Raw genomic sequence first — 56,651 nt, forward strand, 5'->3', positions numbered from 1 at the left:
CTCAATCTCAAGACACGTCATTAACGACGCCGCTAAAGACGTGTCTTACGTCACGAGGTCTTGCTTCAACAGGTGGTAGCAATCGGGCCGTTACGCTCGATCTGCTCTGTAATGGAGAGGGAAGGTTTCGTGAACTTCAAATTGGTCAAGCCCAGATAAAAAGAAACCCGCCGGGGTGCGCAGTACAAAGCCGAAGCTCTGCCCGAGGCGTGGCGGGTCTTGTTGATTCCTATATGGGACGATTTATTGCGTTTTGCAACGGCAAACTTCACTCGGCGCTATTTCGGTAGCTAGATGGGCGCACGCATTAAATGTTAAGTATCGTTTTCCCGGGAGCCGATTTTGCCGGAGCTGGCTTCACGGTTTCATTGATTGAATCGGGTTCGGTTTTGGCGGCTGGTGCCGCTTTTGCAGCATCCTTGACACTTGCGATTTCAGTAATCCGCTTTAAACGCTCTTCGCGATCATTTCTAGCAATGTACCAATCTTGGAAAAGTATCTCTAGAAGTTGAATGAGAGCTTCCGCTTCATTCGGCTCAACATCAATAATTACGTTGATGTCACCTTCCATATGAGCACCAATATTACCGATTTTTCTGACCGCATGAAGAGCATCAATGGTTTCGCCAGTTACGCCTCTTGGCGCTTTCCCTTCGTTGACCAAGTCATCAAGTTTTTTAATCTCGTCAATTAGGCGCTTCTCGGAAATGCCGCAAAAATCCCGGATCATTCCTTGGAGACATCTTCGAGAAAGTGTTGCAGAAGCTTTTGGACTTTTATCACGGATGAGACAGGCTTCGGTATAGTCTTCAACTATCGGTACAGGAATATACGAGGGTAATGGCTTTGCCGTTCCCTCAGGTAATAATTGCCATTTGCCGCCAGCGTAATCAATCAATCCTATAGAATGTGAATTTAGTGCCTTATAATGACCAATGGCCACTTTAAAAGTAAGCTTATGACATTTTTTATTAAGACACCTCAGTGATTCTTGCATACTCGCGAGCTCACCTTTGTCGGTGTGCCCAATGTAAAGCTTCGTCACGATTTTAGAGTAATTTTCACTAGATGAAAGTTGCGTTGTTTCGCAATAATCGCAGGTCCATTCCATTGTATCCCCCCAAAGGATATTTGTTCGTTAAGTGCTAGTGATTATCTCCAAGTGGCCAATCTGGCCACTTAATCCGGAACATATAGTTCGGCGGGCAGCAGGTCCCATTCGTCCATAGCCCTTATGTCAGCTAGGGTAATATCCGGCAGGGGTGTTTCCGTTCCATCGGCTCTGTGCATTAATACGGTAATTTTTGCAGCAAGGTGTATTAAGTTGTCCGGAATTTTATCTTCTTCTTTATAGATAAGATCGACCAGCATATCTAATATAATGGAAATGTGAGCGCTGTTCCGCCTCTCGAGCACAAGTAAATCTCTATAGAAGTTTTTGTTCTGTTCAATGTGTCCGAGGTGCGCCCATAGTTGATCGATAGTGGCGCGTTGCTTCTTGCGTATATCAATCTCATCAGAATAGCGTTCCAGCCGGGCAACGATTTCAGCGTTTAACGAGCGGTTATTTTCTTTTGCTTCGCTTTTGAGTTGGTCTCTCATCCCGTCTGGAAGACGAACAATTACTTTATCGAGGTCGGCTGCGGGTGAGGAACTTTTCGCCATAATGAATCCGGATTAGCTGGCACGATGCCATATTCGCCTTGACTGACAATATGGCATCGTGCCATGTATTTAAATATGGCATCGTGCCATAATCGGGTTAAGGGAAAATGAAAAAAGACAGGATTTCAAGAGAAGGCGTGAATGTTCGACTGCCGGAAGGCATGCGCGAAATCATTCAGCAACGAGCAAAAGAAAACCAACGCTCGATGAACGCCGAGATTGTTTATCACCTGAACCGTGCATTCATCGAAATGAAAAAAGCCGACGCAGCGGCGTAGGAACCCGCGTCGGCTTTTCCAACCTTTAGGAAAGGTCATCTAATGCGAACGCAAAATAACACCAATAATGCGACGGGCGCAAGCCCATCTGTCTCCGATCCGATTTTGGACGCCATATCCGCATATCTGGATGGATGTGCGGCCTATGATGCAGTGCATCCTAATGATTTTGAAAAATACGGCGGGGAGGAGGGGCTTATAGAGAAAACCTATGGTCCGCCGATGGATATTCTTAATAATTGGAATCGTCCTGCGATTACGCAGGAGGGTGCACTTGAGGCCCTTCGGTTCGCTATCAAAGAAGGTGTAGAGAGTCTTGGGCTTGAGCCAAGGATAGAGCGCCTCCTTCGTGCTGCCTATTACTTCTATAGCGGTGAAGGTGGTGCAGCATGATTACGCCAGCGGAACTCACACGCGCCGCTGAGGGCGCATATGAAGCGCTTGCGCTCATCGATCTGGCAAAGTTGAGCGTTGATATGTTCACGGCCAGTGACAGTGCGCATCAAAATCATGTGTTGGGAGCCTGTTTTTTGGCTCTGTCGGTCGCACGAGACAAACTCGGCGACGCGACCGACGCCTTAGACCAGATCGAGAGCGATGGTTTTGACCAGCCTCGGAAAGCGAAGAGGTGAACATGATGGCAAAGCGCCAATCTATTTCGACCCAAACCGCAGAAATCCGTCTGGGTGACCGTCCACCATCCTATGTGTCGAGAGCGCGCCTAGCTATCGAACTCGACATAGGCGAATCAACGGTTGACGATTACGTCCGGCGCGGCTTGCTTCCTCGGCCCGTCAGGATTGGCGGAGCGGTGCGTTGGAGCTGGTTGCAGGTGCAGGCTTTGCTTGAGGCTGACACATCATGTGACGTGACAATTGATCCATTTATGGAGGGTGTCAAAAATGTCGCGCAAGCCACGTAAGTCAGCCACGGTATCGCTGCCAAAGGGTGTTCATCGCGTTGTCTCTCGCGGTCGCGAGTATTTCTATTATCAGCTTGGTCGAGGCACAAGCCACGTTGGCGAGCGGGTGAAGCTTCCCAACGACCCTCAGTCACCCGAATTTTGGATAGCTGTTCGGCAGGCACAAGGTATTACTGGTCCTGTAGTTGATGGCACAATGGGTGCACTGATCGACGCTTATCAGGAAGCCTGGCCGGGGCTTCCGCGTAAGTTGGCCGACAGTACCTTAGAGCAATATCGCCGTCAGCTGCGCATCGTCCGCAAGGTCTGGGGCGATCTGCAAGCCGATGCTCTCCGACCATCTCATGTGCAAGCACTTGTCGAAAAAATAGGCGCAAAAACTCCCGGCGCGGCCAACAATCTGCTCGATGCGTTGCGGGCTATGTGCCGGTGGGCCAGCGGCCCGCGAGAACTGCTTAGCCGTGATCCTACGCAAGGTGTCGCTCATTTTCAGCAGGGCGAGGGTCATAAGCCTTGGACGCCGGAACAACTTGCCTTTGCAGACGAGCACTTCGCCGGAATGCTCAGGCGGGCGTATGTGCTAGCCCGCTACACCGGCCAACGCATAAGCGATGTCGTGCGGCTCGGTTGGACCGATATTGATGACGGCGGCTTTAGTCTTCCACAGAAAAAGACCGGCGTTCGGCCATGGTGCCCGATCTTTCCAGAGCTTGAAGCCGAAATGGCGAAGTGGGAGAAGCGACCGGGGCCTTTCCTATATCAGGACAACGGCAAACCCTTCACTACCAATCTTATGTGGAAATGGCTCAAAGAAGCCAGAAAAGACCAGCCAACTATTGATAACGTTGTTTGGCATGGTTTGCGCGCCAACGCCGTCATCAGGTTACGGCAAGCCGGTTTCAGCGTTCCACAGATTTGCGATGCTGTCGGAATGAGCCCTCAAATGGTCGAGCGATACAGCCGTTATGCGGATCGTAAGATGGGCGGAAAAGCCATTTTGATGGACTTCCAGAAACGTAAACAGAACGAAACTGTAAAACGTCTGAAAGCTGGAAAACAAAAATGACGAAAAAACAATCTGTTAATGGCAAGGAAACGAAGTGGAGGCTTCTGTTGCCAGGTGCCTCCGAACCCCGCCTTAAGGTGCTAACCCCAAGGGCTTAGAGTGGGTTTCCCGCACCGCCATTAGGCAGCGAGAGCGTAACCCTGAGCTTTGTTGTCATTTGCAACTACTCAATTGACCCGATAACGGTGGTATCATGCCGAGTAAAAGAGCGATCTTTACACCCTTGTCGATCCTGTTTCGCCCCCGCCACAACACAAACCGGCAACCGATATCGGCATCGACAATCTGTATTCTGGTGGAGGCGCCGGGTACCGCCCCCGGGTCCAATGGGTTTATTACACCGTCCATTTATCACCATAGTCAGCTTGCGCCGACATGCGGTATATAGGCGTGGTTCCTTCCGATTGGAAGAGGGCGTGCAGATTTTAACGGGTTTTGCTGATATACCAGCACTCGCGTTTTGCGTTCATTTTCCATTGACAGTGCGCTTTTGCTGGTCAATCCTACCAACATATCGGGCCTACCAACATATCGGGGGCGGCAAGCGAAATTTCGACTGAGCCGGTTTCCGTGAGCTGAAACGGGGCAAGGCACCCCAATTGAAGGAGAGTGGACATATGAGTGAATATCTCGCGGATGTTCGTCGCTACGATGCTGCTGCCGACGAAGCTGCAGTCGACAAGATCGTCAAGCATCTGGGCATTGCGCTGCGCAATCGCGATTCCTCGCTCGTTTCGGCAACGGACCCGGAAGAAATGAAGCGCGTCCGCACCAACTGGGTGGCCAAGAAGCTCGGTGTTGACGATGAAGCCAAGGGCGACGAAGTGGTCGCGCATGTTGCTGAAGTCATGAAAGGCGATCGCAACAAGAACCGCGTCACCTTCTATTATCTGGTCGCAAAGCAGCTGGGCAAACTCGCCAGCCTTTGATCCACAGAGAATTCCAGAATCCAAAACCCCGGTGCTCCCCACCGGGGTTTTTCTTTATAGTAGCCCCAAGACGAATCGGTTCCGGACAAGCCCCATGCGCACTTATCTCGATCTCCTCCAGCATGTGCTCGATAACGGCGTAGACCGTGGCGACCGCACCGGGACCGGTACACGGTCGGTTTTCGGATATCAGATGCGCTTCAATCTGGAGGAGGGGTTTCCGGTCCTGACGACCAAGAAGCTCCATCTTCGCTCGATCATCCATGAGCTTCTGTGGTTTCTGAAAGGCGATACGAATATCGGCTATCTGAAAGACAACGGTGTCTCGATCTGGGATGAATGGGCGGATGAGAACGGCGAGCTCGGTCCGGTTTATGGCTATCAGTGGAGATCATGGCCGACGCCCGACGGGCGCCATATCGACCAGATCGCAAATCTCCTGAAGATGCTGCATGGAAATCCCGATTCGAGACGTCTGATCGTCTCGGCATGGAACCCGGCTCTGGTCGATGAAATGGCCCTGCCGCCATGTCATTGCCTTTTCCAGTTCTATGTCGCGGACGGAAAACTGTCCTGCCAGCTTTATCAGCGTTCGGCGGATATTTTTCTGGGTGTTCCGTTCAACATTGCGTCCTACGCTTTGCTGACAATGATGATCGCGCAGGTTGCCGGTCTGAAGCCGGGAGAATTCGTCCACACGCTGGGCGATGCCCATATCTACGCCAATCATTTCGAGCAGGCGCGGCTACAGCTTTCCCGAACACCAAAGAAACTGCCGACAATGTGGATCAATCCTGAGGTAAAGGACCTTTTTGCCTTCCGTTTCGAGGATTTCCGGCTCGACGGATATGAGGCCGATCCGACGATCAAAGCACCGATCGCTGTTTGAGGCGCACCATGTCTGAAGAAAAACCTGTCGTTTCCATCATTGTCGCCGCCGCCGAAAATGGGGTCATCGGGCGCGATAACGACATGCCGTGGCGGCTATCCACGGATCTCAAGCGCTTCAAGGCCCTGACGTTCGGCAAGCCGGTCATCATGGGGCGGCGGACCTGGGAATCCATCGGGCGTCCCCTGCCGGGGCGACCCAATATCGTGGTGACGAGGGACAAGGATTTTGAGGCTTCCGGGGCGAAGATCGCCGGGTCCCTGGAGGAAGCAGTTAAGCTTGGGCGGGAGCTTGCGGTTGAAGCGGGCGTTGCGGAAATCTGTGTGATCGGCGGGGGCAAGGTTTATGCGCAGGCTTTGCCTTTTGTCGATCGCATTCACCTGACTCGCATCCTGGCCGAGGTTGACGGCGACACACATTTCCCCGAACTCGATCCGCAGCTCTGGCATGTCGTTTCGCAGGAGGACGTGCCAGCCGGAGAGAAAGACAGTCACCCAACGCGCTATATGGTGTACGAAAAGCGTGTTGCGTAAAGCATAGTTCACGAATTTTAGCGTCTTCGCGTTGAAAGCGGACTTCCCGATGCCTATAAAACGGAAACATTAGTTGATGACGGGAGTGGGCAACTCGCTTTCCCGTCACCTGCACGAGAGGTGAGGATGCCCTGGAGTAATCAGAATGGTGGTGGCGGCCCTTGGGGCGGCGGCGGCGATAATAACAACAATAATGGCGGCCCTTGGGGACAAGGACCGAAGGGGCCACGTGGCGGCGGCCAGAATACACCACCCGATCTTGAAGACATCCTGCGCAAGGGACAGGACCGGCTGAAGCGGGTTTTTCCCGGCGGTGGCGGCAAGAGCGGCAGCAATCGCGGCGTTCTTTTTCTCATCGGCGCTGCGATTTTGGGCTTTTGGGTTTTTCAGTCGGTCTATACCGTGCAGCCGGACGAACTCGCAGTTGAATTGCGTTTCGGAAAGCCGAAAGACGAAGTGTCCGGGCCGGGCCTGCATTTCCATTGGTGGCCGATTGAAACCTATGAAAAGGCGCAGATCGTCGAAAAGCAGATCAATATTGGCGGACAGGGCTCCCGGACCGCGACGCAGGGGCTTATGCTGACGGGCGACCAGAATATCGTCAATGTGCAGTTCTCGGTCCTCTACCGTGTTTCCGATCCGCGCGCCTATCTTTTCAACGTCGACAGCCCTGATGCCATGGTCCAGCAGGTGTCTGAAAGCGCGATCCGCGAGATCGTCGGTCGTCGTCCGGCGCAGGATGTTTTCCGTGATAACCGTTCGGCAATCGCAGCGAGTGTTCGCGACATTGTTCAGCAGACGCTCGACACTTATAAGACCGGTATCCAGGTCAATGCGGTTTCCATCGAAGATGCCTCGCCGCCACGCGAAGTGGCCGATGCCTTCGACGAGGTGCAGCGTGCCGAACAGGATGAGGACCGTTTTGTAGAGGAATCAAACCAGTATTCGAACCAGAAGCTCGGTCAGGCTCGCGGTGAAGCCGCACAGCTTCGCGAAGAAGCAGCCGCTTACAAGAATCGCGTCGTTCAGGACGCGGAAGGTGAGGCGCAGCGTTTCAGCTCGGTTATGAGTGAATACGAGAAGGCGCCGGAAGTAACGCGCAACCGTCTGTTCCTTGAAACAATGGAACAGGTGCTGAAGAGCACCAAGAAAGTCATCGTCGAACCCGGAAAGGATGTCGTGCCTTATCTGCCGCTGAACGAACTCATGCGCCAGCAGCCGCGCTCCGGTGTTAATGCGACCCAGACGACTCCGAGCGGAGGTAACCAGTAATGGCTCAGAACAGGCTCCCGATCATTGGCGGCATCATTGCCGTTATCGTTTTCCTGATTTACTCCGCCACGTTCATCGTATCCGAGCGCCAGCAGGCCATCGTGCTCCGCTTCGGTCAGATTGTTGATGTGAAGACGGAACCGGGCATCTATTTCAAACTGCCCTTCGGCTTCCTCGATGCCGATACGGTGCAGATGATCGATGACCGTCTGCTGCGCTTCGATCTGGACGATATCCGCGTTCAGGTTTCCGGCGGCAAGTTTTATGATGTGGATGCGTTTCTGGTCTATCGCATCACCGATGCCCGCAAGTTCCGTCAAACGGTATCGGGCAGCACGCTTCTTGCCGAACAGCGCCTGCGCACACGTCTCGATGCATCGCTGCGTAGCGTTTACGGTCAGCGCGGTTTCGAAGCCGCTCTTTCGGAAGAGCGCGGCGACATGATGCGCGAGGTGCGTGACCAGCTTCGTCCCGATGCGACCTCGCTCGGTCTGACCATCGCGGATGTACGCATTCGTCGTACCGATCTGACTGCGGAAGTCTCACAGCAGACCTATGACCGCATGAAGGCGGAACGCCTTGCCGAAGCAGAACGGCTGCGTGCACGCGGACGTGAAGCTGCCCAGCGTATTCGTGCCGTTGCCGACCGTCAGGTTGTGGAAACGCTTGCCGAAGCGCGCAAGGAATCGGAAATCCTTCGCGGGGAGGGCGACGCGCAGCGCAGTGAAATCTTCGCGCGCTCCGCAAGCAAGGATCCCGGATTCTTCGCTTTCTACCGCTCGATGTCCGCTTATCGCGAAGCACTTCAAACTCCGGATACGACACTGGTTCTTTCGCCGGACTCGGAGTTCTTCAAGTTCTTCCGTGATGCTGGCGGCAAGCTGGCTACCCCGGCCCAGTAACTCCGGGTCAAACGCTCATGAGCGATTTTCTAGCCGCCGTAGGTCTTCTCTTCGTTATCGAAGGGCTGCTCTACGGCGGCTTTCCTTATCTGGCCAAGAAGCTTGCCCGGGAGGCGAGCGAAGCGCCGGAAAGCGCGTTGCGTGTCGCGGGAATCGCGGCGCTTGCCATCGGCGTGGGCATTGTCTGGCTTGTCAGGGGATAAGCGGCGTTCCATCCGTTATTTCTTGCCTGTAATCTATGCTGAGCCGTAAACAGGCCGTATTTTGCAGCAATTTATTGCATGTCAAACGAGTGCAAGCAGACAGGAACGGAGCAGGGCTTCATGGCAATCGCACCAAAGGCGGGATTTGCTCGCACCCTTTTCGCAACCGTGGCTTTGGGGGCGATGACCGTCACTGGCGCTCTGTCGGTGGGGACGCCTCCGGCAATTGCCGCACAGGGGCCAGCCTCGGTTGCCAATCTGGCGGAAGGGCTGCTTGATGCGGTTGTGAACATATCGACCTCTCAGACCGTCAAGGAAGACGGCGAGGGCGATGGTGCCGTGCCCATGCCGCAGGTGCCGGAAGGCTCTCCGTTCCAGGAATATTTCAAGGATTTCTTCGGCGATCAGAACGGAGCGCAGGGTGATGAATCGCGCAAGGTCCAGTCGCTTGGCTCCGGCTTCGTTATCGACGCGGAGAAGGGGTTTGTCGTTACCAACAATCACGTTATTGCCGATGCCGATGAAATCGAAGTCAACTTCAACGATGGTTCCAAGCTGAAGGCCGAACTGGTCGGCAAGGACACAAAAACCGATCTGGCCGTCCTCAAGGTCGATCCGTCCAGACACAAGCTGAAGGCAGTGCAGTTCGGAAATTCGGAAAATGCGCGCATCGGCGACTGGGTTCTGGCCATTGGCAATCCGTTCGGCCTTGGCGGAACGGTGACCGCAGGCATCATTTCAGCGCGCAAGCGCGATATCAATTCCGGCCCGTATGACGACTTCATTCAAACCGACGCAGCCATAAACCGGGGTAATTCGGGCGGTCCGCTGTTCGATATGGATGGCAAGGTTATCGGCATCAATACGGCGATCATTTCCCCGTCGGGCGGCTCCATCGGTATCGGCTTCGCCATCCCGACGGAAATGGCGGCCGGCGTCATCGATCAGCTCAAGGAGTTCGGAGAGGTTCGCCGAGGCTGGCTTGGTGTGCGCATCCAGCCGGTGACGGAAGATATCGCACAGAGCCTGGGACTCAAGGAAGCCAAAGGTGCGCTGATTGCCGGACTGATTGAAAATTCCGGCGTCGACAACAAGGCTATCGAAGCAGGCGACGTCGTGATCCGTTATGAGGGCAAGCCGGTCGACGCGGCTCGTGACCTGCCGCGGCTCGTTGCCGAAAGCCCGGTTGGCAAGGAAGTCGAGATCGTTGTCGTTCGCCAGGGCGAGGAAAAGACCGTAAAGGTCAAGCTTGGCCGTCTGGTCGAGGACGACAAGAGCAGCGAAGCCACGACGGAAGATCAGGTTCCGCTCCCGGAAGGGGAGGATGGCGGGGGAGATATGCAAACGCCCGATACGCCGAAAAAGGAGCAGAAGAGCGATGCGGCTCCGAGCGTTCTCGGAATGAAGCTCAGCGAATTGAATGACGATGTCCGTGGTGAGTTCGGTATCGCCGAAGACGTGGAAGGGGTTGCGATCCTTTATGTCTCTCCCGGTTCCGCCGCTGGCGAAAAGCGTATTGAAACCGGCGATGTGATTGTCGATATCGGGCAGGTGACGGTGAAGACGCCCGATGACGTGAAGAAGCGCATCGACGCTCTACGTCGTCAAGGACGCAAGAACGCGCTTCTGATGCTTGCTTCCCGTTCGGGCGAACTGCGTTTCGTAACCGTCCGGATCAATTGACCCATCATTGAGATTGCCGGCAGAGCGGCATCGCGGAGAATTCCACGGTGCCGTTTTCGTTGCGATTTGAATCGCTTGGCGCCGCAATCTACGAAAAAGATTCAAGTTTTACTTCTGACGCGGCTGCGACAGAAGGCGCCTTCTGTTTCACATGCGCGGAGTATGGTATGGACCGGCGCCATTTGGAGTAAGGTGAGTTGGAAACAGTCGATATTGCGATTATTGGCGCAGGCGCGGCGGGCATGATGTGTGCCACCGAAGCTGCAAAACGCGGGCGTTCGGTGTTGGTGGTAGACCACGCGAAGGCAGCAGGCGAAAAGATTCGCATATCGGGCGGAGGGCGCTGCAATTTCACCAACATCCACGCAGGCCCGAAGAATTATCTCTCGCAAAATCCGCATTTCTGTATTTCTGCTCTCAGCCGCTACACGCAGCGTGATTTCATTGCACTGGTCGAGCAGCATCGCATTGCCTACCATGAAAAGACATTGGGGCAGCTTTTTTGCGATGGCTCGGCCTTACAGATCATCGAGATGCTTCTGAGCCAGATGAAGCGATACGGCGCTCGCCTGAAGCTCGCGTGCAGTGTCGAAAGGGTTGAGAAAACCCCGGATGGTTTTACGCTGCAATTGTCGGGTGGACCCGTACGTTGTCGGTCGCTGGTCGTTGCGTGCGGGGGGAAGTCAATTCCTAAAATGGGCGCAACGGGTTTCGGTTACGATATCGCTGCACAATTCGGCTTACGGGTCGTTGAAACACGGCCAGCATTGGTGCCACTGACATTCGAACCCAACACGCTGGAACGGCTGAAGCCCCTGGCGGGCGTTGCGGTCGATGCTGTCGTCGCCTGCGGCAAGACGAAATTTGCCGAGGCAATGCTTTTTACCCATCGCGGCATCAGCGGCCCTTCGATCCTGCAGATTTCCTCCTATTGGCGCGAGGGAGATGAAATCCGTGTTGCCATGCTGCCGGACACCGACATATTCGAGGCGCTGCGGGAGCAGCGCAAGCTAAATGGCAAGCAGGCACTACAGACCGCGCTGGCGCTTCACCTGCCGAAGAAACTCGCGCAGACCGTGGCGGAAGATATTGGCGCAGCGGGACATCTGGCCGATATGTCGGACAAGATGTTCCGTCGGGTAGAGGTTGCGATAAACGACTGGCGCATCAAGCCTGCGGGGTCGGAAGGCTATCGCACGGCGGAAGTTACACTTGGCGGCGTCGATACGCGTGATCTCGATTCCAGAACCATGGAAGCCAAATCGGTTCCCGGCCTTTTCTTCATCGGCGAGGTGGTGGATGTCACCGGCTGGCTCGGCGGGTATAATTTCCAGTGGGCCTGGTCTTCCGGGTGGGCGGCTGGCCAAGCCATGTAATTTACTCCACAAAGTCCGTTTTCCGGTAACCCTGAATATAGAGGAGAGCAGTCAGATCGCCGTGGTCGATCCGCACCTTGGCTTGTGCCGCAACAGCCGGTTTTGCATGAAGGGCAACGCCGGTCCCCGCGAGTTGGATCATGCCAAGATCGTTCGCTCCGTCGCCAACTGCGATAGCGTCTTCAGGTGTCAGGCCAAGTCGGTCTGCGACCTCCACCAGTTTTTCGACCTTTGCTTCGCGGCCGAGAATGGGTTCCGTGACCTCGCCTGTCAGATGCGTGCCATCATCTACCAGCCTGTTGGCGCGTTCCTCGTTGAAGCCGATCATCTCCGCTATGCGATGGGTGAAAGACGTAAAGCCGCCCGAGACAAGAGCGGTATAAGAACCGAATTTGCGCATGGTGCGGACAAGTTCCGGGCCGCCGGGCATCAATGTGATACGGGTCGAAATGACTTTATCGATCACGGAAAGCGGCAAGCCCTTGAGCAAGGCAACCCGTTCGCGCAGGGCTGGCTCGAAGGCGATTTCACCATTCATGGCGCGTGCGGTGATCGCCGCCACGTGTTCCCGCAGCCCCGCTTCTTCCGCCAGTTCATCGATGCATTCCTGCTGGATCATGGTGGAATCCATGTCAGCAATCAGAATTTTCTTGCGCCGCCGCTCCTGTTCCTGCACGACCACGTCGATGGGAGCGCCATCAAGTGAAGCGCGCAACAGGTGGCCTGCTTCTTCCGCGTCGATCCCCGATGGAAGCGCGATATCGCAGGCGATACCGTCGGCAAGCCAGTAAAGGCCGGTTGCATTCGCTGCCGCTGACGCTTTAATCCCCAGCGTCGGTGCAAGCGAGGCTTTCGCGGGATTGGCGATCAAGGTAGCGACGAGAGAAACCTGTTGAGACATGGAGAGCAGTTCCGGCGATGAGTGAGGATGCGGTCACGAATGCAATCCTGATAGCTGGCCCAACGGCCAGCGGCAAGTCGGCACTTGCCATTCGTATGGCCAATGAGACTGGCGGCTTCATAGTCAATACCGATTCCATGCAGGTTTACGACATTCTCGACCTTCTGACGGCAAGGCCCGGCAAAGCCGATCTTGCGGCAGCGGAGCACCATCTCTACGGTCATGTCTCTCCATCGATATCCTATTCGACGGGACGGTGGCTGGAGGATGTGGCCGATCTCCTGTCTCGGCCCGAGGTGAAGGGGCGGACGCCGATTTTCGTCGGCGGTACGGGACTTTATTTTCGCGCGCTTCTGGGTGGCCTGTCGCAAATGCCGACAGTGCCGGAGAATGTCCGCGCCTATTGGCGAGACCGGATGCAGATGGACGGGCCGGAGCGTCTTCATCAGCTTCTCGTTGAGCGCGATCCGGAAATGGCGGCAATGCTGTTTCCTTCGGACAGCCAGCGCATCGTCCGGGCGCTCGAAGTTATGGAAGGTACGGGGAAATCTCTGCTCGCGTGGCAGAAGACGCAGGGACGCCCGCTGGTGGACGAAGCCTCCGCGCGCAAGGTTGTTCTCCTGCCCGAGAGGGCTTGGCTTGCCGAGCGGATCGCGAGGCGTTTTGCACTGATGTGGGACAATGGCGCCATTGATGAGGTCAAGGCGTTGTTGGCGCTCGATCTCGATCCAACGCTTCCGGCGATGAAGGCAATCGGCGTGCGGGAAATCTCGGCGTTTCTGGAAGGTTCGATGTCGCGAGAGGAAGCTATAGAACGTTCAGTTATTGCCACACGGCAATATGCAAAGCGGCAGTCTACATGGTTCCGCAACCAACTCGACGATCGCTGGTCCCTTTGTGCCAATTCCGACGATGCGTTCTCTCGCTTAACGACACCGAAATAACTTGCTGGCACTTTCTGTGAATTGGGAGGCGGGCACGGCTATGCGGTTCTATAAATCGGAGCGGGCATTTTTCATTCTGATCGTTTTAATGGCGGCGATCGGGGCGTTGCTTTATCGCACCCGTCTCGATATCGAACAGTTGCACGATTTGCCGCTCGGCACGGCCGCCTCCGAACTGGTCGCGACGCTGGGACAGTGGAACCACGTGACGATATGGGCCGTGATCGCGACCATCGCCTGTGCGTTACTAAGCGTATACCTCCATATAGTGGTGGCAACTCTGCCGGGGCGTGGCAGGCTCGATTTCGTTGCGCAGGATCGTACCGGGCGGCCGGATGTCTTCGATTATGCCGCGCTGACGGACAGTCTTACCGGTATGCAGAACAGGCGCTATTTCGATGAAGCGCTGAAGGAATATCTGGCACAATTCAACCGCATTCAGCGCCCGGTCGGATTGATGATTATCGATCTCGACCGTTTCAGGACAATCAACGATACCCATGGGCGCAATATTGGTGATGTTGTGCTGCGGGAAGTGGCGGGCTGTCTCAGGGATCATACGCGCCAACACGATGTCGTCGCGCGGCTCGGCGGTGAAGAATTCGCGATCCTTGCGCGCAATATGGATGCGGAAAGAATGACCAAACTTGCCGATCGTATCCGCAAGGCGATATCATTGCTGGAAATTGACCTGGGAGACAGAAAGCTGGGCGTCACCGCCAGCGTCGGCCTTGCTATATGGCACCGGGGCGAGACGCCGAAAAACTTCTACCGGCGCGCAGACAAGATGCTCGATGCAGCAAAGGGTGCGGGTCGAAACCGTGTCTGTGTGTGACAGTTCCGGCAGTTCCCGGAGAAATAAAGTTATCATTCAAGGCGGGGAAGCCTAAGAAAATATCGCTGCGGCGTATTTATGCGTTGACGACGCCAAATCTGCCTATTAGTGTCCGCCACCATGAACACGATTATTATTCTTGTGGTACGGGCGCGCATGGGCAGGATGGTGTAACCATCCGGCGAAAGCTCCCATGCGCGAAAGACAGGCTCCCTCGGGGGCCTTTTTTATTATCTAAAACCAGCTAAAACGACATGCAGACGAGACGGGAAGAGAACAATGACTAAACACGAGGCGGAACCGAACGCCGCGCAGACGCAAGCAACCAGTCATCCACGCGAAATGACCGGTGCGGAAATGGTGATCCAGGCCCTCATCGATCAGGGCGTGGAAAGCATTTTCGGCTATCCGGGCGGTGCGGTGCTTCCGATCTATGATGAACTGTTCCAGCAGGACAAGATTCAGCATGTTCTCGTGCGTCACGAACAGGGCGCGGGTCACGCTGCCGAAGGTTATGCCCGTTCCACTGGCAAGGTTGGCGTTATGCTCGTCACGTCTGGCCCAGGTGCTACCAATGCCGTCACGCCGCTTCAGGACGCGCTGATGGATTCCATTCCACTGGTCTGCATCTCCGGTCAGGTTCCGACCACATTGATCGGTTCGGACGGTTTTCAGGAAGCCGATACGGTCGGCATCACGCGTCCTTGCACCAAGCATAACTGGCTGGTGAAGGACGTGAACGATCTCGCCCGCGTTCTGCATGAAGCTTTCCATGTCGCTTCTACCGGTCGTCCCGGCCCGGTTCTGGTCGATATCCCGAAGGACATTCAGTTTGCCACGGGCATTTATACGCCCCCTGAAACCAGCCCGCGCACCAGCTACCGTCCCGTTCTCGACGGCGAAGCGCTGGCTATTTCGGAGGCTGTTCACCTGCTCGTCAATGCAAAGAAGCCTGTCATCTATTCCGGCGGCGGCGTGATCAATTCCGGCCCGGCAGCGTCGCGTCTGCTGCGCGAACTGGTTGAACTGGGCAATTTCCCGATCACCTCCACGCTGATGGGGCTTGGCGCTTATCCGGCTTCGGGCAAGAACTGGCTCGGCATGCTCGGCATGCACGGCACCTATGAAGCCAATATGACCATGCATGATTGCGATGTCATGCTGTGCGTCGGCGCGCGTTTCGACGACCGTATCACCGGTCGTCTCAATGCGTTTGCGCCCAATTCCAAGAAGATCCATATCGATATCGACCCGTCCTCGATCAACAAGAATGTCCGTGTCGATGTTCCGATCGTTGGCGACGTCACCCATGTTCTGGAAGATATTGTTCGCCAGTTCCGCGCCTCAGAAAAGAAGCCGGAAAAGCACGCCATCAACGCCTGGTGGGAGCAGATCGAGCGCTGGCGCGCCCGCAATTCGCTGGCTTATGCGCCGAATAAAGACGTCATCATGCCGCAATATGCCATTGAGCGTCTTTATGAACTGACCAAGGATCGCGACACCTATATCACCACTGAAGTTGGCCAGCACCAGATGTGGGCGGCGCAGTTCTTCGGCTTCGAACAGCCGAACCGCTGGCTGACGTCCGGCGGTCTGGGCACAATGGGGTACGGCCTGCCGGCGGCGCTTGGCGTGCAGATCGCGCATCCGGGTTCGCTGGTCATCGATATTGCCGGTGACGCATCAATCCAGATGTGTATTCAGGAAATGTCGGCGGCCATCCAGCACAATGCGCCGATCAAGATCTTCATCCTGAACAATCAATATATGGGCATGGTGCGCCAGTGGCAGCAATTGCTGCATGGCAACCGTCTGTCGCATTCCTATACGGAAGCGATGCCGGATTTCGTCAAGCTGGCGGAAGCCTATGGGGCGCATGGTATTCGCTGCGAAAAACCGGGCGATCTCGATGCGGCCATTCAGGAAATGATCGACATCGACAAGCCGGTGATTTTCGATTGCCGTGTTGCCAATCTCGCAAACTGCTTCCCGATGATCCCGTCCGGCAAGGCGCATAATGAAATGCTGCTGCCCGACGAGGCCACCGACGAAGCTGTCGCCAATGCCATCGACGCCAAGGGCCGCGCGCTGGTCTGACCGGAAGGAATAGAAACATGAACGCACAAAACCTAGCCTCCGGATCGGCTTATTTTATTGCTGCCGAAACCCAGACGCCTGAAACTCATACGCTTGCCGTGCTTGTCGATAACGAGCCGGGCGTCCTCGCTCGTGTGATCGGTCTTTTTTCCGGTCGCGGTTACAATATCGAAAGCCTGACGGTTTCTGAAACCGAACACGAAAAGCATCTGTCGCGCATCACCATCGTCACACGCGGCACGCCGCATGTGCTCGACCAGATCCGCCATCAGCTGGAACGCATCGTGCCGGTTCATCGCGTGGTGGATTTGAGCCACCGCGCTACCGAGCTTGGCCATGATCGTCCGATCGAGCGTGAACTGGCGCTCATCAAGGTGGCGGGGAAGGGCGAGGCACGTGCCGAGGTGCTGCGTCTCACGGATGCGTTCCACGCAAGGATCGCGGATGCGACGACCGAGCATTTCATCGTGGAGATTACCGGCAAGACGGCAAAGATCGACCAGTTCATCACCATCATGAAGCCGCTCGGTTTGGTCGAAATCTGCCGCACCGGTGTTGCCGCGATGAATCGCGGCCCGGAAGGCATGTAACCCGGAACTTTCGGGCCGGACGGATTTTGTGTCCGTCATAAAGGAGCCGCGAGAGGTACAATATCATCAAAAACCGGCACAATGTTTCGATTGTGCCGGTTTTTTATTGAGCTAATTTGTCCCTGTAAATCGGGGCCAATCAGATGACTTTGGAAATATTTCTGGCGCTTTTTATCTTCGCCTTTGTTTCGTCCGTTACGCCGGGGCCAAACAATCTCATGCTTCTCGCATCGGGCGTTAATTTCGGTTTCCGTCGCACTATTCCGCATATGCTGGGCATTGGTGTCGGGTTCTTCGTTCTGCTGATGGCGATAGGATTCGGCCTTGGTGCGCTGCTCGAAACGGTGCCGTCATTCTACGCGATCCTGAAATTCGCTGGCGGCGCCTATATGCTTTATCTCGCCTGGAAAATAGCCACGTCGCGCTCCATTGGCGAGACTGGAGAATCTGGAAAAGGCCAACCGATGACCTTCCTTCAGGCCGCAGCCTTCCAATGGGTCAATCCGAAGGCATGGGTCATGGCCGTGACGGGCATTGCCACTTATGCCAGCCATGACAACTATTATGTCGCTGTTCTTCTGGTGAGCGTCGCTTTTGCAATTGTAAACCTGCCGAGCGTGTCGGTCTGGGCGGGGTTTGGAACATTGCTGCGTAACTGGCTGTCCGATCCCGTACGGCTGAGATGGTTCAATATCGTGATGGCCTTGCTGCTTGTCTTCAGCCTGTGGCCGATGTTGAAATGATAATGGAGGAAATGATGACCAAGCTTCCAACCTATGAAGATGTAATCTCCGCCGCAAGGCGGATCGAAGGTTATGCCCACCACACACCGGTCTTCACGTCCTCGACCGTCGACCGGGAAACAAGCGCCCAGTTTTTCTTCAAATGCGAGAATTTCCAGCGTGTTGGCGCTTTCAAGTTTCGTGGGGCGTTCAACGCTCTGTCACGGTTCACGGATGAACAGAAAACGCGCGGTGTGCTGGCTTTTTCGTCCGGCAATCACGCGCAGGCAATCGCTCTTGCGGCAAAACTGCTTGGTATCGGCGCGACCATCATCATGCCTGAGGATGCGCCGTTCACCAAGCTTGAGGCGACACGAGGTTATGGTGCGCGGGTCGTGACCTATAACCGTTACGAAGAAGACAGGGACGTTATTTCCACGCGGCTTGCCGAGGAGGGCGGCCTGACGCTCATTCCGCCGTTTAACCATCCGGATATTATCGCAGGGCAGGGAACAGCGGCCAAGGAACTGATAGAAGAAGCCGGGCCGCTCGATGCGCTCTTCGTTTGTCTTGGTGGTGGAGGATTGCTGGCCGGTTGTGCCCTGGCGGCAAAGGCACTGAGTCCGGAATGTGAGGTTTACGGGGTTGAACCCGAGGCCGGGAATGATGGCCAGCAATCGTTGCGTTCCGGCAAGATCGTGCATATCGATGTGCCGAGGACCTTGGCTGACGGAGCGCAGACGCAGGCTTTGGGCGATATGACGTTCGCGATCATCCGCGAAACGGTTCGCGATATTCTGGCCGTCAGCGATGACGAACTGGTGGACGCGATGAAGTTTTATGCGAGCCGGATGAAAATGGTGGTGGAGCCGACCGGCTGTCTTTCCTTTGCGGGCGCGCGGCAGATGGCGGAGTCGCTCAGGGGCAAGCGTGTCGGCGTTATTGTCAGCGGTGGTAATGTGGATCTCGCCAGATTCGCCGCATTGATAAGCAAAGGCGTTTGATCAGGGTTTGATCTTGTTTTCGGGGCGCGAATCCTGTCTGAAGGGAAGATGCAGTTTTCACCGGAACAGGATCAGGCGCTGAAAGCCGTGGGGCAGTGGCTCAAAGGCGGTCGCAGCCCTATTTTCAGATTGTTCGGCTATGCGGGTACGGGCAAGACGACGCTCGCCCGCTATTTTGCCGAGCATGTGGATGGCGATGTGCAGTTTGCTGCCTTCACCGGAAAGGCGGCTCAGGTCCTTCGCTCAAAGGGCGCCAACAATGCCCGCACGCTCCATTCATTGATCTATCGCCCACGCGGCGAAGAGGCGATCGAAGATGAGACGACCGGCAAGACTTCCATAGCGCCGACATTCTCGCTCAACCGACAGAGTCCGGTCGCCAAGGCTGCGATGATTGTGGTCGATGAGTGCTCGATGGTCGATGAAGCGCTCGGGCGAGATTTGATGAGCTTCGGAACGCCTATTCTGGTTCTCGGCGATCCGGGACAGTTACCCCCGATTTCCGGTGGCGGCTTTTTTACCGAACATGAACCGGATTATCTCCTGACCGAAATTCATCGTCAGGCGCAGGATAACCCGATTATCCGCATGGCACTGGATGTTCGCGAGGGACGTGAACTCGCCTATGGCGAATACGGTTCTGCCAGAATAATCGGGAAGAGCGAGGTCAATCAGGAGATCGTACTCGCTGCCGATCAGGTTCTGGTCGGCACGAACCGCACCAGGCGTCGCTACAATCAGCGCCTTCGGGAATTGAAAGGCTTCACCGCCGATTATCCGCAGGCGGGTGATAAGCTGGTTTGCTTGCGCAACGACCCGGCAAAGGGCTTGCTTAACGGATCGTTGTGGAAGGTGATGACTTCGTCCAAGGAAACCGTGAAACCTGGTATCAATCTGCTTGTTTCACCGGAAGACGAAGATCGCGGTGTCGCCAAGATCAAACTGTTGAAGGCGCAGTTCGAGGATCCCGATACGGAAATTCCGTGGCAGACAAAAAAACGCTACGACGATTTCGACTATGGTTATGCGCTGACGGTTCACAAGGCGCAGGGTTCGCAGTGGGATGAAGTTGTGCTTTTCGACGAGAGCTTTGCGTTTCGTGACACGCGGGAGCGCTGGCTCTATACGGCGATTACCCGCGCGGCCGAACGCCTGACGATTGTGAAATAGTCACGTCTCGACCGGGTGCGCGCTAAGCCATTCCCATGCTTCCCCTTCGTCACCCGCGTCAAAAGCGCGAAGCTCTATGGACAGGAATGGCTGCATGAGCGTGATGCCGGCCTGGACCCATAAAGGACCTCCGATAATTGCATAACGGCGGAGTTTCTTCAGGGATTTGGAGCGCATGGAGAGCATGCTTTCGGAGAATGCGGACGTCCAGTCGAACCCTTCATAGCCGGTGAGGCGGATCAGGAGGTCGATTTCTTCGTGGGTTTCATATGCTGCGTCGAGGAGTCCGTAGAGGTTCTCCAGTGATGCGTCATCGAGATGTCCTTCGATCGAAAAAGCGAAAACGTCGTCCCGGTCGGTTGGAATACGGCGAACGACGGGTATGTTCTCGTTTCGCATCATCAGTCTCCGTTATTCTATCCATGGCCAGTGAAACGTCTGAGCCGGGTTAAAGGTTGCGACCGGTTTCCGATTTGATACGGCGCGAAAGACTGGCTCAAAGCCGGTCGACTGCGCCTACGGCGATACCGGAAATATGTCTGTTGTCGCGGCTGGGGATTGCGTTCCCGATGTGACGGCAAGACACTCACATTTTTCCGTTTTCGGCGCTATAAAGCAGAACATTCATCCGGGAGCTTCCAATGTCTGCGAAATTATCGGTCAATCTCAACGCAATAGCCATGCTGCGAAATCGGCGCGATCTGCCGTGGCCGAGCGTGACCGGCCTGGGGCGCGCAGCCCTTGCCGCAGGGGCGGCGGGACTGACCGTGCATCCGCGTCCCGACCAGCGCCATATCCGTTTTTCCGATCTGGGGGATATCCGCGCTCTGATCGATGACGAATTTCCTCGGGCTGAATTTAATATCGAAGGTTTTCCAAGCGACGCTTTTCTCGATCTTGTCGAGAAGCATCAGCCGGAGCAGGTAACGCTGGTGCCGGACGATCCCATGCAGGCAACGTCCGACCATGGCTGGGATTTCACGTCGAAGGCCGATTTTCTGGCGCCCGTCGTCGAGCGTCTCAAGCGAGGTGGTATGCGGGTGTCGCTCTTCGCCGATCCTGACCCGCTCGGTTATGACCGGGCAAAGGCCATCGGCGCCGACCGGTTGGAGTTTTATACCGGCCCTTACGGTGCGACCTACGACGATCCGGCGGCGGCTGCACGCGAACTGGAACGTCTGGAAAAGGCCGCTACAGCGGCAACGGCTCTGGGGCTTGCCATCAATGCCGGACACGATCTTACGGTGGAGAATCTCCCTGCATTGGTGAAACGTGTTCCGCAACTCAGTGAAGTTTCAATCGGCCATGGATTAACAGCCGATGCCCTGATGTACGGGATGCCGGTCACGGTAAGCCGCTATATTGCTGCTTTGGCGGCATAATAATGCTTCGATGCGTTTGATGCATGGCTCTGGCACAAGCTGTGCAAAAAGCGCATTTGCAATCGGGCGAGACTGGTTTTAGGCGTCCGCCACTATCGACACGATGCTTATGGCCAGAGTCAAATTGGGCAAAGCCGTGGCAAGGGGGTGCTATTCGCAACTTTTTGCGAATACTCATATTATCTCAATCCGATCTCCGGTGATATCAGCCAATATAGTTTCAGGAAATTGCGAGGTGCCTGCATATGAGCGGTGAGCTAAATGGCAATGACCCAGCGGCGCAGGTTATGGTGCCTGCTGCTGGCGCTCCTGAAAATGTTCAGCTCACCGAGGATGACGAGCATCATAACGAAAGCATGAAAACGCTGGTGCTCGGAGCGCTTGGTGTCGTCTATGGCGATATCGGCACAAGCCCCATCTATGCTTTCCGCGAGGCGCTTCATGCTGCCTCAAGCGACGGAAATCTTGTCCGCAGCGATATTCTTGGCGTCATCTCGCTGATTTTCTGGGCGCTGACACTGGTTGTAACGATCAAATATGTGTTGTTCGTTCTTCGGGCCGACAATAACGGAGAAGGCGGCATCCTTTCGCTGATGGCCCTCGTGAGAGCTGCCTTGAAAGGCAGGCCGGATCTGATCCTGGCGGTCGGTATCTGCGGCGCGGCGCTTTTTTTCGGCGATGCGGTCATCACGCCAGCGATCTCGGTCCTGTCCGCAGTGGAAGGTCTGGAGATTGTCGCACCCGACCTGACGCCATTTGTCGTTCCGATAACCGTCGTCATTCTCGTTGCACTCTTCTCGGCGCAGAAGTTGGGTACCGGAAAGGTCGCCATTGTCTTCGGTCCCATCATGGGGCTGTGGTTTCTGGCGCTTGCGGCTTCCGGACTCTGGCACATTTTCGACGATCCAACCGTGATGGCGGCGCTGAATCCTTATTACGCCGCGCGGTTTCTAACCGTTAGCCCCGGCACGGCCTTCATCACTGTCGGTGCCGTTTTCCTTGCCGTGACGGGCGCTGAAGCCCTATACGCCGATCTCGGTCATTTCGGGCGTAAACCCATCGTACGCGCATGGCTTTGGATCGTCTTTCCCAGCTTGCTGCTCAATTATTTCGGACAGGCCGCATTTATTCTCTCCCATGGAGAGGCGGCTGCATTGCCGTTCTTCCAGATGATGCCGAGCTTTGCACTTCTGCCGATGGTGCTCTTGGCAACAGCCGCAACGGTAATCGCCAGCCAGGCGGTGATCACGGGGGCTTATTCCGTGACGCGTCAGGCGGTACAGCTCAATATCCTGCCGCGTCTTGAAATCCAGCATACGTCCGAAAAGCTGCACGGCCAGATCTATATTCCGCGTATCAACCTCCTCCTGGGACTTGCGGTGGTCATTCTGGTTCTGGGCTTCGAAAAATCCAGCAATCTGGCCGCTGCATACGGTATCGCCGTTACCGGCAATATGGTGGTGACGACTGTGCTCCTCTATATCGTCATGACGCGTATCTGGAACTGGCGTGCAAGCCGCGCGCTGCCCGTTATTATCGGTTTTCTCGTCATTGACGTGATGTTCTTCAGCGCCAATATCATCAAGGTTCATGAGGGTGGCTGGGCTTCGATCGGGATCGCGGCGATACTTGTTCTCATCATGTGGACATGGGTGCGTGGTACGCGCCACCTCTTCCACAAAACGCGCAAGGCGGAAGTTCCGCTGGATCTCATCGTAGAGCAGATGGCGAAGCGTCCGCCAACAATCGTTCCGGGTACGGCCGTATTTCTGACGGGTGATCCTAAAAGTGCGCCGACCGCACTCATGCACAGCCTGAAGCATTATAAAGTCCTGCACCAGAACAATGTGATACTGACGGTTGTGACCGCATCGAAACCATGGGTTTCCAGTGCCGACCGGGCGCGCATTTCCCAGTATAACGAGCGTTTCATGCAGGTGACTCTCACCTTCGGTTATATGCAGCAACCGAACATTCCGCGGGCATTGGGAATTTGCCGCAAGCTTGGCTGGAAGTTCGACATCATGACAACGTCATTCTTCCTGTCGCGGCGTTCACTCAAGGCTTCCGCTCACTCCGGCTTGCCGCTCTGGCAAGACAAGCTGTTCATTCTTCTTGCCCGTACGGCATCGGATGCAACCGAATATTTCCAGATACCGACGGGACGCGTCGTGGAAATTGGAACGCAGGTGAACCTTTAATTTTGGGTAGAAACGGTCTCGACCGCGAAATTCGAAAAAGCGCTTTCCAGATACTCGGATTCGGAAAGTGCTTTTTTTGTTGATGACGCGGGCCGGGGGATAAGAGCGCCCGTTCTTGCGATACGGGGGCGCCGGGATGCCAACGCTATCCGGGCCTTGGCAAAGCTGCGAAAACCCACTTGACCTCCTGCAAAACAATAATTAAGAAATAAGAACCGTACCGTACGGTACAAAGTGGAGGGGAAGTTCTGTGACTGATACCAGCGACGAATTGCAGGCTCAAAAGCAGCAGGCTCTTTCGCCGCGTCAGAACGATGTTCTGGAGCAGGCGTTGCGCCTTCTAGTGGATGGCGGGGACCGTGCTTTGACGACGGCAAGCATAGCGCGTGCCGCCAACTGCTCGAAAGAAAGCCTCTACAAATGGTTCGGTGATCGCGACGGTCTGCTGACGGCGATGGTTCGCTGGCAGGCCTCGAAGGTCCGCGTCGTGCCGCTGACGCGTGAGAAGCTGGATGCCGAGTCTCTTTTTTCCAGCATGGAACATTTTGCGCGCGACTGGCTGCTGGTGCTTTCGGGAAAGACCTCGATCGCGCTGAACCGATTGGCGGTAAGCCATGCGGCATCCGCAAAATCCGCCCTGGGCGATATCGTTCTGGCGAACGGTCCGGTTGCCATGGCCAAGCGTGTGAAACCCATTTTGCATATGGGGAAGGAGGCTGGACTGCTGGCCTTTGACGATATCGATGAAGCATTTCGCACGTTTTTCGGACTTGTCGTCCGGGACATGCAAATACGGTTGTTGCTTGGCGATCAACTGGAACTGACTGACGATGTGGTCATCCGGGATGCCCGGCGCGCCACCAAGCAGTTTTTTGCCCTCTACGGGGCTTAATCACATCGGCGACCGCAAGGAAGCCGGAGAACAATCCGAACGAAGGGATAAGGAAATGCGCGTTTACTACGATCGGGATGCAGACGTTAACCTGATCAAGTCGAAGAATGTGGTTATCGTCGGCTATGGCAGCCAGGGCCGTGCCCATGCGCTGAACCTCAAGGACTCCGGTGCAGCCAATGTACGCATCGCTCTTCGTGAAGGCTCTGCGACTATCAAGAAAGCCGAAGCTGACGGCTTTGAAGTCATGAGCGTTGCCGATGCCGCCAAATGGGCCGATCTTATGATGATGGCGACCCCGGACGAACTTCAGGCCGATATCTACAAAGAGCACATTCACGATAACCTCCGTGACGGTGCAGCGATCGCCTTCGCCCATGGTCTCAATGTGCATTTCGGTCTCATCGAGCCGAAGAAGTCGGTTGACGTCGTCATGATCGCGCCGAAGGGCCCCGGCCACACGGTGCGTGGCGAATACCAGAAGGGCGGTGGCGTTCCGTGCCTGATCGCCATCCATCAGGATGCTTCGGGCAATGCCCATGACCTGGCGCTGTCCTACGCTTCGGGCGTCGGTGGCGGTCGTTCGGGTGTCATCGAAACCAATTTCCGCGAAGAATGCGAAACCGATCTGTTTGGTGAGCAGGTTGTGCTTTGCGGCGGCCTGGTCGAACTGATCCGCGCAGGCTTCGAAACGCTGGTGGAAGCTGGTTATGCGCCGGAAATGGCTTACTTCGAGTGCTTGCACGAAGTGAAGCTGATCGTCGATCTGATTTATGAAGGCGGCATCGCTAACATGAACTATTCGATCTCCAACACCGCTGAATGGGGAGAATATGCCACCGGTCCGCGCATCATCACCGCCGAAACCAAGGCTGAAATGAAGCGCGTTCTGAAAGATATCCAGTCCGGCAAGTTCACCTCGGAATGGATGCAGGAATGGAAGGCTGGCGCTGCCCGCTTCAAGGCGACCCGCCGCCTCAATGACGAACACCCGATCGAGCAGGTTGGCGAAAAGCTGCGCGGCATGATGCCGTGGATCGCCAAGAACAAGCTGGTCGACAAGGCCCGCAACTAAAGTCTTCCGGTTTCGTTATCCGGAAAAAAGGGGGCGTTTCGTGCGCCCCCTTAATAATTGGTGTTTCGGCGGGGCTTTTGCTTGCACGCGCATCGCGAACGAAAAGAACCCGAACCCGGCATCAGATTTATCGTTTCGTGCACTTCCGGGCCCAAAACAATTTCGAATATCTTTATTCCATAGAAGCATGGGAAAAGCTGTTCTCGTCTGTTGAAAAGTGCGCTAGAGCTTCACCACCAGTAGCTAAGTTTTGAGGAGGCTTGGCCACTACAAACTCCGTAAATCTACGGATGGTCTAATTGAGGAGATTTCCCGTGTTGGACTGGGAAAATGTATTTGCAACGCGCTCGAAACGCATGCGCGCATCGGAAATCCGTGAACTGCTGAAGCTTCTGGAACGACCGGACATCATTTCGTTCGCCGGCGGAATTCCTGATCCGGCTCTCTTCCCGCATGAAGAATTTCAGGCGGCCTACAAGGACATCCTTACCGGCCCCGAGGCCAAGTCCGCGCTGCAATATTCCGTTTCGGAAGGCTATAAGCCGCTGCGTAGCTGGCTTGTCGGAGAACTTGCCAAAATCGGTATTCCGTGCACCGAAGACAACGTGTTCATCACGTCGGGTTCGCAGCAGGCACTCGATTATCTGGGCAAGTTGTTTATTTCACCCGGCGACACCGCTCTTGTGACCGCTCCGACCTATCTCGGGGCGCTTCAGGCATTCAATGCTTATGAGCCGAACTACGATATGCTGGCAATCAACGGCAATCGCACACCGGAGTCCTATGTGCAGGCCGCACAGAAGGCGGGTGGTCAGGTGAAGTTCGCCTATTTGTCAGCGGATTTCAGCAATCCGACCGGTGAAACGGTTGATCTCGCAGGCCGCGAAAAACTGCTTGCACAAGCCGATGAACTCGATATTCCAGTCATCGAAGACGCTGCTTACCAGTATCTCCGCTATAATGGCGATGCGATCCCGCCGATCCTGACGCTCGACATTGTTCGCAATGGTGGCGATATCGAAAAGACACGCACGATCTATTGCGGGTCGTTCTCGAAGACGCTGGCTCCCGGTTTGCGCGTTGGCTATGTCGTTGCTTCCAAGCCGGTCATTCGCAAGCTTGTTTTGATGAAGCAGGCGGCCGATCTTCATTCATCGACGATCAACCAGATCGCTATCCAGCGTGTGGCTACAGCCGGTTTCGATGCGCAGGTTGCAAAACTGCATCGCGTTTACAAGCATCGTCGCGACAAAATGCTCGAGGCGCTGGCGCAATATATGCCCGAGACCACCCATTGGACCAAGCCAGAAGGCGGTATGTTCATCTGGGTCACGTTGCCGGAAGGCATGGATGGCGCCGCTTTGCTTGCGGCATCGATCGATAGCGAAAAGGTGGCCTTCGTACCGGGACGGGCTTTCTTTGCCGATGGCAGCGGAGCCAACACGCTGCGTCTCAGCTATTCGTGCGCGAATGACGAGATGATCGATGAAGGCATCAAGCGGCTCGGTCGCCTGATACGCGCTCATACGAAGTCTGCGGCCGCCTGAGATCGACAGAAGGGAAAAGCCGGGCCTCAACCCGGCTTTTTTCATTGAAATGGTGAATTGCAGCCGGTTCTGGGACCGGCCAACGGCTGATATGTATCTTCGGAGCTACGGTAACTCCGATAGCGGTTTGAGCACCACTGGATGTGATTGCTGCTCGGACGCGCACCTGCTGCGGGAGGCCGTAGGGTGCGGAGATATTGCAGCCCATCGCCGTTCTTATAGTTCAGGACGCCATGTTCCGTGATGTAGGTCCCGCTCGATCCTGCTCGGTCGGCACCGGGCTGACCGCCCATAATCCTGGGACCGTCAGGCTTCAGGGAAGGCAGATAGGGACTGTTGCCAAGTTCCACGGCCAGACTTGCGCTGGCCGTGCTTGCAACGAATAGCCCGGCCAATATTGCCAGTCTCGAAATCTTGCCCATCGCATCAAACTCACTTTGATCTGTTCTACCCGCATATGGGTATGAACCAGGTTTAAATCATCGCTTCAGCAGAAATTTATTGGTTTCGAAAATCATCCTCTTGCCAATCGTCCGGCAAGCGGAGAGATTGCGGGGACATGTTTACGATAGCTACATTTAATGTCGAAAATCTGATGCGCCGGTTCGATTTTTCCGGCTATCGCAATGAATTGCATCAGGACCGCACCCTGCAATTGTTCGAAATTGGCGATGAGGCGCAATATCGTCTTCTCGAACAGGCGCGTTCGGTGGCCTATGCCGACGATATGCGCCAGATGACGGCTCTCGCCGTCGCCGAAACGCGCGCCGATATTCTGTGTTTGCAGGAAGTGGACAATCTGGCTGCTCTGAGCGCTTTCGAATATGGCTACCTATTCAAAATGATAGGGCATGGTTATCGGAATAAATACCTGATCGATGGAAATGACAGCCGCGGCATCGATGTAGCCGTCATGATGCGTGACACCACGCGTGACGGCCAACCCATCGAAGTGGAAGAGGTCACGAGCCATGCTTACGTGACTTATAACGATTTTGGCCTGTACGAGCCTGTGCTTGCCGAGCTTGGGCTTGAACCCCACGATCGCATTTTCAAGCGTGACTGCCTGAATATCGATCTGCGCATCGCGGGCAAGCCGCTCTCGCTTTTCGTGACGCATCTGAAATCGATGACAGGCGCGCGCAACGGATTCGATGGCCGAACGGCTTCGTTGCCGGTGCGCCTGGCAGAGGCCCGGGCCATACGTAAAATTATCGAGGACAAGTTCGGCCCGGCCAAAGCTGCTGACCGCCGCTGGTTGATTTGCGGCGATTTCAACGATTATCGCGAGAGGATCGTCATTGAAGGAGATGGCTGGGACGGCTACCGGTTTACGCCGACGGTCGAAGAGGAAAGTGCGCTCGACGTGCTTTTGAAGGACGGTTTTGCCGTCAATCTGGTCGAACGCCGTCCTGTCATGGATCGCTGGACTCTTTACCATACGCGCGGTCCGCAGGAGCGCCATCTCTGTCAACTCGATTACATTCTGGCCTCGCCGTCATTTGCGGCAAAAAATGAAAAGGCTGTGCCGAATATCATCCGACGCGGTCAACCCTGGCGCACGATCTTTCCGCCTGATCAAGAGGTTGACCGTTATCCGCGCACAGGGTGGGACCGCCCGAAAGCGAGTGATCACTGCCCGGTTTCCGTGACGTTGAACATGGTTTGAGCAATGGGCCGCACCCCGATGGAACATATTCCTGAAAATGCTGTCCGGATTATCGATCGTGCTGATGTGCATGTCGTTTCCGGTCCGTTGTCCTATGCGGAAGAAAACCAGGCGGAGATTGTTGCGAACTGGACGCGTGAACGAGCGGTAAATCCGACCCTGTTTGACGGCGAAGTCTACTTGGCGCCGGAAGCCCGGCTGGCGGGCGGTCGGCTGGAGGCCGGGTTCAGGCGAACCAGTTTTGCAACGCTGATGCATTGGCGGCGCCATGAAGTGAAGGCTCGTCCGTGGCATATCTTCGGTGTGGGCGTGATCGTATCCAGCGACGGCTACCTGATCGCCGGGCGCATGGGGGACCGGACTGCAGCTGCGGGGCGGATCTATTTTCCCGCCGGTTCCGTAGACGACAAGGACATTGCGGATAAGCGCGTCGATTATGAGGCCAATTGCAGGCGTGAAGTATTGGAGGAAACGGGCCTCGACCTTCGCGAAGCCCGGGCGGAGCAGCAGATCAATCTCGTGACCGGTAATCGCAGCATCGCGCTTTTCCGGCGTCACTATTTCGCAATGCCGTCATCGGAACTGGTATCGCGAATCGAGCTTTATCTTTCTTCGCAGGCTGAACCCGAGTTGTCGGAGATTATTCTGGTGAAGGCTGCGGGAGCCATGGGTGACGATACACCGTCCTACGTTCGCGCCTTTGCCGATTGGCATTTCAATAATCTCTAGGGTCTAAACTCAATTAGGATTTGGAGCGTGGTATGGTCGAAAATGGCACAGTTTCAGGAGCGAAACCGAAGGTGGGGTGGTTCCCCATCGAGGTTTTGCGACGCCAAAATGGGTCATTTTCGTCATATCCCTCCGGGACGTGGCGGATTTTGCCCCTGAATGCGTGGAAAATCCTCGTGGTGGGGGGGCACCACGTCGGCCTTTCCTCCTGTTCAGGTACAAAATCCGGCTCACGCCACGCCCGAAACCTGATTGAATTTAGACCCTAAACCTTAACCAGACTGACAGATGACAGCGCCGCGAAATTGTCTATGCTCGCAAACCATGTGAGCATGGTGCATCAAAGGGACCGCTTCGGTTTCGGTTTGCAGGTTTGTCGAGGGGAGAATGAGGGATGAGTGACGCCGCTGTTTCCGGCCGCTTCTATGAGGTTTTCGACGTTTTCGCCGACAAGGCCCTGGCAGGAAACCCATTGGCTGTCATCCATGATTGCGAAGGGCTGACCGATGCGCGAATGCAGGCGATTGCCCGCGAGTTCAATCTGTCGGAAACGGTTTTCATTCTTCCGCCGACCAATCCCGCCCATGAGGCTGCGATACGCATCTTCACGCCCGATTACGAACTTCCCTTCGCCGGGCATCCGACAGTTGGTGCGGCTGTGTCGCTTGCCCGCCGCCGAAAGACCGGTGACGAGACCGACAGGCTTGTGGCTCTGGAAGAAAAAGTAGGGATCGTTCGCTGCGGCGTCATCCTTGGAGGGAATGGTGCTTTTGCCGAATTCGATCTGCCGCGACTGCCGGAGAATCTCGACGTCAAGATCGAGAAGGAAGAGGCCGCCGCTGCGATAGGCCTCGGCACGCACGAGATCGGATTTGAGAATCATGTTCCGTCAGTATGGAGCGCGGGCACACCTTATCTGCTCGTGCCGGTGCATAATCTCATCGCTGCGGCAAAGGTTTCCATCGACCCGGTTTACGTGAACGAGAGCCTGCCGCATGTCGGAGGCAGGCCGCTTCCAATCTATGTCTATTGTCGTGAAACGATTCTGTTCGACAGTAATTTCCATGCGCGCATGTTTGTCACCGGTGCGAATGTCTATGAAGACCCGGCGACCGGGTCGGCTGCGGCAGCCTTTGCCGGCCTGATCCACAAGAACGACAAGCCTGTCGACGGCAGTTCTCAGTGGTGGATCGAGCAGGGTATGGAGATGGGGCGCCCCTCGCGCATTCGTTTGGAACTCGATGTTTCCAAGCAGCAATTAACCAGCGCGCGGATAGGCGGGACTGCCGTCAAGATTGCTGAAGGCCGCCTGTTCATCTGATGAGGTTGCGTTGCCGCGAGTTTGATTGCGGTCAAAGCGCCTCTGTCGCCCTATGTTAGTTTATCGAAGATTAAACTCAGGCGGAGACGTCCCATGATAATCAGGGAAATGTCGCAATACGATATCAGGAACATGATACAGCATACCCCCTTGGGTCGGCTGGGATATGTTCTGGACAACCGTCCGTTTATCGTGCCTCTCAGTTTCCGGTTTAGCGGAGGATCGCTTTATTCATTCACAACTGATGGCCAGAAAACCGAGGCTCTGCGCTGGAACGATGCAGTCTGCATTCTTTTCGACCATATCGAGTCCCCGACGAAATGGAGCACCGTCGTGGTGCAGGGCCATTATCGCGAAATTGCCCTTGAGGACGAGAAGAATGCAATTGTCGAACTGATGGCTTCCGAACCTAATTGGTGGGAGCCGGGCTATATGAAGACCGTCGACAAGGAAGGACACGAGCGCAAGCTTGAGCCGGTGTTCTTTCGTATCGATATCGAAAGTGCGACAGGCCGTGAGACTGGCTGACAAGTGAGCCCGGCATACACCGGGCCTTTCGTTTTCATCCTATTTGACGACGAGAATCGGCGTGGTGCTGCGTGTCAGGACCTCAAAGGTCTGGCTGCCAAGCAGCATTCCTTTCAGTCCGCGACGGCCATGGGAAGCCATGACGATCAGGTCGTTGCGCAGTTCCGTCGATGTCTCGATGATCGAGGTTGCCGGATGAGGGGCAACTACGTGGAGCGTATGGACTTCGATGGCTTGTTCCGAGGCCAGTTCGCGCGCACGGGCAAGCGTCTTGTCGGCGTATTCGTTCCATTCCTGTTCAAAACGTTCGATGAAGGCCGGGCTATCCGTCCAGCCGCCCGGAAGCCCTGAAACGGAGTAGGGAGCCGTAATGGTCAAAACCGTTACTTTGGCACCGACCGCGTGAGCCAGCTTGAAAGCATGGATGAGGCCGCGCTCTGCGAATTCGGATCCGTCGGTCGTTACCAGAATGTTCTTGTACATGCTGTCCTCGCTTTCATGGCCAGTCCGCCTGCCGTCGCTGTGGAATATCGTACCGAACGAATCTCCTGCCCGGAAACATATCAGCAACATATTGCAGCCGGTGCGGTTGCTGAACTTACGGCCTGTACTGTACTGCGTAAAGGGGATGTGCCTGATGCCTTACGCTGTAGCCATACTCACGAATGGAATGATTCATGCCCCTTGATTGCGATGCCTTTCATGCAAGCTGGATAGCGACCGTTCTCAATCTTGATTGGCCTTCGCGCAGTTCGGCCCGCATCGAGGACGACGACGAACGGGTAAACCGCCAGAAGCGGGAACTGACCAGGCTTTTTGACGAGGCATCCGAACACGGTATCAATGCTGTCATCTTTCAGGTGTCTCCGGCAGCCGATGCATTTTATCAGTCGTCCTATCTTCCCTGGTCGTCCTATCTCACGGGAACTCTGGGCAAGAATCCAGGTTTCGATCCGCTGAAATTTGCCATTCGGGAAGCGCATAAGCGCGGCATCGAACTCCACGCATGGCTTAATCCCTATCGTGTTTCGATGGATACGAAGCCGTCAACGAGAAAGGAACTGAAGAACTCGTCCAAGGACTCGCCGCCCAGCGTGTACAAGACCCATCCGGGTTGGATCAGCGTATCTGCCGATCGCTACGTCCTCGACCCCGGCATTCCGGCCGTGCGGCAATGGATTACGAATGTAACGGCGGAGGTCGTGCAGAAATACGACGTTGATGGCATCCAGTTCGATGATTATTTTTACTACGAAACGGCATCGTCGAAACTTGATGACGACTCGTCTTATGCGCGGTTCGGTACGCGGTTCTCCAGCAAATATGAATGGCGGCGCTACAACACCCATACGCTGGTAAGGGAAATCTCGGACAAGATTAAATCCATCAAACCGGGAGTTCGGTTCGGGATCAGTCCCGGTGGCGTCTGGCGTAACGACGCCGACGATGCGCTGGGGTCGGCGACACGCGCGGGCAAGACCAACTATGATGGCGATTTCGCCGATACGCGGCGCTGGGTGAAAGAAGGACTGATCGATTACATCGCGCCGCAGATTTACTGGTCGTTCGGCCGCAAAGATGCCTCCTATGGAATCATCGCCAAATGGTGGGCGGACACGGTTCGTGGGACCGGGACCGATCTTTATATCGGTGTGGCACTTTATAGGGCGGGCTCGGGAACCGCGCTCGAGCCCGGCTGGCAGGCTGGCGGCGGGGTGACCGAAATGAAGCGCCAGCTGAAGCTCAACGAATCCCTGCCGGAAGTGAAGGGCAGCATCCTTTTTCGGCAAGGGTTTCTTTCCGATCCGAAGATGAAGACCGTTTCCGACTATTTGAAGCAGACATGGGGCAAATGCGCCGCTTTCAAAAAGATGCGCCGATTAAAGTAATTGTTATGCGGAATCGCCGTCCGTTTGATTGAAATCAAAGAGGCCCTTCCGGGCAGGTGCTAACTGAGCGCCGTTGCCGGTTTCCACCAGAGCTGGCGGCCCGGGGTGCCTAGGCCCTACTCGAATGGCACCCCGGCAATTATCAATCTGTCGAGCGCTTGTGCGCGATCTTCCGTGACGCCGTCTGTCGGCAGCCAGCGGGTGCTGTCGGCGTTGCTCCCCTCTATTTCATCAAACCAGCACCCGCGCTTTCTTAAAAGTGAAAGCGAAATGAAGTCAGCGGGATGGGGGCGTTTTCTCAAAATGTGATTCAGTTCCCGCCTCTCGTGAGACCTTTGTGTAGTTGCGAATCCCCAACCATGTTGCTATCGCAATCTACAGGAAACGGTTCCGCCATCGCGGCGGATGAAAAGGGAACACGGTAAAGCCATTGGCCGAAGCCGCGACTGCCCCCGCAACTGTAACCGGAGAGCTATCCTCCACGACCGGCAAACGGTCAACGCCACTGAGAGCAGCAAACTGCAATCGGGAAGGCGGAGGCGAAGCGAAGACCCGGAAGTCAGGAGACCTGCCGTATCCGGTCACCCATGCTTGAATACGGGGTGTGTTCAGGCGCGGTCCTCCGTGGCGGTGACATTGTTGAAATGTTGCCGTCAGGAAAGAAGCAGCATCGCGCTGCAATTCTCCAACCTGCGGTGAAAGAAAAGCCGACGGCGGAAATCCGTCCGGCAGGTTGAGGTCCATATGCGCATTTTGAAATCAACAGTTCTTCTGACGTCCGTCTGCGCGGCCGCTTTATCACCGGCATTTGCACAGAGTGCGGCAGGGCCGGACGATGGTATCGTGCTCGATACGATTGTGGTGACGCCGCTTCGTCGCGTTTCATCACTCCAGCGATCCACATCTTCGGTCAGTGTGATCGATTCCGCGGATATTGAGCGCTCCGCTGCTTCCGATCTGCAGTCATTGCTGCAATCCCACGGCGGTGTTTCGATCAAGACCAATGGCGGGCAGGGGTCTTCAGCCGATGTCTACATGCGCGGCATGTCCTCGAAGCAGACCGTCGTGCTCGTGAATGGGGTGCGTACGGCTTCCGCAACGAGCGGTCTGACCGCTCTCGCCAACATTCCCCTGAGTTCTGTCGATCGCATCGAGATCGCCAAGGGCGCACATTCCGCGCAATATGGTGCGGACGCCATTGGCGGCGTCATCAATATCATCACCAAACAGGGCGGAAGCTGTGGGGAGCGTTCGTGGTGCGGAAGTGTCTCAACGGGTGCCGTGCATCCGTGGGGCGGTTATCTATCCGGTTCCATGCAGGGGCGGAGCAGCGACGGTATCGACTATGCTTTCGGTGCGGCGATCACCGGTACGCAAGGGTATGATTTCACGACGCCAGAAGCGTTTGGCCACGAGCCGGACGATGACGGATTCCTCCAGGGTTCGTTTAATTTTGCGCTGTCGAAGGATTTCGACTGGGGCAGGATTTATGCCGACGGTCTCTTCAGCCGGGGCCGTAACCAATATGATGCGATAGCGCCGTCCTTCAACGAGGCGGATAGTACTGCCTTTACCGGCAAGATCGGTGCGCGGATCGACCATGCGGACGACTGGTCTTCGACGGTAGAATTCAGCACAGGCATCGACAAAAGCCGCAATTTTCGCAAGGGCGTCGAGGGTTCGGACCGCTTCGAGACAAAGCGATATGGTGTCCTGGCGTCGACCGAAAAGAGTTTCGAGACCGGCAAGGCCACGCACATTGTGACCGGCGGTGTTGAAGCCTATCGGGAAGAAATCGATACGACGACCGATTATGGAGAGACGAGCCGCGATCTTGCGGCAGTGTTTGGTCAGTATTCCCTTGAATATGATGCACTGAGCTTCGACGGTGGTCTGCGTTACGATCATAATGGACAGTTTGGCGATATCGTCACCTATAATCTGGGCGCGAGCTATGAAATCCTGCCCGATCTGGTGTTGCGTTCGTCTTATGCGACCGGTTTTCGCGCTCCAACCTTCAACGAGCTTTACTATCCGGGCTTTGCCAACCCCAAACTAAGACCGGAAAAAAGCAGGTCTTATGAAGTAGGGCTGAACTGGCAGGCGACGGCTTCAACCAGCATCGATATGGCATTTTACCAGACGTGGTTACGCGACGCGATCATGAGCACCGCGCCGTCCTACATTCCCTATAATATCGCCAGCGCCGAAGTGACGGGGTTTGAAGCGACGCTTGCCCATCGCTTCAACGACCGGTGGAGTGTGAAGGGATCGATGGATATCAAGCGTCCTATCGATGAGGATACCGGTAACGATCTTCCTTATCGTGAGCGTTTCAAGGCAGCAGCGGAAGTGAACTTCAAGCCGGTTGAGCAACTCGACCTCACGGCGCGGGTGATCTATGGCGGTTCACGCTATGCCAATGCGGCGAATACGAAGAAGCTCGGCGACTACGTGACCGCCGATTTCGTGGCGCTCTACTCGATTGACCAGAAATCCCAACTGAAGTTCTCGGTGGAGAATATTTTCGACAAGGATTACGAGTCGAGTTCCGGCTATGTTGCGCCGGGCCGCACCATAAATATCGGGCTGACCCGGAATTTCTGAGGTTGAAGGGGCGATGATAGGAGCATCCGCAAAAAGGATCGGCAGGCTCTGCATTGCGGCGGGGCTGGTCCTTTTTGTTCGTCAGCCAGCCAGTGCGGGAGACGCGCCGCAACGGGTGGTGTCCATCAATGTGTGTACAGATCAGCTTGCTCTGCTCCTCGCACGGGAGGGGCAGTTGCAGTCCATCTCCTACCTGTCGCGCGATCCGCAACTCTCCGTTATGGCCGATAAGGCGCGACAATTTCCGGTCAACCATGTGGGGGCGGAAGAAGTCTTTCTGCTTAAACCCGATCTGGTGCTCGCCGGGACATTTTCCTCCCGCGCCACGGTCGGCCTTCTGCGCAGGCTCGGCATCCGGGTGGAGGAGTTTGCTCCGGCGCGTTCGTTCGGGGACATTGAAGAACATATGCGCCGCTTGGGCGATCTTCTGGGGCGGCAGGCCGAAGCACGGGCGCAGATCGTTTCCATGAAGGCCGCGCTTGCGGCGATCAAGGGACCGGCACGGTCAAAGACGGTCGCGCTCTATTATGCCAACAGCTATACGTCCGGTGCGGGAACGCTGATCGATGAGGCGGTGCGTCTCGCCGGGCTTGAAAACATGGCGGACAAGGCGGGCATTACCGGATCGGCACTGTTGCCTCTGGAAAGACTGGTACTGGCGAAACCGGATATGCTGGTTCGCAGCACGCGCGATCGTGCGCCCGCACTGGCATTCGAAAATTTCCGTCATCCAGCGTTGCGCGCTCTGGAAAAGCAGGCGCGGGCGGTGACACTAGACGATAATCTCACAGTTTGCGGCGGCCCTTTCAGTATCAAGGCTGTGGCGGAACTTGCGGAGGCTGCCCGTGACTGAGAGCCGCCGTTTTCATCTTCTGCTCGCCGGGTTGATCCTGCTTGTGGCCGTGCTCTTCGCCATTTCCCTTTTGACCGGTCCCACCGCGCTTGGCATTGGCGACAGTTTCAAGGCGCTCTTCGGCCAGAATAGCGAAATGATTGTACTGGTGATGCGGGAAATCCGCTTGCCGCGTGCGTTGCTGGCGCTTCTGATCGGAGCGTCTCTCGGCCTGTCCGGGGCGGCATTGCAGGGCTATCTGCGCAATCCGCTCGCCGAACCGGGCCTTCTCGGAGTCAGTGCGTCCGCGTCCTTCGGCGCCGTCATCGCGATCTATAGCGGTCTGTCGCTTCTGTTTCCCCTGGCTTTGCCGCTTCTGGCTCTGGCGGGCGCTTTCATTTCGGTCTTTCTGGTCAAGCTTCTTGCAGGGCGTAGCGCCGGTACACTTGCTGTCATTCTGGCCGGTGTGGCGGTTACCAGCCTTGCCGGTGCACTGACCGCGCTGGCGCTCAATCTATCGCCTAATCCGTTTGCCGCGATGGAAATCGTATTCTGGATGCTGGGATCTCTGACGGACCGGTCCATGACCCATGTTGCCCTTGCCGCTCCATTCATCTTCATAGGATGGGCGATGCTTTTGTCACTCGGTCGCTCGCTCGACAGTCTGACGCTTGGGGCGGATGCCGCTGCAACAATGGGCGTCAATCTGGTGCGGGTACAGCTTTTCGCCGTGCTTGGAACAGCAGCGTGCGTCGGGGCTTCCACGGCGGTTGCGGGCGCAATCGGCTTCGTCGGGCTGGTCGTGCCGCACCTCCTGCGCCCGCTGGTCGGCGCACGCCCGTCGCGTTTGCTGGTGGCGAGCGGCTTCGGCGGTGGCGCTCTTCTGCTTCTGGCCGATATTCTGGTGCGTGTCGTCATGCCGGGCCGTGAATTGAAGCTTGGCGTTCTGACGGCAATCATAGGAGCGCCATTCTTCCTTTGGCTCGTCTTCAAATATCGGAGGCAACTCGTATGACATTGCTTCATGTCACGGAGCTTTCGGTCAAAAGCCTTTCCGTCAGGCTTGGCGGCAAGTCAGTGCTGACGAATATGAGTTTTGAAAGTCGCGGTGGCGAGTTCATAGGCCTGGTCGGACCAAACGGGGCAGGCAAAACGACGTTGCTGCGAGCCATCCTCGGACTTGTTGCGTCCGATGGGGATGTATTGCTGGACGGGCATGACCTGCGCCGGTTGAGCGTGTTCAAAAAGGCGGAGAAACTTGCCTATCTCCCGCAGGAACGTGACGTTGCATGGCCGGTTTCGGTCGAAATGCTTGTTTCTCTGGGACGCTCGGCTCTCAAGCCAGTCTTTGCGAGCCTGAGCGAAGGAGACCGAACGCTTGTCGAGACCGCTATGCGGCGCATGGATGTCGGGCAATTTCGTGAACGCCCCGTCACAGAGCTTTCGGGCGGGGAGCGCGCGCGTGTGTTGATCGCGCGCGTTCTGGCGCAGGATACGCCCGTCATCCTTGCCGACGAGCCGGTGGCCGGCCTCGATCCCGCACATCAGCTCAGACTGATGGAGAGCTTTGCGGAACTCGCGAGGGAGGGGCGTACCGTGATCGCGTCCCTGCACGAGCTGAATCTTGCCGCGCAGCACTGCACGCGTCTTCTCCTTCTCGACAAGGGAGAGCTTGTTGCAGACGGTGCCCCGACAGAGGTGTTCACCGCGGAGCGGCTGCACAGTGTCTATGGTATCCGGGCGAAGATCCTGACGGTGGATGGAGAATTTATCGTCCACCCGACGTCACATACCGCTTGATCTTTTCCACTGACGTTCGCGCGAGGAGGCGTAGATCGTTTCCACGGTTTTCTGCACCTCATAGCCTTCCCGAAAGTCTGCATGACCGTTTTTCTGTCCGGCGATGGACAGCAGAAAATCGCGAATTTCTATCGTTTTCAGATCGTTGAAGCCAATCTGATGACCGCCTGCCACGCAAAACGCGTCATACGGCTCGTGTTCGGGGCCGGCAAATATCTTGCGGAACCCCTGCTGTCCCTTCCGGTCTGAAAAAAGAAAAAGATCGAGTTCATTGAACCGTTCCTGCGAGAAGAACAGGGAGCCTTTCGAGCCTGAGATTTCGAAATCGTGCTGCATCTTGCGGCCACCGGCGATCCAGCTTGCCTCCAGTGTGCCGGTCGCTCCGTTATCGAAGCGCAGGATTGCATGGCAGACATCGTCCACCTCGACCGGCCTGATATTCGACGGGTCCGAAACGTCCGGTCGCTCACGAATGACCGTGACGGCGTCGCCCAGCACTTCCGTGATGGGGCCGACCAGGTAGCGCGCCGCGGCGATGATATGGCTGCCGATATCTGCGAGCGCGCCGCCGCCGCCCGCTGGATCGAGCCGCCATGTCCACGGAATGCGGGCATCGGCCATGAAATCTTCCGCATGTATACCGCGAAAATTGCGAACTTCTCCCAGTTCCCCGCTATGGATGATTTCTTTCGCGAGCTTTATCATCGGGTTTTTCAGATAGTTGAACCCCACGGCGGTCTGGACGCCCTTGCGTTCAGCGGCAAGCGCCATCTGAAGACAATCGGCTGCGGTAGGTGCGAGCGGCTTTTCGCAATAAACGTGCTTGCCTGCCTCAATCGCCGCGAGCGCCATCTCCTTGTGAAACCGGTTGGGCGTCGTGATATCGACAAGATTGATGTCCGGATCGGTTATCACCTCTCGCCAATCGCCCGTGGCATGGGCAAACCCGAGTTGTCTTGCAGCCTTTTCCGCCGTTTCCCGATCTACATCGGCCAATGTGTGAAGATGAACTTCAAGCGGCAGATTGAATACACGATTGACGTTTGCAAGGCCAAGCGCATGGGTTTTGCCCATGAAGCCGGACCCGATCAAACCAGTTGCGACAATTCCAGCCTTGCCTGCCATTGTCCTTCTCTCCCGGAAAATAAGCTCGTCGTCGGCAGCTTATGCGATTGACATGAGCTAACAGAAATGGAATTATAATTCCACTCGAAATTAATTATGAATGTTTCATTCTATTGAATGAATCCGTGCCCTGCCGGTGGCAGCGAAAAAGCGCTTGGAGGAGCGTCGCGCAACGCAGGTGCAAGGCAAGGCGTCAACGCAAACCGGCGGGGAATGCCGGACAAGGGAGGAGTGAACATGCAATCTCTATTGAAATCGGCAGTAGCCGGGGTGGCGTTGCTGGCTGCATCTTTCGCGGCCCACGCGGCTGACATCAATATTGTCGTGGTTAGCCACGGTCAGGCTTCCGATCCGTTCTGGTCTGTTGTGAAAAACGGCGTTGCCGAGGCGGCAAAGGATACGGGCGCAAAGGTCGATTATCGTGCGCCGGAAACTTTCGACATGGTGCAGATGGCGCAACTCATCGATGCCGCAATCAACCAGAATCCGCAAGGTATCGTGGTTTCCATTCCTGACGCGGATGCTCTCGGACCGTCGATCCAGCGCGCCGTGGCAGCCGGTATTCCGGTTATTTCCATGAATTCCGGCTCCGATGCTTCGAAGAAGCTCGGTGCGCTTCTGCATGTCGGGCAGGACGAGTTCGATGCCGGTAAAGTCGCGGGTGAGGCACTGAAGAATGCAGGCGGAAAGAAAGGTATCTGTGTCAATCAGGAAGTGGGCAACGTCTCGCTGGACCAGCGTTGCGCAGGCTTCAAGGAAGGGTTCGGTGATGTGACGGTTCTGCCGACCTCGACCGATCCTGCCGAAAATGAAGCCAAGGTTCGCGCGGCTCTGGCTTCTGATACTGCCGTAGACACGATCCTGACGCTCAATGCCACGCTCGCGGGCGAGCCTGCCGTGAAAGCCGCCGCCGAAAGCGGTCGCAGCGGCATTCACGTGGCGACTTTCGATATGTCGGCCGGTTTCCTCGAAGCCGTTGAGAAGGGCCAGGCCGATTTTGCCATCGACCAGCAGCAGTTCCTGCAAGGCTATCTGCCGGTATCGTTTCTGGCACTCAATGCGAAATACGGCTTGATGCCCGGCGGCAATGTTCCGTCCGGCCCGAACCTTATCACCAAGGATAAGGCCAAGCAGGTGGTGGAACTGTCGGCCAAGGGCATACGGTAAGCAGCTTCGACCAAACGATAGCCAGCCCGCCCATGAGAATGGGCGGGAACGGGTGCCCACACCCATGTTCTGAGTGTTTACTTCGACCGCATTTCCAGCCGTTTCACGCTTTGCCGGAAATGCTCCAGCGGCCCTGAAATTTCGACATGGTCGCGAAAATGCTTCAGGAGAAGATCATGAGCGAGCCACTTTCCGAACAGAAGGCCGGAGCGGCGGCAACGCCCAGGGACGAGCGGTTGCGGTCGGCAAGCCCCTTGCAGCGCGTTTTGAGCCGACCGGAACTGGGGGCGGTATCGGGCCTCATCCTCATCACGATTTTCTTTGTTTCGATTGCCAATCCGGCGATGTTTACCGCAGCCGGTATCATGAATTTCATGGCGCCCGCGTCGCAGCTTGGCATTCTCGCGGTGGCAGCGGCGCTGCTGATGATCGGTGGCGAGTTCGATCTATCCATCGGATCGATGGTGGCCTTTTCCGGTCTCATCTTTGCGGCGGCTTTGGTCGTATGGCAGGTGCCGCTTGGAATTGCCATCATCGTCACGCTGCTGTTCGCGGCGTTCGTTGGCGTTGTGAATGCGCAGATCGTTATTCGGACGGGCTTGCCGTCATTCATCGTGACGCTTGCATTCCTGTTCATTTTGCGCGGCCTGTCGCTCGTTGGGCTGAAATGGGCGACGGGCGGTGCAACCCAGTTACGAGGTGTGAAGGAGGCAGTAAGCGGCAGTTATCTTGCCGGACTCTTTTCCGGCGACGCCTTTCAGGGGCTTTTCGGCTGGCTGACCGAAAACGGTCTGATCGCCAGGTTTCCGAATGGAGAGCCGACGGTCAAAGGTATGCCGGTCGAGGTCTTGTGGTTTGTCGGGATCGCGCTGGTTGCAACCTATATTCTGGTGCGTACGCGTTTCGGCAACTGGATTTTTGCCGCGGGCGGTGATGCACTTGCGGCGCGTAATTCCGGCGTGCCGGTGCGCCGGGTCAAGACCACGCTGTTCATGTGCACGGCCATGGCCGCTGCGCTGGTGGCGATCCTCACGGTTCTCGATGCGGGGTCGACGGATGCGCGGCGCGGCTTTCAGAAGGAATTCGAAGCGATCATCGCGGCCGTTATCGGGGGATGCCTGCTCACCGGCGGTTATGGTTCGGCCATCGGCGCTTTCTTTGGAGCGATCATCTTCGGCATGGTGCTGATCGGGCTCACCTATACGCAGATCGATCAGGACTGGTATCTTGTCTTTCTGGGCGGAATGCTTCTGATCGCTGTGCTCTTTAACAATTTCATCCGCAAGCGCGCCACGGGCGAGCGTTGAGAGGGAGGTTTGCCATGACGACACCCATCATCGAAGTCCGCAATCTCGTCAAGCACTTCGGCCCGGTCATTGCTTTGAACGGCGTTTCTCTGAGCGTCGAATCCGGGCAGGTTCATTGTCTGCTGGGCGATAACGGTGCGGGCAAATCCACCCTCATCAAAACGCTTTCCGGCGTTCACAAACCGACGAGCGGTGACTTTCTGGTCGAAGGGAAGCCTGTTTCCTTCAACAGTCCCCGCGATGCGCTCGATCACGGCATAGCCACGGTATATCAGGACCTTGCAATGATCCCGCTGATGTCGGTCATGCGGAATTTCTTCCTGGGACGTGAGCCGACCAAGGGTATTGGTCCGATCCGCTGGTTCGACACAGAACAAGCGGAAGAAGTCACCCGCGAGGAAATGCGAAAAATCGGAATCGATGTTCGTGATCCGCAGCAGGCGGTGGGGACTCTTTCCGGCGGCGAACGCCAGTGTGTGGCGATCGCCCGTGCCGTTTATTTCGGCGCTAAAGTGCTGATCCTGGATGAGCCGACCTCGGCGCTCGGCGTACGCCAGACGGCGATGGTCCTCAAATACATCAACCTTGTGCGCTCGCGCGGGCTTGGCGTTATCTTCATCACTCATAATGTCCGTCATGCCCATGCGGTCGGGGACAAGTTCACCGTGCTTAACCGCGGCGTAACGCTTGGAACGCGTACCAAAAGCGATGTGGATATGGATGAGTTGCAGAGCCTCATGGCGGGCGGGCAGGAACTCGCCGACCTGACTGCCGAACTGGGCGGTCGGGTTTGACCGGAATTTTCGGAGCGTAGAATGAACGGCCAATTCAGCGGCAAGGTTGCCGTCATCACTGGCAGTACGCAGGGTCTTGGAGCCGCGACAGCCCGGCTGTTTGCGGAAAGAAGCGCAAAAGGTCTTGTGATCTGCGGGCGTTCCGCCGAAAGGGGAAGAGCGCAGGCCGAGCAACTTTCGGAACTCGGAGCCAAAGTCGTTTTTGTTCAAGCCGACCTTGAGAAAATCGAGGACTGCCGCAAGATCGTTGCCGAAGCCGACAGAGTCTTTGGACGGCTCGATGTTCTGGTGAATGCCGCCGGATTGACGGATCGCGGCACAATTCTGGATACGACACCTGAACTGTTTGATCGCCTTTTTGCAGTCAATATGCGTGCGCCATTCTTTTTGATTCAGGAGGCGATTAAACTTTTCCGCCGCGACAAGGTAGAAGGCACGATCGTCAATATTTCCTCCATGTCGTCCATGGGCGGCCAGCCGTTTATTGCAGCCTATTGTGCCTCCAAGGGCGCACTGGACACGCTGACCCGTAATGTCGCCTATTCCGTTCTCCGCAACAGGATACGCGTCAACAGTCTCAACATCGGCTGGATGGCATCTGACGGCGAAGATCGTATCCAGCGCGAGTTTCACGATGCGCCGGAGAACTGGCTTGAGACGGCTGCAAAGGCGCAGCCTTTTGGAAGATTGATCGATCCGGTGGAGGTCGCGCGTGCGATTGCCTTTCTGGCGTCCGAAGAGTCCGGTCTGATGACTGGCGCTATCGTGAATTTCGACCAGTCGATCTGGGGAGCTTACGGCTCATCGCCGCATCCCGAACAACCGCTCTGATTGAGAAGAATGGCGACCATTGTTACGAGACCGGAAATTTCCACCGGACTGAATTTTACATGATGCTTTTTGAATGAAAGATTCGTCGGGTTGTTTTCTCCAGTGTAGCTTTAGTAGCAAGTTGTGAAATATTGTGAGCAAGTTTATCGATCCTGCTTGCGCTTGCAATTTCAGGTAGTTAGAGCATCAGTCTGCCTGATTGATTCAGGCAGTGTGTTTTAAGCTGTTGTTTTAGCCGTATTTACGCGATGCCGGGGCCTCCCGCCCGGCGGAGATTCGTTCTCGGCAATAGCTTGCACAGACACCGGTTCTATCTGAAAGGACGAGCATCGTGGAGCAGGCAAAGAACGAAACCCGGAAAGGTAGCCGCAAGGCGCTTTGGGCCGCAGTTGCGGTGATCGCCATCGCTGCCGCCGGTTTGGCAGGCTATAAGATCACGCTTGAAAAGACGATTACGTCGCAGCTTGAAAAGCGCGGTGGTAAAGCAGCTTCCGTCGAAGCAGATTTTTTCGGAAACATTCACCTGCGTGACGTCGCATTGCCGCTGAAGGATGGCTCCGACATCCGCATTGCCTCGGTTGACGGCCGTCCGAAGTTTCTGTTTCTGACAGGGATGCTGAACGCTTCCGGTATCCATACGGAGATTGGAAACTACAAGATTTCCATTCCGGGCGTTGCGATTGAAGACGCAAATTTCGACCGCGCCATGCTGAAGGACACATTTGGAAACAGTGGCCTGACACTGCCGGACCGTGTCGGTCGCTTTTCGGCAAAGCGCGTGAGTGCGCCTGAGATCAAGATCGTCCAGACCGTAACCGACGGCGATGAGCAGAACATCCTCTACAAGGATGTGACGCTGGAAGATGTCAGGCAGGGGCAGGTAGCTCGCTACAGCGCAGGTAGCACGGCGTTCGACTTTGCGGTCGATGTGCCCGGCGAAGACGGTGAAAAAGTCCGGGACAAGATGGCTGGCACCATGGGCCTCGCCGAGGGCGAGGATGTGGACGGTGTATTCCTTGCGCGTCTTTATACCGAGAAAGCCGGCCTTGACGACAAGGAAGCAAAGCCGGTCTATGGCCCGTTCAAGGCGAAGAATATCGTCATGAAGACCAGTGAGGCGAGTTTCAGCTATGACGAAATCCGCAGCAACGGTTTCACTGCGCGTATGCCCGCCATTCCGTTCACGGAAACCATGGACAAGTTCCGCGCCTTGCAGGGCACGGAAGAGCTGTCCCCTGCGCAGACCCGCGAAGTCCTGCTTCATCTTACGTCGCTGTTCGATACGATCGGCAAGGGCGATGTCGAGATGCTCGGCATGAAAATCGAGCCGCTCGATACATCGAAAGGCAAGGGGGGGATCGACCGCATCGCGTTTGCATTCGACGATCAGAAGATGGACATGTCCATCAATGGGTTTTCGTTTGCCGAAGGCCAGGACTACATGAAGATGGACGAAGCCTCGCTGAAGGGATTTTCCTGGTCCTCTTCAATGGAAGCCCTGAAGAAATTTGCGGCTTTGAACGACGAGGAAGCCGAGAACTTTCCTTACACGACGATGCTCCCGGAATTCGGCACACTTCGCGTGGCTGGTATCGATGCCGATCTGCCATATGACAAGAATGAGAGCGAGGGCATTGAAAACGAGGATGATGCGGATCAGGCCGCGATTGATGAATCTGCAGTTCCGTCGATGCCCGAACGTATTCAGTTTGCGATGAAGAGCTACGAAGTCGCACTCAATAAGCCATATAACGGCATTCCGACCGATGTGCGCGTGGCTTATGAGGATATGTCGATCAAGGTGCCGGGAAATGATGGCGACGAGTTTTATCAGCAGCTTCAGAAGCTTGGTTATGACCGTCTTGTCGTGTCCTCGAATCTTGAAGCCAACTGGGACGAGGCAAATCAGAACCTGATCATCAAGGACATCTCTGTCAGCGGGCAAGATATGGGTTCAGTGTCCCTGTCGGGTCTGGTCGGGGGCTTTACGAAGGAGTTCTTCTCGGGTGACAAGGTGATGACCCAGGTCGCGTTGCTTGGCCTCAAGGCCCAACAGGTGAGCCTGAAGATCGAGGAGAAAGGCATCATCACCAAGGGCATCAAGCTTTATGCCGAAGAAAACGACATGTCGGAAGATGACGTGCGGGGTATGGTGTCTCTGGTTGCAGCCGCTTTTCTTCAGGAACTGGCATCGGACCAGCCGCAGTTGCAGGATGTGGTGGGTGCGTTTTCCGCTTTTCTCGCCAAGCCGAATATTTTTGAAATGACCGTCAAGTCGAAGGCTGAAAAAGGCATTGGCGCACTGGAACTGATGACAGCATCGCAGAACCCGCTTTCTCTGCTCGAAAAGGTGACTATCGAGGCAAAGAACGAGTAAACCAGTCGTTATTGCAGCTTAAGAAACGCCGGCCTCTGGTCGGCGTTTTGCTGTTCGGGATTTGTCAGGCGAAAGCGCCGCAGCAAATTGCCGGGATATATCCGGCCTGGAGGATTGAGTTCAGCCTTCAGGTCGAAGGCTTGACCTGTCTGTTTAAATTCGCCCATTCGGCGCTGAACCAGCCTCACACTTTTACTGGAAATGCCATAGGGTGAGGCATCGGTCTTTCACAGGAAACGAATTACTATGCTGAAGAATATCAACCCATTGCTTACCGGCTCGTTGCTTGCAGTTCTCGCGGATATGGGCCACGGCGACGATCTCGTGATTGTGGACGCAAACTACCCGGCACAGGCTTCCGGCGTGCCTGTGCTCGATTTTCCCGGAATCAGCGCTACCGAAATGGCGGAAGCAGTATTGTCGCTACTTCCTTTGGACGATTTCGTCGACAAGCCGGCTGCGGTCATGCAGGCTCCGAACGAAGTCCCGGCCATTTTCAAGGAGTTTGAAGCTGTTATTGAAAAGGGGGAAGGGCGCGCTATCCCGGTCGATCCGATTGAGCGCTTTGCGTTCTATGATCGCGCGCGCGAAGCGTTCGCCATTATCCGGACGGGTGAAAAGCGGCTCTACGGAAATATTATTTTCAAGAAAGGCGTCATACGCTCGTAAGGGGAGCGCCTCGGCCGCGTTCGCGCATCGAACGGCAAAGGTGTGAAGCGTCTGTCGGGAAAATCAGTTTTTCGGGCTGATTTCAAATCCCGCTCGAGATTCGAAAAACGCTCAGAACAAACAGATAGAGCGGTTCCTGTCGGAACCGCTCTATTGGTATGGGCTTTATTCTTCGATTATTCCTGAGGCGCTTCGGTCTGGGGCTTCATCGGGCCCTTATGCATATCGCCTCTGTTGTGACCCCAACGATGGGGACCCTTATGATGCTGGCCTCTGGCGTGATGGTACATCTTCGCAGTGCGCATTTCACTCCGGTCGATCTTGCCATCTTCGTTGCGATCAAGCGCTGCAAATTCCTTTTGACGCTGGTTTTCGATCTCAGCCAGAGTGACCTTGCCGTCGCCATTAGCGTCAAGGCGGCGTTCCATGCGATTGGCTGCACGATTGACGACCCGCTTGAGAGCCAGCGCTTCGATCTCATCGCGAGAAAGCACACCGTCGCCATTCGTATCTGCGGCCTTGAGGCGATCCATGCGCGAGAATTTTTCAAGGTCTATGGGGCCTCGCTTGCCCTTCATATCCTTATTGGGTGCAACGGTCGTCTCCGCAGCCGGCTTATCAGTATTTTTGCTATTGCTCTCTTGTGCAAAGGCGGAAACGGAAAGCAAAGATGTCGCAATTACAGCGATAAATGCGGTTTTCGATTTCATGTTGTTTGACTCCGTTACTCTTTTACAGTGGCGCCGTTGATTGGCGTGCGAGTAATGTCTGTCTTTTTAGATGAACACGATATGAATAGGCCAATTAATTATTGGTAATGTGTCGAGCTGTCGGAACTCGAATGACGGGAGGCTTTGGGTAATGTTCGGCATGACGGTGGGAATTCCGACCGATTTATCGGTGGAAGTTATCAGCGGAAGCGTTTGTTTTCAGAAGAGAAAATGGTGGGTGATGTAGGGATCGAACCTACGACCCGCTGATTAAGAGTCAGCTGCTCTACCAACTGAGCTAATCACCCACTCGCTTTGCCAGGGCAGCGGCCCCGGTGAAGTGAGCGGTTCTATAAAGGCCTCTTTTCCACCTGTCCAGTCTTCCAGTGCAAAATTCGTAAAAAAAATTTCATCTCGCGCCGAAAGCCCGGAAATGCGCGGTTTTGGAAACTCGGGTCATGCACGCTAGGGGTGCGAAGATTTAAAACATTCTCTACGGTTGTATCTCTTTTGCTCCCGTTTGGAGAATCAAAGCGAGAGATTCTCGATTTGATTCATTTTTTGCTTCCGGCGTTGTAAGCGAGGCCGGGCTGCTCCATATTCTGGAAGGGCTGATACAGAGCGCCGGGTGGGGTCTACTCCATGCAGGGAATGGGGCTTACGCTGCAAATGTCGCAGCCGCGTCATCAATTATTGATGCTTGTCTGAGAAGTTACGGCATATAAAAGACTTTATCGGCAGGTAGTCGTCCTGATGAAGGACTTCGACGCGACGAGCATGTCTGAGCAAGGCGCTTCACGCACCGGATTGCCCTTGTCAAAGAAAACGGAAGCGGTCTCGGCCGCTTCAACAAACCGGTTCGCGGCATTTGAGGACGGAATGGAAAGCATAATCGGCGATCTCGGACAGTTTATCTCCGATCATCGGGCATGGGCTGGACCTATCGTGGGCGCGATCGCCTTCGGCGAATCCCTCGCCATCATCGGGATGTTCATCCCTGCCACACCGATCATGATCGCCATTGGCGGCCTTGTGGGCGCGGGAATCATCGAACCTATTCCCGTGATCATCGGCGCCATCATCGGGGCGGCGATTGGCGATATTATCTCTTATTTCCTGGGATGGTGGCTGGGGCGCAGCATCATCCACAAATGGCCGCTCAACAAGCATCGTAGCGGAGTGGCGCGTGCGCGCCTGCTTTTCCGCCGTTATGGCTTCTCTGCCGTTTTTCTCGGTCGTTTCTTCGGGCCGGTACGCTGTACGGTGCCGATGGTGGCAGGCATGATGTCAATGGACCAGACGCGCTTTCAGACCGCCAATTTGCTGTCGGCGCTCGTCTGGGCGCCGCTCATGTTCCTTCCGGGCTGGCTTGCGGGCCGCGGCGCCGGCATTTTCGCCAGGATGGACGGCGATCACATGTTCTGGTTCGTTATCGGCATCACCGTCGTCACTATCGTCGTCACGGTCATCGGTGTCCGTTTCTTCAGATCGCGTCCGCGTCGGGTGCGCAAGCGCCGGGTACAGATTTCGCCGGCTGAATAAATCGGCACCTTGCCTGGCACGTGCCGCTCGCAAATTATTTCAGGCTGTTAACTCTGATCAAATAAGTAGGTTATTGACAATTGCCGGGAAGCCTTCAAAATTAACGCATTGTTCATTCTTGCGGCGAAGCGCGGCAGATTGAACTGGAGCTGACCGTCCCGGCCAATCGTCAGGATGGGTTGTGGAAGGCTCCATGCGTAGTTTTGTCTGAATGCCTTCTGTAGTCGATGCAGATTGCGGCATTTCGGGAGGAGGTGTGCATGAAGAGAACCGTTCGACTGTTCGTGGTCAGGGCGAAAAATGCGGTTTTGCGCGTTCCCGCCTTTCTTGAGCAGCCCTGGCGTGAAATGAAGCTGAATGCCGACGAGATAGCTGCCCGTCGGCGTAACAGACTTGATGGCGGGGAGGATAGTTTCCTCTGGTGTTGGCAGCATCGTGGTTTCTGGTGAGGCCGCAGCAGCCAAAATATTTTCGAAGGCCGGTAACGAAGTTTCCGGCCTTTTGCTTTTCATTTTACCGCGTCGGCTGAAATGAGAAATATTTTCTCTTGCCGAATTGCTCGCTGGTCACCTGTTCCACGATCAAGCCAAAAAGTAGTTTATATATTTAAATCAATGATTTAGATTGATTTTGCATCTTCTCTCGTTAGATTTGTTTTCCGAAATCAATCTGAAAAATGCGCCCTTTATGCAGGAGGGGCGACGAGGATGCGTCCAATGAGAAAAATATTTCTATATGCGGCAGTGGCGTTGGGCCTTGGGGCCGCTCCTGTTCAGGCGCAGGAGCCGAAGGAAATTCTGAACGTTTCCTACGACATTGCGCGTGAACTTTACGAACAGATCGATAAGGCTTTTGTTGCCGACTGGAAGACGAAGACCGGTGAAGACCTGACCGTTAACCAGTCACATGCAGGCTCTTCGAAGCAGGCTCGCTCCATTCTTGAGGGGCTGGAGGCCGATGTGGTGACGTTCAATCAGGTCGTGGACGTGCAGGTTCTGCATGACAGGGGCGATCTCATCCCGGCGGACTGGCAGAAGCGCCTTCCCAACAATTCCTCGCCCTATTATTCGCTTCCGGCCTTCCTTGTGCGCGAGGGCAATCCGAAAAATATCAGGAACTGGGACGACCTTGCCCGTGACGATGTGAAGGTTATCTTCCCGAATCCGAAGACGTCGGGCAATGCCCGCTACACTTATCTCGCTGCAACGGCCTATGCCAATGAGGCTTTCAAGGGCGATCAGGAGAAGGTCAGGGAATTCATAGGCAGGATTTTCAAGAATGTCCCGGTGTTCGACACCGGTGGTCGCGGCGCCACCACGACTTTTGCCGAACGCGGCATTGGCGACGTGCTCGTCACTTTCGAAGCCGAAACGCGCGGCACGGAGAAGGTTCTGGGAGCGGACAAATACGATGTGGTCGTTCCCCCGATGAGCCTGCTTGCGGAATTCCCGGTTACGGTGGTCGACAAGGTGGTGGACAAGCGCGGATCGCGCAAGGTCGCTGAGGCCTATCTGAACTATCTCTATTCCCCGGAAGGTCAGGAGATTCTGGCCCAGAATTTCAATCGCGTGCACGACAAGGATGTGATCGCGAAGCACAAGGATATCTATCCCGATGTACGGCTTGTGACGGTGGAGGACGAGTTCGGCGGCTGGGAGAAGGTGCAGAAGGAGCATTTCTCCGAAGGCGGTGTGCTCGACCAGCTTTTTACCCGCAAGTAACTGGTGCAATGGACGGGGCGGAATGATCCCGTCGTGCTTCTGGGAAAATTCAGTGTCATTGTTGAGTTTGAAACGCAATTCGGTGCTGCCGGGGTTCGGACTGACCCTCGGCTGTACCCTGCTTTATCTGGCGGTGATCGTCGCGCTTCCACTGCTGGCGATGATTCTGAAGACAGCGGGCCTCGGGTGGAGCGATTTCTGGAACATCGTGAGTTCCGACCGGGCTCTGGCGACGTATCGCGTCACCCTGAGCGCAGCCGCGGTGGCAACCCTGTTCAATGGCCTGTTCGGCCTGCTGCTCGCGTGGGTGCTGACGCGTTATGAGTTTCCGGGCAAGCGCCTGATCGATGCCGCCGTCGATCTTCCCTTTGCGCTGCCAACGGCAATTGCGGGCCTCGCCCTTGTGACGCTCTTTGCGCAGAATGGATGGTTCGGAGGTATCCTGGAGCCGCTCGGCATCAAGGTTGCCTATGCGCCGGCCGGCATCATGATCGCAATGTTCTTCACCAGCATTCCTTTCGTCATACGCACGGTGCAGCCCGTGCTTGAAGATATGAGTGCCGATGTGGAAGAGGCGGCTCGCAGCCTCGGGGCCAGCAACTGGCAGACCTTCACGCATATCATCTGGCCAACCATCTTTCCGGCGTTTCTGGCGGGCGCCTCGCTATCGTTCGCACGGAGTCTCGGCGAGTTCGGTTCGATCGTTTTCATTTCGGGTAATCTGCCGTTCGAAACGGAGGTGACGGCGCTGCTCGTCTTTATCCGGCTCGATGAATATGACTATCCGGCCGCCGCCGCGCTCGCTTTCGTCATGCTGGTCATGGCCTTCACGATGCTTCTGGTGACCAATCTCGTCCAGGCAAGGCAGCTTCGCTATGCAGAACGCTAGCGCAACCATACAGGCCCGCAATTCCGGGCCATTTCGCAGGCTGTTGATCGGGCTGGCGGCCATCCTGTCGCTCATCTGCATCGGCGCTCCCTTGGCGATTATTTTCTCCTATGCATTCAGCAAGGGCATCGATGTATTTTTCAGCGAGATATTGAAACCCGATACGCTTCACGCGGTCTGGCTTACGGTTCTCACCGCGATTGTCGTGGTGCCGATCAACATGGCCTTCGGTGTCTGCGTTGCCTGGCTGGTGACAAAGTTTCGGTTTCCGGGCCGAAGACTGCTGATCACTTTCGTGGAGATACCTTTTTCCATCTCGCCGATTGTGGCAGGCGTGACCTATCTCTTTCTCTATGGCTCGCAAGGGCTTCTGGGTCCCTTTCTGGAGGCCTATGACGTCAAGGTCATGTTCACGGTTCCGGCTATCTTCCTCGTGAGCCTTTTTGTGACATCGCCTTTCGTTGCGCGGGAACTTATTCCATTGATGGAGGTGCAGGGCAGCGATGAGGAGGAAGCCGCTCTGACGCTTGGCGCCAATGCGTGGCAGACATTCTTTCACGTGACCTTGCCCAATATCAAATGGGCCTTGCTCTATGGCGCGGTGCTCTGCAATGCGCGTGTCATGGGTGAGTTTGGCGCAACCTCGGTCGTGTCGGGCGCCATTCGTGGTAAAACCAATACGTTGCCATTGCAGGTGGAGCTGCTGTTCAACGACTATAATGTCGCCGGTGCCTTTGCTGCGGCTTCCACTCTGGCGCTGATCGCTCTTCTGACGCTCGTTCTGAAAGTTTTCCTGGAACGGAAGCAGAGGGCCTGAAACGACGCGAAGAAGCCGCTCATCCGAACAGGAATGAGCGGCGTCGTGTTCACGCTGCCTGGGAAAGCGTGTCTGTCACCGGTTCCCTGTGCAGGGAGGAAGCGAGGATGATTCCCTCCGGCCAGCGGTTGAAGCCGCTTGCCACGTTGATGTGGCCGGCATGCCCGAGATCAACGAAGCCCGAACCCCACACATGCGCCAGAGCTTCCGCCTTGGCAAAGCTCATATACTCGTCGTTGCGGCTCGCAACGACGATGGAAGGAAAACCCAATTCCTGACGTGGCAGGGGGGCGAAGCTTTCGAACCGGCGGTCCTTGCGGGCCATGGTTTCGGCATCCGCTGGCGCTACCAGCAGCGCGCCTGCGACATGTGACGCTGATGGGCGGCGTGCCAGATGCGCCACCAGTGCGCAGCCAAGGCTATGAGCGACCAGAACCGCACCGGGATTTTCGGCGAGCCTGGCTTCGAGCGCGTACATCCAGTCGGATAGCACCGGATAATGCCAGTCGTCCTGCTCGACGAGCAATGCTGACGGATCGTCATGCAACCATTGGCGCTGCCAGTGGCCTGCTTCCGATCCCTTGTAACCGGGGATGATCAATGTCGCAGGCATTCGTTGTTCCTCTTGGATCGGCCTTGGGAGGCATTGTTTTCGCAATTGCGAAACTCGTTCCAAAATAGGTGGTCAGCGGCCCATTTTTAAGCAAAGTGAATTCAAATCGAGGCGAAGGTCGCGAAAATTATACTCCGTTTCCGCATTGTCGCTATTGTCGGTGTTTTTCGTTCCAGCGCAGTACGAATTGCGATTTCTCGAATACGAGCACGACCACCAGCGACATGGCGAAGGGGATGAGCAGATAGAGAAGGCGGAAAACGATCAGGGCCGCGAGAACATCCGCTTGATCCATATCCGGCAAGCCCGTCAGGAATACGAGTTCCAGGACGCCAAGCCCGCCCGGCGCATGGGAGATAAGTGCGGCCGAGAAGGAGACCAGAAAGATGCCGAGAATGATCAGGAAACCGGGATTTCCCGCCTCGGGCAAGGCGAAATAGATGATGCCGGCGGCACCGATCAGTTCCAGCGGAGCGACGATCAGTTGCTGCGCCACGACGGAAAGGCGCGGATATTCCAGGCGGAAGCTGCCGATCTTGAGCGGACGAAGGCGCAACCAGCTTCCAAAAATATAAAGCAGCACGGAAGCAAGCATTATCAAGGCAATGATAACGGAGATCGTGGGGGTCAGTTCTTCGTTGAAGCGCATGAGAATATGCGGCTCCAGCAGAAGGACGATACCGGAGGTGATGATGACGCCGAGAACGAAGGTGAAGGAGCAGAAGGCAATCAGGACGGCGATTTCGCTGCCCGGCATCCCTTGCGAGGAATAGGCGCGATAGCGGACAACCGCCCCGGATACTACCGAGGCGCCGATATTGTGCGACAGAGCATAGGTGGTAAAGGAGCAGAGCGCGATAAACAGCCAGGAAATCCTGCGCCTGAGATGCAGGAGCGCGATGCGATCGTAACCTGCCAGCGAACTATAGGCGAGCAGTGCCGCAGCTGTAGCAAGCACCCAATGCTGCATACGAATGGCATAGAGACTGTCCAGAACATCGTCGAGGGAAATGCTGCGCAGCTCACGATAAAGAAGCCAGGCCGACACGCCAACTGCACAAACACCTACGATCGGCCAAATATAATCCTTTGCCTTCATCGACCGGTTACCATGCCGTCATGCTTCATGTCGTCCCCCTTTGTGCCCATTGTATCGGCTAGCGTATCTTCCGATACTATCCCCATTTCGCTGCTCTGAAGGCCTGTTCGTGCGGAAACTGTTTCACCGTTTCTCTTTTTGACCTCAGTCCCGATTGCCTTGGCCATGGCAGCCGCGATCTCTTCTTCACCCAGGATGACGAAGTTGGCGCCAAGATCCTGTAAATATTGCGCTTCCGCATTCGAGCAGGCGCGAACAACGATATTGATAGCCGGATTGGCGGCCTTAGCCAAAGCGGTCACTCGCCCTGCCTCGAAGGCATTAGGGATCGCTATGACCAGATTTTGCGCCGCCCCAGGGTTTGCGGCATTCAGTATTTCGGCATCCGACCCGTTGCCTGCAATGGCTTCGATATTTTTTTCCTTCAACGACGTGCAGATTTTGGGCGAGTCCTCGATGACCAGATAGGGCGCGGCCTGATCCTGTAATCCGACTGCGAGCCTGCTGCCGATCTGCCCATAGCCGACAATAATGGTGTGTCCGGTGAGAAGGGTTTGCGGTAGGGGTTCAGGTTCCGAAATACGCGGCTCGGCAAGCGCGCTTTCATCTGCTGGTGTTTCGCCCTTGCTGCGCTTTTCGATCCATGGCCTCATGCGTTCGGCGACGATGAACATCACCGGGTTGAGGAAAATCGACAGGATCGCGCCTGCCAGAATGAGATCGCGTCCGGCGGGCGGAAGAAGATTGAGGCTGACGCCAAGACCCGCAAGAATGAACGAGAACTCGCCGATCTGCGCAAGGCTGGCTGAAATGGTAAGCGCTGTGCTGACCGGGCGGCGAAAAGCACGCACGATGAAGAACGCCACGACCGACTTGCCGATCAGGATAATGGCGAGCGTTCCAAGAAGCGGCAGCGGGTCCCTGAGCAGGCTCATCGGATCGAAGAGCATTCCGACTGAAATGAAGAACAGGACCGCGAAAGCGTCGCGCAGGGGAAGGGATTCTTCCGCTGCACGATGGCTGAGTTCGGATTCGCTCATCACCATGCCGGCAAAGAAGGCACCAAGCGCAAAGGAAACACCGAAGAGGTGCGCAGCTCCGAAAGCCACGCCCAGTGCAATGGCGAGGACACCGAGGCGGAACAGTTCCCGAGAGCCGGTTTGGGCCACGACTTTAAGGAGCCAGGGGATGACCTTGCGTCCGACTATCAGCATCAGGGCGACGAACAGGATGACCTTGCCGATTGTCAGGAGAATGATGCCGCCGATACCGAGACCGAGCCATGTGACGAGGGGATCGCTTGCCGCAGTGCCTGCCGCGCGACCCGTCACGCTGGCGATTGCCGGAAGCAGCACCAGCGCGATTACCATGGCGAGGTCTTCGACGATCAGCCAGCCAACGGCGATGCGGCCGCGCTCGGTGTCTATCAGGCGGCGCTCCTGCATGGCGCGAAGCAGGACGACCGTACTTGCGGTTGAAAGAGCCAGGCCAAAAACGATCCCGGCCTGTATGTCCCAACCGAGAATGAGGCCGAGGCCCGTACCAAGCGCTGCCGCCGTCACGATCTGCGCCAGCGCGCCGGGAACGGAAATGGCTTTGACGGAGAGCAGGTCTTTCAGGGAAAAATGCAGGCCGACGCCGAACATCAGCAGAATGACGCCGATCTCGGCAAGCTGCAGGATGAGGTCCTGATCGGCAACGAAGCCGGGTGTGTGCGGTCCGGCAATGACGCCTGCGAGCAGGTAGCCGACGAGGGGAGAGATTTTCAGTCGGGTGGCTATCGCACCAAAGATAAACGCAAGGCATAACCCAATGACGATTGTCGCAATCAAAGGCGTGTCATGGGGCATCAGATGCCTTTCCCCTCTATTCTTTCGATTTTAAAAATGGGGCCGGGCAAGGGCAGAAGCCTTGCCCGGCAAGTGGGCTATTTCTGGGCGACCGCGCCTTCTTCCGCCTGCTTGTGCGCTTGCTTGCGACGTTGCCACCAGTCGCCGAGCAACAGGAGGATCGGTGCCGCAATGAAGATCGAGGACGAGGTTGCGATCACGATACCGAACAGCATAGGCACGGCAAAATTGTGAACGGCGCTACCGCCCCAGATGGCCATCGGGAACATGCAGAGGAAAGTTGTCATCGACGTGTAGACACAGCGCACGAGCACCTGATTGATGCTCATATCGATGATCTCGCGCAGCGTTTTCGACTTATAAAGCCGCATGTTCTCGCGCATACGGTCATAGACCACCACCTTGTCGTTCACCGAATAGCCGATGATCGTCAGCAGTGCCGCGATAGCGGTCAGGTTGAAGTCAAGCTGCGTCAGCGCGAAGAAGCCGATGATCTTGGTTGTATCCAGAACGAGCGTGACAATGGCGCCGAGAGCGAAGAACCATTCGAAACGCCACCAGATATAGAGCAGCATGGCGATGGCCGACAGAACGACGGCGATCATGCCCGATCGAGCCAGTTCGCCGGAAACTTTCGGGCCAACCACTTCCGTGCGTTCGATCTTTACGCCGGGGTCGAGTTCGGTC

Annotated in this window: 57 protein-coding genes, 1 tRNA gene, 1 other RNA gene and 1 riboswitch (1 of these 60 running past the window's edge); of the genes, 45 read left to right on the forward strand and 14 right to left on the reverse strand. The window is 55.9% G+C overall.

The genetic code is table 11. From position 1 onward, the window contains the following. Positions 1-307: 307 nt before the first annotated feature. Positions 308-1,111 carry a DUF4145 domain-containing protein gene (locus FHS76_RS18035; protein ID WP_183656079.1) on the reverse strand — a complete coding sequence of 268 codons (804 nt, stop codon included), beginning with the start codon at positions 1,109-1,111 and terminating at the stop codon, positions 308-310. 68 nt (positions 1,112-1,179) lie between these two features. Next, positions 1,180-1,665, reverse strand: a complete 486-nt coding sequence (locus FHS76_RS18040) for an Arc family DNA-binding protein (RefSeq protein WP_183656082.1) — start codon at positions 1,663-1,665, stop codon at positions 1,180-1,182. Between the two features lie 107 nt (positions 1,666-1,772). Here FHS76_RS18040 and FHS76_RS18045 point away from each other — a divergent pair, with 107 nt between their 5' ends. The 5 genes from FHS76_RS18045 to FHS76_RS18065 are packed head-to-tail and all read left to right on the forward strand — an operon-like array spanning position 1,773 to position 3,931. Next, on the forward strand, positions 1,773-1,943 hold the full coding sequence (locus FHS76_RS18045) for an Arc family DNA-binding protein (RefSeq protein WP_183656085.1): 171 nt from the start codon (positions 1,773-1,775) through the stop codon (positions 1,941-1,943). 42 nt (positions 1,944-1,985) lie between these two features. Beyond that, positions 1,986-2,336 carry a hypothetical protein gene (locus FHS76_RS18050; RefSeq protein WP_183656088.1) on the forward strand — a complete coding sequence of 117 codons (351 nt, stop codon included), beginning with the start codon at positions 1,986-1,988 and terminating at the stop codon, positions 2,334-2,336. Next, the gene (locus FHS76_RS18055) at positions 2,333-2,575 is read left to right on the forward strand and encodes a hypothetical protein (RefSeq protein ID WP_183656092.1); all 243 of its coding nucleotides are present in this window, start codon (positions 2,333-2,335) and stop codon (positions 2,573-2,575) included. Before FHS76_RS18050 ends, FHS76_RS18055 begins: the two co-directional genes overlap by 4 nt. 2 nt (positions 2,576-2,577) lie before the next feature. Next, positions 2,578-2,865 carry a helix-turn-helix transcriptional regulator gene (locus tag FHS76_RS18060; RefSeq protein ID WP_210306164.1) on the forward strand — a complete coding sequence of 96 codons (288 nt, stop codon included), beginning with the start codon at positions 2,578-2,580 and terminating at the stop codon, positions 2,863-2,865. Further along, positions 2,846-3,931, forward strand: a complete 1,086-nt coding sequence (locus tag FHS76_RS18065) for a tyrosine-type recombinase/integrase (protein ID WP_183656095.1) — start codon at positions 2,846-2,848, stop codon at positions 3,929-3,931. Before FHS76_RS18060 ends, FHS76_RS18065 begins: the two co-directional genes overlap by 20 nt. Before the next feature lie 33 nt (positions 3,932-3,964). On the opposite strand, the gene ssrA is transcribed toward FHS76_RS18065, so the two are convergent. After that, positions 3,965-4,345: a transfer-messenger RNA gene (ssrA, locus tag FHS76_RS18070) on the reverse strand. Positions 4,346-4,548: 203 nt separating this feature from the next. Here ssrA and FHS76_RS18075 point away from each other — a divergent pair. The 8 genes from FHS76_RS18075 (at position 4,549) to FHS76_RS18110 (ending at position 11,718) form a co-directional block, all read left to right on the forward strand. After that, positions 4,549-4,860: a DUF2853 family protein gene (locus FHS76_RS18075; RefSeq protein WP_183656098.1), complete on the forward strand. Its 312-nt coding sequence runs from the start codon at positions 4,549-4,551 to the stop codon at positions 4,858-4,860. Positions 4,861-4,954: 94 nt separating this feature from the next. Then, complete coding sequence (locus tag FHS76_RS18080) at positions 4,955-5,749, forward strand: thymidylate synthase (RefSeq protein WP_183656101.1); 795 nt, start codon at positions 4,955-4,957, stop codon at positions 5,747-5,749. A gap of 8 nt (positions 5,750-5,757) precedes the next feature. Beyond that, positions 5,758-6,282: a dihydrofolate reductase gene (locus FHS76_RS18085; RefSeq protein ID WP_183656104.1), complete on the forward strand. Its 525-nt coding sequence runs from the start codon at positions 5,758-5,760 to the stop codon at positions 6,280-6,282. Between the two features lie 126 nt (positions 6,283-6,408). Continuing rightward, the gene (hflK, locus tag FHS76_RS18090) at positions 6,409-7,554 is read left to right on the forward strand and encodes an FtsH protease activity modulator HflK (protein WP_183656107.1); all 1,146 of its coding nucleotides are present in this window, start codon (positions 6,409-6,411) and stop codon (positions 7,552-7,554) included. Then, a complete protein-coding gene (hflC, locus tag FHS76_RS18095) occupies positions 7,554-8,456 on the forward strand; it encodes a protease modulator HflC (RefSeq protein WP_183656110.1) in 903 nt (300 codons plus the stop codon). Before hflK ends, hflC begins: the two co-directional genes overlap by 1 nt. 17 nt (positions 8,457-8,473) lie before the next feature. Continuing rightward, positions 8,474-8,659, forward strand: coding sequence for a DUF2065 domain-containing protein (locus tag FHS76_RS18100; protein WP_183656114.1), 186 nt, complete (start codon positions 8,474-8,476; stop codon positions 8,657-8,659). A 120-nt stretch (positions 8,660-8,779) separates the two neighbouring features. Continuing rightward, on the forward strand, positions 8,780-10,342 hold the full coding sequence (locus tag FHS76_RS18105; RefSeq protein WP_183656117.1) for a Do family serine endopeptidase: 1,563 nt from the start codon (positions 8,780-8,782) through the stop codon (positions 10,340-10,342). Between the two features lie 197 nt (positions 10,343-10,539). Beyond that, entirely contained in the window at positions 10,540-11,718 is a 1,179-nt protein-coding gene (locus FHS76_RS18110; protein WP_183656120.1) for a BaiN/RdsA family NAD(P)/FAD-dependent oxidoreductase, read from the forward strand. Position 11,719: 1 nt separating this feature from the next. Here FHS76_RS18110 and serB read toward each other — a convergent pair whose 3' ends face one another. Next, on the reverse strand, positions 11,720-12,619 hold the full coding sequence (serB, locus tag FHS76_RS18115) for a phosphoserine phosphatase SerB (RefSeq protein ID WP_183656124.1): 900 nt from the start codon (positions 12,617-12,619) through the stop codon (positions 11,720-11,722). Between the two features lie 17 nt (positions 12,620-12,636). On the opposite strand from serB, the gene miaA reads away from it, so the two are divergent. From miaA to FHS76_RS18150, 7 genes are all read left to right on the forward strand, one after another. Next, positions 12,637-13,563 (forward strand): tRNA (adenosine(37)-N6)-dimethylallyltransferase MiaA, encoded by a 927-nt coding sequence (gene miaA, locus FHS76_RS18120; protein WP_183656126.1) that lies wholly within the window; start codon positions 12,637-12,639, stop codon positions 13,561-13,563. Positions 13,564-13,603: 40 nt separating this feature from the next. Beyond that, the gene (locus FHS76_RS18125; RefSeq protein WP_183656129.1) at positions 13,604-14,398 is read left to right on the forward strand and encodes a GGDEF domain-containing protein; all 795 of its coding nucleotides are present in this window, start codon (positions 13,604-13,606) and stop codon (positions 14,396-14,398) included. A 342-nt stretch (positions 14,399-14,740) separates the two neighbouring features. Further along, positions 14,741-16,495 (forward strand): acetolactate synthase 3 large subunit, encoded by a 1,755-nt coding sequence (locus FHS76_RS18130; protein ID WP_235992757.1) that lies wholly within the window; start codon positions 14,741-14,743, stop codon positions 16,493-16,495. 17 nt (positions 16,496-16,512) lie between these two features. Beyond that, positions 16,513-17,085 carry an acetolactate synthase small subunit gene (ilvN, locus tag FHS76_RS18135; protein ID WP_183656141.1) on the forward strand — a complete coding sequence of 191 codons (573 nt, stop codon included), beginning with the start codon at positions 16,513-16,515 and terminating at the stop codon, positions 17,083-17,085. A 143-nt stretch (positions 17,086-17,228) separates the two neighbouring features. Then, positions 17,229-17,828, forward strand: a complete 600-nt coding sequence (locus tag FHS76_RS18140; RefSeq protein ID WP_183656144.1) for a LysE family translocator — start codon at positions 17,229-17,231, stop codon at positions 17,826-17,828. A 14-nt stretch (positions 17,829-17,842) separates the two neighbouring features. Then, positions 17,843-18,811, forward strand: a complete 969-nt coding sequence (locus FHS76_RS18145; protein ID WP_183656147.1) for a threo-3-hydroxy-L-aspartate ammonia-lyase — start codon at positions 17,843-17,845, stop codon at positions 18,809-18,811. 48 nt (positions 18,812-18,859) lie between these two features. Further along, positions 18,860-19,981, forward strand: a complete 1,122-nt coding sequence (locus FHS76_RS18150; protein ID WP_183656150.1) for an ATP-dependent DNA helicase — start codon at positions 18,860-18,862, stop codon at positions 19,979-19,981. Here FHS76_RS18150 and FHS76_RS18155 read toward each other — a convergent pair whose 3' ends face one another. Next, positions 19,982-20,380, reverse strand: a complete 399-nt coding sequence (locus FHS76_RS18155; protein WP_183656152.1) for a SpoIIAA family protein — start codon at positions 20,378-20,380, stop codon at positions 19,982-19,984. Positions 20,381-20,622: 242 nt separating this feature from the next. Between FHS76_RS18155 and FHS76_RS18160 the strand changes: the two genes are divergently transcribed. The 5 genes from FHS76_RS18160 (at position 20,623) to FHS76_RS18180 (ending at position 27,078) form a co-directional block, all read left to right on the forward strand. Next, positions 20,623-21,363 (forward strand): pyridoxine 5'-phosphate synthase, encoded by a 741-nt coding sequence (locus tag FHS76_RS18160; protein ID WP_183656154.1) that lies wholly within the window; start codon positions 20,623-20,625, stop codon positions 21,361-21,363. Positions 21,364-21,608: 245 nt separating this feature from the next. Beyond that, complete coding sequence (locus tag FHS76_RS18165; RefSeq protein WP_183656156.1) at positions 21,609-23,564, forward strand: potassium transporter Kup; 1,956 nt, start codon at positions 21,609-21,611, stop codon at positions 23,562-23,564. A gap of 250 nt (positions 23,565-23,814) precedes the next feature. Continuing rightward, entirely contained in the window at positions 23,815-24,456 is a 642-nt protein-coding gene (locus tag FHS76_RS18170; RefSeq protein ID WP_183656158.1) for a TetR/AcrR family transcriptional regulator, read from the forward strand. Between the two features lie 55 nt (positions 24,457-24,511). Beyond that, entirely contained in the window at positions 24,512-25,531 is a 1,020-nt protein-coding gene (gene ilvC, locus FHS76_RS18175; RefSeq protein ID WP_183656160.1) for a ketol-acid reductoisomerase, read from the forward strand. A gap of 314 nt (positions 25,532-25,845) precedes the next feature. After that, positions 25,846-27,078, forward strand: a complete 1,233-nt coding sequence (locus FHS76_RS18180) for an aminotransferase-like domain-containing protein (RefSeq protein ID WP_183656162.1) — start codon at positions 25,846-25,848, stop codon at positions 27,076-27,078. 41 nt (positions 27,079-27,119) lie between these two features. Here the strand turns inward: FHS76_RS18180 and FHS76_RS18185 are convergent, their stop codons facing one another. Further along, complete coding sequence (locus FHS76_RS18185) at positions 27,120-27,500, reverse strand: BA14K family protein (RefSeq protein ID WP_183656165.1); 381 nt, start codon at positions 27,498-27,500, stop codon at positions 27,120-27,122. Between the two features lie 137 nt (positions 27,501-27,637). On the opposite strand from FHS76_RS18185, the gene FHS76_RS18190 reads away from it, so the two are divergent. From FHS76_RS18190 to FHS76_RS18205, 4 genes are all read left to right on the forward strand, one after another. Then, entirely contained in the window at positions 27,638-28,747 is a 1,110-nt protein-coding gene (locus FHS76_RS18190; protein ID WP_183656168.1) for an endonuclease/exonuclease/phosphatase family protein, read from the forward strand. An 18-nt stretch (positions 28,748-28,765) separates the two neighbouring features. Beyond that, complete coding sequence (locus FHS76_RS18195; protein ID WP_183656257.1) at positions 28,766-29,476, forward strand: NUDIX hydrolase; 711 nt, start codon at positions 28,766-28,768, stop codon at positions 29,474-29,476. Positions 29,477-29,870: 394 nt separating this feature from the next. After that, the gene (locus FHS76_RS18200) at positions 29,871-30,797 is read left to right on the forward strand and encodes a PhzF family phenazine biosynthesis protein (RefSeq protein WP_183656171.1); all 927 of its coding nucleotides are present in this window, start codon (positions 29,871-29,873) and stop codon (positions 30,795-30,797) included. A gap of 93 nt (positions 30,798-30,890) precedes the next feature. Then, the gene (locus FHS76_RS18205; RefSeq protein ID WP_183656174.1) at positions 30,891-31,325 is read left to right on the forward strand and encodes a pyridoxamine 5'-phosphate oxidase family protein; all 435 of its coding nucleotides are present in this window, start codon (positions 30,891-30,893) and stop codon (positions 31,323-31,325) included. Positions 31,326-31,364: 39 nt separating this feature from the next. Here the strand turns inward: FHS76_RS18205 and FHS76_RS18210 are convergent, their stop codons facing one another. Then, positions 31,365-31,808, reverse strand: coding sequence for a universal stress protein (locus FHS76_RS18210; protein WP_183656176.1), 444 nt, complete (start codon positions 31,806-31,808; stop codon positions 31,365-31,367). Between the two features lie 194 nt (positions 31,809-32,002). Here FHS76_RS18210 and FHS76_RS18215 point away from each other — a divergent pair, with 194 nt between their 5' ends. The 5 genes from FHS76_RS18215 (at position 32,003) to FHS76_RS18235 (ending at position 38,453) form a co-directional block, all read left to right on the forward strand. Next, positions 32,003-33,214 (forward strand): glycoside hydrolase family 10 protein, encoded by a 1,212-nt coding sequence (locus tag FHS76_RS18215; protein WP_183656178.1) that lies wholly within the window; start codon positions 32,003-32,005, stop codon positions 33,212-33,214. A gap of 368 nt (positions 33,215-33,582) precedes the next feature. Next, positions 33,583-33,804: riboswitch (cobalamin riboswitch) on the forward strand. Between the two features lie 154 nt (positions 33,805-33,958). Further along, positions 33,959-35,821, forward strand: coding sequence for a TonB-dependent receptor domain-containing protein (locus FHS76_RS18220; protein ID WP_183656180.1), 1,863 nt, complete (start codon positions 33,959-33,961; stop codon positions 35,819-35,821). 13 nt (positions 35,822-35,834) lie between these two features. Continuing rightward, positions 35,835-36,674 (forward strand): ABC transporter substrate-binding protein, encoded by an 840-nt coding sequence (locus FHS76_RS18225; protein ID WP_183656182.1) that lies wholly within the window; start codon positions 35,835-35,837, stop codon positions 36,672-36,674. Then, complete coding sequence (locus FHS76_RS18230) at positions 36,667-37,668, forward strand: FecCD family ABC transporter permease (RefSeq protein ID WP_183656184.1); 1,002 nt, start codon at positions 36,667-36,669, stop codon at positions 37,666-37,668. The genes FHS76_RS18225 and FHS76_RS18230 overlap by 8 nt, the downstream gene beginning before the upstream one ends. Next, positions 37,665-38,453, forward strand: a complete 789-nt coding sequence (locus FHS76_RS18235; protein ID WP_183656187.1) for an ABC transporter ATP-binding protein — start codon at positions 37,665-37,667, stop codon at positions 38,451-38,453. Before FHS76_RS18230 ends, FHS76_RS18235 begins: the two co-directional genes overlap by 4 nt. On the opposite strand, the gene FHS76_RS18240 is transcribed toward FHS76_RS18235, so the two are convergent. Beyond that, entirely contained in the window at positions 38,439-39,578 is a 1,140-nt protein-coding gene (locus FHS76_RS18240; protein ID WP_183656188.1) for a Gfo/Idh/MocA family protein, read from the reverse strand. The genes FHS76_RS18235 and FHS76_RS18240 overlap by 15 nt on opposite strands. 237 nt (positions 39,579-39,815) lie before the next feature. Between FHS76_RS18240 and FHS76_RS18245 the strand changes: the two genes are divergently transcribed. From FHS76_RS18245 to FHS76_RS18270, 6 genes are all read left to right on the forward strand, one after another. Further along, complete coding sequence (locus tag FHS76_RS18245; RefSeq protein ID WP_183656191.1) at positions 39,816-40,745, forward strand: sugar ABC transporter substrate-binding protein; 930 nt, start codon at positions 39,816-39,818, stop codon at positions 40,743-40,745. Positions 40,746-40,921: 176 nt separating this feature from the next. Continuing rightward, positions 40,922-42,052, forward strand: coding sequence for an ABC transporter permease (locus FHS76_RS18250; RefSeq protein WP_183656194.1), 1,131 nt, complete (start codon positions 40,922-40,924; stop codon positions 42,050-42,052). Positions 42,053-42,066: 14 nt separating this feature from the next. Beyond that, positions 42,067-42,846, forward strand: coding sequence for an ATP-binding cassette domain-containing protein (locus FHS76_RS18255; protein ID WP_183656197.1), 780 nt, complete (start codon positions 42,067-42,069; stop codon positions 42,844-42,846). A gap of 21 nt (positions 42,847-42,867) precedes the next feature. After that, a complete protein-coding gene (locus FHS76_RS18260; RefSeq protein WP_183656200.1) occupies positions 42,868-43,677 on the forward strand; it encodes an SDR family oxidoreductase in 810 nt (269 codons plus the stop codon). Between the two features lie 331 nt (positions 43,678-44,008). Continuing rightward, positions 44,009-46,054, forward strand: coding sequence for a hypothetical protein (locus FHS76_RS18265; protein WP_183656203.1), 2,046 nt, complete (start codon positions 44,009-44,011; stop codon positions 46,052-46,054). Positions 46,055-46,300: 246 nt separating this feature from the next. Then, positions 46,301-46,723, forward strand: a complete 423-nt coding sequence (locus FHS76_RS18270; protein ID WP_183656206.1) for an RbsD/FucU family protein — start codon at positions 46,301-46,303, stop codon at positions 46,721-46,723. A 176-nt stretch (positions 46,724-46,899) separates the two neighbouring features. Here the strand turns inward: FHS76_RS18270 and FHS76_RS18275 are convergent, their stop codons facing one another. Continuing rightward, positions 46,900-47,433, reverse strand: coding sequence for an EF-hand domain-containing protein (locus FHS76_RS18275; protein WP_183656209.1), 534 nt, complete (start codon positions 47,431-47,433; stop codon positions 46,900-46,902). A 232-nt stretch (positions 47,434-47,665) separates the two neighbouring features. After that, a tRNA-Lys gene (locus FHS76_RS18280) sits at positions 47,666-47,741 on the reverse strand. Positions 47,742-48,312: 571 nt separating this feature from the next. Here FHS76_RS18280 and FHS76_RS18285 point away from each other — a divergent pair. The 5 genes from FHS76_RS18285 (at position 48,313) to cysW (ending at position 52,402) form a co-directional block, all read left to right on the forward strand. Then, positions 48,313-48,975, forward strand: a complete 663-nt coding sequence (locus tag FHS76_RS18285; RefSeq protein WP_183656211.1) for a DedA family protein — start codon at positions 48,313-48,315, stop codon at positions 48,973-48,975. A 260-nt stretch (positions 48,976-49,235) separates the two neighbouring features. Continuing rightward, positions 49,236-49,424, forward strand: a complete 189-nt coding sequence (locus FHS76_RS18290; RefSeq protein WP_183656214.1) for a hypothetical protein — start codon at positions 49,236-49,238, stop codon at positions 49,422-49,424. 267 nt (positions 49,425-49,691) lie between these two features. Further along, entirely contained in the window at positions 49,692-50,696 is a 1,005-nt protein-coding gene (locus FHS76_RS18295) for a sulfate ABC transporter substrate-binding protein (RefSeq protein WP_183656217.1), read from the forward strand. A gap of 22 nt (positions 50,697-50,718) precedes the next feature. Next, entirely contained in the window at positions 50,719-51,585 is an 867-nt protein-coding gene (gene cysT, locus FHS76_RS18300; protein ID WP_183656220.1) for a sulfate ABC transporter permease subunit CysT, read from the forward strand. Beyond that, positions 51,572-52,402 carry a sulfate ABC transporter permease subunit CysW gene (cysW, locus tag FHS76_RS18305; RefSeq protein ID WP_183656223.1) on the forward strand — a complete coding sequence of 277 codons (831 nt, stop codon included), beginning with the start codon at positions 51,572-51,574 and terminating at the stop codon, positions 52,400-52,402. Before cysT ends, cysW begins: the two co-directional genes overlap by 14 nt. Before the next feature lie 49 nt (positions 52,403-52,451). Here the strand turns inward: cysW and FHS76_RS18310 are convergent, their stop codons facing one another. From FHS76_RS18310 to secD, 4 genes are all read right to left on the reverse strand, one after another. Next, positions 52,452-53,015 carry an alpha/beta hydrolase gene (locus FHS76_RS18310; RefSeq protein ID WP_183656226.1) on the reverse strand — a complete coding sequence of 188 codons (564 nt, stop codon included), beginning with the start codon at positions 53,013-53,015 and terminating at the stop codon, positions 52,452-52,454. A 151-nt stretch (positions 53,016-53,166) separates the two neighbouring features. Next, the gene (locus FHS76_RS18315; RefSeq protein WP_183656229.1) at positions 53,167-54,114 is read right to left on the reverse strand and encodes a lysylphosphatidylglycerol synthase domain-containing protein; all 948 of its coding nucleotides are present in this window, start codon (positions 54,112-54,114) and stop codon (positions 53,167-53,169) included. Continuing rightward, positions 54,111-55,964, reverse strand: coding sequence for a YbaL family putative K(+) efflux transporter (gene ybaL / locus FHS76_RS18320; protein ID WP_183656232.1), 1,854 nt, complete (start codon positions 55,962-55,964; stop codon positions 54,111-54,113). The genes FHS76_RS18315 and ybaL overlap by 4 nt, the downstream gene beginning before the upstream one ends. A 77-nt stretch (positions 55,965-56,041) precedes the next feature. Next, a protein-coding gene (gene secD, locus FHS76_RS18325) for a protein translocase subunit SecD (RefSeq protein ID WP_183656236.1) crosses the window boundary here: on the reverse strand, positions 56,042-56,651 show its end. Its footprint extends 1,925 nt past the window's final position; only the last 610 of its 2,535 coding nucleotides appear in the window; the start codon falls outside the window, past its right edge; the stop codon is at positions 56,042-56,044.

Origin of the sequence: Brucella daejeonensis (genome assembly GCF_014199265.1) — a bacterium.
GTDB lineage: Bacteria > Pseudomonadota > Alphaproteobacteria > Rhizobiales > Rhizobiaceae > Brucella > Brucella daejeonensis.

Bases quoted from the DNA above. Each gene is read 5' to 3' on its own strand.
- hflK (WP_183656107.1), top strand. From the start codon at position 6,409: ATGCCCTGGAGTAATCAGAATGGTGGTGGCGGCCCTTGGGGCGGCGGC.
- FHS76_RS18225 (WP_183656182.1), top strand. From the start codon at position 35,835: ATGATAGGAGCATCCGCAAAAAGGATCGGCAGGCTCTGCATTGCGGCG.
- FHS76_RS18220 (WP_183656180.1), top strand. From the start codon at position 33,959: ATGCGCATTTTGAAATCAACAGTTCTTCTGACGTCCGTCTGCGCGGCC.
- FHS76_RS18270 (WP_183656206.1), top strand. From the start codon at position 46,301: ATGCTGAAGAATATCAACCCATTGCTTACCGGCTCGTTGCTTGCAGTT.
- FHS76_RS18185 (WP_183656165.1), bottom strand. From the start codon at position 27,500: ATGGGCAAGATTTCGAGACTGGCAATATTGGCCGGGCTATTCGTTGCA.
- FHS76_RS18060 (WP_210306164.1), top strand. From the start codon at position 2,578: ATGATGGCAAAGCGCCAATCTATTTCGACCCAAACCGCAGAAATCCGT.
- FHS76_RS18140 (WP_183656144.1), top strand. From the start codon at position 17,229: ATGACTTTGGAAATATTTCTGGCGCTTTTTATCTTCGCCTTTGTTTCG.
- FHS76_RS18035 (WP_183656079.1), bottom strand. From the start codon at position 1,111: ATGGAATGGACCTGCGATTATTGCGAAACAACGCAACTTTCATCTAGT.
- FHS76_RS18245 (WP_183656191.1), top strand. From the start codon at position 39,816: ATGCAATCTCTATTGAAATCGGCAGTAGCCGGGGTGGCGTTGCTGGCT.
- FHS76_RS18215 (WP_183656178.1), top strand. From the start codon at position 32,003: ATGCCCCTTGATTGCGATGCCTTTCATGCAAGCTGGATAGCGACCGTT.
- FHS76_RS18240 (WP_183656188.1), bottom strand. From the start codon at position 39,578: ATGGCAGGCAAGGCTGGAATTGTCGCAACTGGTTTGATCGGGTCCGGC.
- FHS76_RS18045 (WP_183656085.1), top strand. From the start codon at position 1,773: ATGAAAAAAGACAGGATTTCAAGAGAAGGCGTGAATGTTCGACTGCCG.
- FHS76_RS18065 (WP_183656095.1), top strand. From the start codon at position 2,846: ATGTCGCGCAAGCCACGTAAGTCAGCCACGGTATCGCTGCCAAAGGGT.
- FHS76_RS18310 (WP_183656226.1), bottom strand. From the start codon at position 53,015: ATGCCTGCGACATTGATCATCCCCGGTTACAAGGGATCGGAAGCAGGC.
- FHS76_RS18165 (WP_183656156.1), top strand. From the start codon at position 21,609: ATGAGCGGTGAGCTAAATGGCAATGACCCAGCGGCGCAGGTTATGGTG.
- cysW (WP_183656223.1), top strand. From the start codon at position 51,572: ATGCAGAACGCTAGCGCAACCATACAGGCCCGCAATTCCGGGCCATTT.
- ybaL (WP_183656232.1), bottom strand. From the start codon at position 55,964: ATGCCCCATGACACGCCTTTGATTGCGACAATCGTCATTGGGTTATGC.
- FHS76_RS18155 (WP_183656152.1), bottom strand. From the start codon at position 20,380: ATGCGAAACGAGAACATACCCGTCGTTCGCCGTATTCCAACCGACCGG.
- FHS76_RS18075 (WP_183656098.1), top strand. From the start codon at position 4,549: ATGAGTGAATATCTCGCGGATGTTCGTCGCTACGATGCTGCTGCCGAC.
- FHS76_RS18290 (WP_183656214.1), top strand. From the start codon at position 49,236: ATGAAGAGAACCGTTCGACTGTTCGTGGTCAGGGCGAAAAATGCGGTT.
- FHS76_RS18040 (WP_183656082.1), bottom strand. From the start codon at position 1,665: ATGGCGAAAAGTTCCTCACCCGCAGCCGACCTCGATAAAGTAATTGTT.
- FHS76_RS18160 (WP_183656154.1), top strand. From the start codon at position 20,623: ATGTCTGCGAAATTATCGGTCAATCTCAACGCAATAGCCATGCTGCGA.
- FHS76_RS18205 (WP_183656174.1), top strand. From the start codon at position 30,891: ATGATAATCAGGGAAATGTCGCAATACGATATCAGGAACATGATACAG.
- FHS76_RS18285 (WP_183656211.1), top strand. From the start codon at position 48,313: ATGGAAAGCATAATCGGCGATCTCGGACAGTTTATCTCCGATCATCGG.
- FHS76_RS18105 (WP_183656117.1), top strand. From the start codon at position 8,780: ATGGCAATCGCACCAAAGGCGGGATTTGCTCGCACCCTTTTCGCAACC.
- FHS76_RS18200 (WP_183656171.1), top strand. From the start codon at position 29,871: ATGAGTGACGCCGCTGTTTCCGGCCGCTTCTATGAGGTTTTCGACGTT.
- FHS76_RS18085 (WP_183656104.1), top strand. From the start codon at position 5,758: ATGTCTGAAGAAAAACCTGTCGTTTCCATCATTGTCGCCGCCGCCGAA.
- FHS76_RS18250 (WP_183656194.1), top strand. From the start codon at position 40,922: ATGAGCGAGCCACTTTCCGAACAGAAGGCCGGAGCGGCGGCAACGCCC.
- FHS76_RS18190 (WP_183656168.1), top strand. From the start codon at position 27,638: ATGTTTACGATAGCTACATTTAATGTCGAAAATCTGATGCGCCGGTTC.
- FHS76_RS18125 (WP_183656129.1), top strand. From the start codon at position 13,604: ATGCGGTTCTATAAATCGGAGCGGGCATTTTTCATTCTGATCGTTTTA.
- FHS76_RS18100 (WP_183656114.1), top strand. From the start codon at position 8,474: ATGAGCGATTTTCTAGCCGCCGTAGGTCTTCTCTTCGTTATCGAAGGG.
- FHS76_RS18050 (WP_183656088.1), top strand. From the start codon at position 1,986: ATGCGAACGCAAAATAACACCAATAATGCGACGGGCGCAAGCCCATCT.
- FHS76_RS18210 (WP_183656176.1), bottom strand. From the start codon at position 31,808: ATGTACAAGAACATTCTGGTAACGACCGACGGATCCGAATTCGCAGAG.
- FHS76_RS18275 (WP_183656209.1), bottom strand. From the start codon at position 47,433: ATGAAATCGAAAACCGCATTTATCGCTGTAATTGCGACATCTTTGCTT.
- miaA (WP_183656126.1), top strand. From the start codon at position 12,637: ATGAGTGAGGATGCGGTCACGAATGCAATCCTGATAGCTGGCCCAACG.
- FHS76_RS18260 (WP_183656200.1), top strand. From the start codon at position 42,868: ATGAACGGCCAATTCAGCGGCAAGGTTGCCGTCATCACTGGCAGTACG.
- FHS76_RS18150 (WP_183656150.1), top strand. From the start codon at position 18,860: ATGCAGTTTTCACCGGAACAGGATCAGGCGCTGAAAGCCGTGGGGCAG.
- FHS76_RS18315 (WP_183656229.1), bottom strand. From the start codon at position 54,114: ATGAAGGCAAAGGATTATATTTGGCCGATCGTAGGTGTTTGTGCAGTT.
- ilvN (WP_183656141.1), top strand. From the start codon at position 16,513: ATGAACGCACAAAACCTAGCCTCCGGATCGGCTTATTTTATTGCTGCC.
- FHS76_RS18295 (WP_183656217.1), top strand. From the start codon at position 49,692: ATGAGAAAAATATTTCTATATGCGGCAGTGGCGTTGGGCCTTGGGGCC.
- serB (WP_183656124.1), bottom strand. From the start codon at position 12,619: ATGTCTCAACAGGTTTCTCTCGTCGCTACCTTGATCGCCAATCCCGCG.
- FHS76_RS18255 (WP_183656197.1), top strand. From the start codon at position 42,067: ATGACGACACCCATCATCGAAGTCCGCAATCTCGTCAAGCACTTCGGC.
- hflC (WP_183656110.1), top strand. From the start codon at position 7,554: ATGGCTCAGAACAGGCTCCCGATCATTGGCGGCATCATTGCCGTTATC.
- FHS76_RS18195 (WP_183656257.1), top strand. From the start codon at position 28,766: ATGGAACATATTCCTGAAAATGCTGTCCGGATTATCGATCGTGCTGAT.
- FHS76_RS18130 (WP_235992757.1), top strand. From the start codon at position 14,741: ATGACCGGTGCGGAAATGGTGATCCAGGCCCTCATCGATCAGGGCGTG.
- FHS76_RS18055 (WP_183656092.1), top strand. From the start codon at position 2,333: ATGATTACGCCAGCGGAACTCACACGCGCCGCTGAGGGCGCATATGAA.
- FHS76_RS18235 (WP_183656187.1), top strand. From the start codon at position 37,665: ATGACATTGCTTCATGTCACGGAGCTTTCGGTCAAAAGCCTTTCCGTC.
- ilvC (WP_183656160.1), top strand. From the start codon at position 24,512: ATGCGCGTTTACTACGATCGGGATGCAGACGTTAACCTGATCAAGTCG.
- FHS76_RS18080 (WP_183656101.1), top strand. From the start codon at position 4,955: ATGCGCACTTATCTCGATCTCCTCCAGCATGTGCTCGATAACGGCGTA.
- FHS76_RS18145 (WP_183656147.1), top strand. From the start codon at position 17,843: ATGACCAAGCTTCCAACCTATGAAGATGTAATCTCCGCCGCAAGGCGG.
- cysT (WP_183656220.1), top strand. From the start codon at position 50,719: ATGATCCCGTCGTGCTTCTGGGAAAATTCAGTGTCATTGTTGAGTTTG.